General features: G+C 59.2%; 48 protein-coding genes, 2 tRNA genes and 1 pseudogene. 26 read left to right on the forward strand and 25 right to left on the reverse strand.

All coding sequences use genetic code 11. The features are described from left to right. Window positions 1-138 precede the first annotated feature (138 nt). The 12 genes from ACIOU6_RS16895 (at window position 139) to ACIOU6_RS16950 (ending at window position 18,704) form a co-directional block, all read left to right on the forward strand. Window positions 139-3,093: a sensor histidine kinase gene (locus tag ACIOU6_RS16895; RefSeq protein WP_221733577.1), complete on the forward strand. Its 2,955-nt coding sequence runs from the start codon at window positions 139-141 to the stop codon at window positions 3,091-3,093. 22 nt (window positions 3,094-3,115) lie between these two features. Then, window positions 3,116-4,552, forward strand: coding sequence for a sigma-54 dependent transcriptional regulator (locus tag ACIOU6_RS16900; RefSeq protein WP_221733576.1), 1,437 nt, complete (start codon window positions 3,116-3,118; stop codon window positions 4,550-4,552). Window positions 4,553-5,285: 733 nt separating this feature from the next. Further along, on the forward strand, window positions 5,286-6,686 hold the full coding sequence (locus ACIOU6_RS16905; RefSeq protein ID WP_401138055.1) for a polynucleotide adenylyltransferase PcnB: 1,401 nt from the start codon (window positions 5,286-5,288) through the stop codon (window positions 6,684-6,686). Window positions 6,687-6,688: 2 nt separating this feature from the next. Next, window positions 6,689-7,174, forward strand: coding sequence for a 2-amino-4-hydroxy-6-hydroxymethyldihydropteridine diphosphokinase (folK, locus tag ACIOU6_RS16910; protein WP_401138058.1), 486 nt, complete (start codon window positions 6,689-6,691; stop codon window positions 7,172-7,174). A 399-nt stretch (window positions 7,175-7,573) separates the two neighbouring features. Next, window positions 7,574-8,374 (forward strand): 3-methyl-2-oxobutanoate hydroxymethyltransferase, encoded by an 801-nt coding sequence (gene panB / locus ACIOU6_RS16915; RefSeq protein WP_221733573.1) that lies wholly within the window; start codon window positions 7,574-7,576, stop codon window positions 8,372-8,374. After that, window positions 8,371-9,231, forward strand: coding sequence for a pantoate--beta-alanine ligase (panC, locus tag ACIOU6_RS16920; RefSeq protein ID WP_221733572.1), 861 nt, complete (start codon window positions 8,371-8,373; stop codon window positions 9,229-9,231). The genes panB and panC overlap by 4 nt, the downstream gene beginning before the upstream one ends. Before the next feature lie 344 nt (window positions 9,232-9,575). After that, entirely contained in the window at window positions 9,576-11,240 is a 1,665-nt protein-coding gene (gene pgi, locus ACIOU6_RS16925) for a glucose-6-phosphate isomerase (RefSeq protein WP_401138062.1), read from the forward strand. Window positions 11,241-11,391: 151 nt separating this feature from the next. Further along, on the forward strand, window positions 11,392-13,329 hold the full coding sequence (gene acs / locus ACIOU6_RS16930) for an acetate--CoA ligase (protein ID WP_401138065.1): 1,938 nt from the start codon (window positions 11,392-11,394) through the stop codon (window positions 13,327-13,329). Window positions 13,330-13,380: 51 nt separating this feature from the next. After that, complete coding sequence (locus ACIOU6_RS16935) at window positions 13,381-14,250, forward strand: oxygenase MpaB family protein (protein ID WP_401138068.1); 870 nt, start codon at window positions 13,381-13,383, stop codon at window positions 14,248-14,250. A 95-nt stretch (window positions 14,251-14,345) separates the two neighbouring features. Further along, window positions 14,346-15,362 carry a class I SAM-dependent rRNA methyltransferase gene (locus tag ACIOU6_RS16940; protein WP_401138071.1) on the forward strand — a complete coding sequence of 339 codons (1,017 nt, stop codon included), beginning with the start codon at window positions 14,346-14,348 and terminating at the stop codon, window positions 15,360-15,362. 94 nt (window positions 15,363-15,456) lie between these two features. Then, window positions 15,457-18,408 (forward strand): DUF748 domain-containing protein, encoded by a 2,952-nt coding sequence (locus ACIOU6_RS16945; protein ID WP_401138074.1) that lies wholly within the window; start codon window positions 15,457-15,459, stop codon window positions 18,406-18,408. Continuing rightward, complete coding sequence (locus ACIOU6_RS16950) at window positions 18,408-18,704, forward strand: DUF2845 domain-containing protein (protein ID WP_221733566.1); 297 nt, start codon at window positions 18,408-18,410, stop codon at window positions 18,702-18,704. The genes ACIOU6_RS16945 and ACIOU6_RS16950 overlap by 1 nt, the downstream gene beginning before the upstream one ends. Before the next feature lie 178 nt (window positions 18,705-18,882). Here ACIOU6_RS16950 and ACIOU6_RS16955 read toward each other — a convergent pair whose 3' ends face one another. Further along, entirely contained in the window at window positions 18,883-19,239 is a 357-nt protein-coding gene (locus ACIOU6_RS16955) for a BON domain-containing protein (protein ID WP_401138078.1), read from the reverse strand. A gap of 297 nt (window positions 19,240-19,536) precedes the next feature. Further along, window positions 19,537-19,977, reverse strand: a complete 441-nt coding sequence (locus ACIOU6_RS16960) for a pilin (protein WP_221733564.1) — start codon at window positions 19,975-19,977, stop codon at window positions 19,537-19,539. A 226-nt stretch (window positions 19,978-20,203) separates the two neighbouring features. Here ACIOU6_RS16960 and pilB point away from each other — a divergent pair, with 226 nt between their 5' ends. The 5 genes from pilB to yacG are packed head-to-tail and all read left to right on the forward strand — an operon-like array spanning window position 20,204 to window position 24,815. Beyond that, window positions 20,204-21,904 (forward strand): type IV-A pilus assembly ATPase PilB, encoded by a 1,701-nt coding sequence (gene pilB / locus ACIOU6_RS16965; protein ID WP_221733563.1) that lies wholly within the window; start codon window positions 20,204-20,206, stop codon window positions 21,902-21,904. Window positions 21,905-21,906: 2 nt separating this feature from the next. Then, window positions 21,907-23,124: a type II secretion system F family protein gene (locus ACIOU6_RS16970; protein WP_221733562.1), complete on the forward strand. Its 1,218-nt coding sequence runs from the start codon at window positions 21,907-21,909 to the stop codon at window positions 23,122-23,124. 1 nt (window position 23,125) lies between these two features. Then, window positions 23,126-23,998 (forward strand): prepilin peptidase, encoded by an 873-nt coding sequence (locus tag ACIOU6_RS16975; protein ID WP_401138083.1) that lies wholly within the window; start codon window positions 23,126-23,128, stop codon window positions 23,996-23,998. Further along, window positions 23,995-24,618 (forward strand): dephospho-CoA kinase, encoded by a 624-nt coding sequence (gene coaE, locus ACIOU6_RS16980; protein ID WP_221733560.1) that lies wholly within the window; start codon window positions 23,995-23,997, stop codon window positions 24,616-24,618. Before ACIOU6_RS16975 ends, coaE begins: the two co-directional genes overlap by 4 nt. Further along, window positions 24,615-24,815 carry a DNA gyrase inhibitor YacG gene (gene yacG, locus ACIOU6_RS16985; protein WP_221733559.1) on the forward strand — a complete coding sequence of 67 codons (201 nt, stop codon included), beginning with the start codon at window positions 24,615-24,617 and terminating at the stop codon, window positions 24,813-24,815. Before coaE ends, yacG begins: the two co-directional genes overlap by 4 nt. Window positions 24,816-24,821: 6 nt before the next feature. Here the strand turns inward: yacG and ACIOU6_RS16990 are convergent, their stop codons facing one another. The 3 genes from ACIOU6_RS16990 to ACIOU6_RS17000 form a co-directional block, all read right to left on the reverse strand. After that, a complete protein-coding gene (locus ACIOU6_RS16990) occupies window positions 24,822-25,037 on the reverse strand; it encodes a hypothetical protein (protein WP_339432783.1) in 216 nt (71 codons plus the stop codon). A gap of 65 nt (window positions 25,038-25,102) precedes the next feature. Then, a complete protein-coding gene (locus ACIOU6_RS16995; protein ID WP_401138088.1) occupies window positions 25,103-25,792 on the reverse strand; it encodes an energy-coupling factor ABC transporter permease in 690 nt (229 codons plus the stop codon). Further along, entirely contained in the window at window positions 25,789-26,256 is a 468-nt protein-coding gene (locus ACIOU6_RS17000; protein ID WP_401138091.1) for an FAD/FMN-containing dehydrogenase, read from the reverse strand. Before ACIOU6_RS17000 ends, ACIOU6_RS16995 begins: the two co-directional genes overlap by 4 nt. A 130-nt stretch (window positions 26,257-26,386) precedes the next feature. Here ACIOU6_RS17000 and ACIOU6_RS17005 point away from each other — a divergent pair, with 130 nt between their 5' ends. The 4 genes from ACIOU6_RS17005 to ACIOU6_RS17020 all read left to right on the forward strand — a co-directional run bounded on the left by ACIOU6_RS17005 (window position 26,387) and on the right by ACIOU6_RS17020 (window position 29,124). Continuing rightward, window positions 26,387-27,013 carry a DUF1780 domain-containing protein gene (locus ACIOU6_RS17005; RefSeq protein ID WP_003228301.1) on the forward strand — a complete coding sequence of 209 codons (627 nt, stop codon included), beginning with the start codon at window positions 26,387-26,389 and terminating at the stop codon, window positions 27,011-27,013. After that, window positions 27,010-27,537 carry an MOSC domain-containing protein gene (locus ACIOU6_RS17010; RefSeq protein ID WP_221733555.1) on the forward strand — a complete coding sequence of 176 codons (528 nt, stop codon included), beginning with the start codon at window positions 27,010-27,012 and terminating at the stop codon, window positions 27,535-27,537. The genes ACIOU6_RS17005 and ACIOU6_RS17010 overlap by 4 nt, the downstream gene beginning before the upstream one ends. A 51-nt stretch (window positions 27,538-27,588) precedes the next feature. After that, the gene (locus ACIOU6_RS17015; RefSeq protein ID WP_007909875.1) at window positions 27,589-27,762 is read left to right on the forward strand and encodes a DUF3094 domain-containing protein; all 174 of its coding nucleotides are present in this window, start codon (window positions 27,589-27,591) and stop codon (window positions 27,760-27,762) included. 63 nt (window positions 27,763-27,825) lie between these two features. Beyond that, a complete protein-coding gene (locus ACIOU6_RS17020) occupies window positions 27,826-29,124 on the forward strand; it encodes an NAD(P)/FAD-dependent oxidoreductase (protein WP_221733554.1) in 1,299 nt (432 codons plus the stop codon). Between the two features lie 166 nt (window positions 29,125-29,290). On the opposite strand, the gene ACIOU6_RS17025 is transcribed toward ACIOU6_RS17020, so the two are convergent. The 7 genes and pseudogenes from ACIOU6_RS17025 to rluD form a co-directional block, all read right to left on the reverse strand. After that, the gene (locus tag ACIOU6_RS17025) at window positions 29,291-30,154 is read right to left on the reverse strand and encodes a methyl-accepting chemotaxis protein (RefSeq protein WP_401138127.1); all 864 of its coding nucleotides are present in this window, start codon (window positions 30,152-30,154) and stop codon (window positions 29,291-29,293) included. Then, a pseudogene (locus ACIOU6_RS17030) lies at window positions 30,146-30,916 on the reverse strand (MCP four helix bundle domain-containing protein); the annotation flags it as partial. The pseudogene ACIOU6_RS17030 and the gene ACIOU6_RS17025, both read right to left, overlap by 9 nt. A 163-nt stretch (window positions 30,917-31,079) precedes the next feature. Next, window positions 31,080-31,156 (reverse strand) — tRNA-Pro (locus ACIOU6_RS17035). Between the two features lie 9 nt (window positions 31,157-31,165). After that, window positions 31,166-31,241 (reverse strand) — tRNA-Asn (locus tag ACIOU6_RS17040). A 296-nt stretch (window positions 31,242-31,537) separates the two neighbouring features. Then, window positions 31,538-34,102, reverse strand: coding sequence for an ATP-dependent chaperone ClpB (clpB, locus tag ACIOU6_RS17045; RefSeq protein ID WP_221730084.1), 2,565 nt, complete (start codon window positions 34,100-34,102; stop codon window positions 31,538-31,540). A 130-nt stretch (window positions 34,103-34,232) separates the two neighbouring features. Beyond that, window positions 34,233-34,955, reverse strand: coding sequence for a peptidoglycan editing factor PgeF (gene pgeF, locus ACIOU6_RS17050; protein ID WP_221730085.1), 723 nt, complete (start codon window positions 34,953-34,955; stop codon window positions 34,233-34,235). Then, window positions 34,952-35,914 carry a 23S rRNA pseudouridine(1911/1915/1917) synthase RluD gene (rluD, locus tag ACIOU6_RS17055; protein ID WP_221730086.1) on the reverse strand — a complete coding sequence of 321 codons (963 nt, stop codon included), beginning with the start codon at window positions 35,912-35,914 and terminating at the stop codon, window positions 34,952-34,954. Before rluD ends, pgeF begins: the two co-directional genes overlap by 4 nt. Window positions 35,915-36,065: 151 nt before the next feature. Here rluD and ACIOU6_RS17060 point away from each other — a divergent pair, with 151 nt between their 5' ends. The 4 genes from ACIOU6_RS17060 (at window position 36,066) to ACIOU6_RS17075 (ending at window position 40,372) form a co-directional block, all read left to right on the forward strand. After that, a complete protein-coding gene (locus tag ACIOU6_RS17060; protein WP_221730087.1) occupies window positions 36,066-37,082 on the forward strand; it encodes an outer membrane protein assembly factor BamD in 1,017 nt (338 codons plus the stop codon). Between the two features lie 125 nt (window positions 37,083-37,207). Beyond that, window positions 37,208-37,450 (forward strand): PP0621 family protein, encoded by a 243-nt coding sequence (locus tag ACIOU6_RS17065; protein WP_260455540.1) that lies wholly within the window; start codon window positions 37,208-37,210, stop codon window positions 37,448-37,450. Beyond that, the gene (locus ACIOU6_RS17070) at window positions 37,440-39,029 is read left to right on the forward strand and encodes a sensor histidine kinase (protein WP_401138130.1); all 1,590 of its coding nucleotides are present in this window, start codon (window positions 37,440-37,442) and stop codon (window positions 39,027-39,029) included. The genes ACIOU6_RS17065 and ACIOU6_RS17070 overlap by 11 nt, the downstream gene beginning before the upstream one ends. Next, window positions 39,026-40,372, forward strand: coding sequence for a sigma-54-dependent transcriptional regulator (locus ACIOU6_RS17075; RefSeq protein WP_401138098.1), 1,347 nt, complete (start codon window positions 39,026-39,028; stop codon window positions 40,370-40,372). The genes ACIOU6_RS17070 and ACIOU6_RS17075 overlap by 4 nt, the downstream gene beginning before the upstream one ends. Before the next feature lie 125 nt (window positions 40,373-40,497). Here ACIOU6_RS17075 and thiO read toward each other — a convergent pair whose 3' ends face one another. The 7 genes from thiO to ACIOU6_RS17110 are packed head-to-tail and all read right to left on the reverse strand — an operon-like array spanning window position 40,498 to window position 47,260. Beyond that, the gene (gene thiO, locus ACIOU6_RS17080) at window positions 40,498-41,598 is read right to left on the reverse strand and encodes a glycine oxidase ThiO (RefSeq protein ID WP_221730089.1); all 1,101 of its coding nucleotides are present in this window, start codon (window positions 41,596-41,598) and stop codon (window positions 40,498-40,500) included. Between the two features lie 57 nt (window positions 41,599-41,655). Then, window positions 41,656-42,057: a type IV pilin protein gene (locus ACIOU6_RS17085; RefSeq protein WP_221730090.1), complete on the reverse strand. Its 402-nt coding sequence runs from the start codon at window positions 42,055-42,057 to the stop codon at window positions 41,656-41,658. Between the two features lie 15 nt (window positions 42,058-42,072). Further along, entirely contained in the window at window positions 42,073-45,153 is a 3,081-nt protein-coding gene (locus ACIOU6_RS17090) for a pilus assembly protein (protein ID WP_401138102.1), read from the reverse strand. After that, on the reverse strand, window positions 45,140-45,619 hold the full coding sequence (locus tag ACIOU6_RS17095) for a PilX N-terminal domain-containing pilus assembly protein (RefSeq protein WP_401138105.1): 480 nt from the start codon (window positions 45,617-45,619) through the stop codon (window positions 45,140-45,142). The genes ACIOU6_RS17090 and ACIOU6_RS17095 overlap by 14 nt, the downstream gene beginning before the upstream one ends. Window positions 45,620-45,630: 11 nt before the next feature. Continuing rightward, window positions 45,631-46,344: a PilW family protein gene (locus ACIOU6_RS17100; RefSeq protein ID WP_401138107.1), complete on the reverse strand. Its 714-nt coding sequence runs from the start codon at window positions 46,342-46,344 to the stop codon at window positions 45,631-45,633. Continuing rightward, entirely contained in the window at window positions 46,341-46,790 is a 450-nt protein-coding gene (gene pilV / locus ACIOU6_RS17105) for a type IV pilus modification protein PilV (RefSeq protein ID WP_221730094.1), read from the reverse strand. The genes ACIOU6_RS17100 and pilV overlap by 4 nt, the downstream gene beginning before the upstream one ends. Further along, window positions 46,787-47,260 (reverse strand): GspH/FimT family pseudopilin, encoded by a 474-nt coding sequence (locus ACIOU6_RS17110; RefSeq protein WP_221730095.1) that lies wholly within the window; start codon window positions 47,258-47,260, stop codon window positions 46,787-46,789. The genes pilV and ACIOU6_RS17110 overlap by 4 nt, the downstream gene beginning before the upstream one ends. A gap of 130 nt (window positions 47,261-47,390) precedes the next feature. Here ACIOU6_RS17110 and ACIOU6_RS17115 point away from each other — a divergent pair, with 130 nt between their 5' ends. Next, complete coding sequence (locus tag ACIOU6_RS17115; protein WP_401138113.1) at window positions 47,391-47,945, forward strand: GspH/FimT family pseudopilin; 555 nt, start codon at window positions 47,391-47,393, stop codon at window positions 47,943-47,945. On the opposite strand, the gene ispH is transcribed toward ACIOU6_RS17115, so the two are convergent. From ispH to murJ, 6 genes are all read right to left on the reverse strand, one after another. Beyond that, a complete protein-coding gene (ispH, locus tag ACIOU6_RS17120) occupies window positions 47,917-48,861 on the reverse strand; it encodes a 4-hydroxy-3-methylbut-2-enyl diphosphate reductase (protein WP_221730097.1) in 945 nt (314 codons plus the stop codon). The two genes, ACIOU6_RS17115 and ispH, sit on opposite strands and share 29 nt — an antisense overlap. Before the next feature lie 137 nt (window positions 48,862-48,998). Next, window positions 48,999-49,436 (reverse strand): FKBP-type peptidyl-prolyl cis-trans isomerase, encoded by a 438-nt coding sequence (gene fkpB / locus ACIOU6_RS17125; protein WP_221730276.1) that lies wholly within the window; start codon window positions 49,434-49,436, stop codon window positions 48,999-49,001. A 7-nt stretch (window positions 49,437-49,443) separates the two neighbouring features. Then, window positions 49,444-49,956 (reverse strand): signal peptidase II, encoded by a 513-nt coding sequence (lspA, locus tag ACIOU6_RS17130; RefSeq protein ID WP_221730098.1) that lies wholly within the window; start codon window positions 49,954-49,956, stop codon window positions 49,444-49,446. Next, window positions 49,949-52,780 (reverse strand): isoleucine--tRNA ligase, encoded by a 2,832-nt coding sequence (ileS, locus tag ACIOU6_RS17135; protein WP_401138118.1) that lies wholly within the window; start codon window positions 52,778-52,780, stop codon window positions 49,949-49,951. Before ileS ends, lspA begins: the two co-directional genes overlap by 8 nt. A gap of 13 nt (window positions 52,781-52,793) precedes the next feature. After that, the gene (ribF, locus tag ACIOU6_RS17140) at window positions 52,794-53,732 is read right to left on the reverse strand and encodes a bifunctional riboflavin kinase/FAD synthetase (RefSeq protein ID WP_221730100.1); all 939 of its coding nucleotides are present in this window, start codon (window positions 53,730-53,732) and stop codon (window positions 52,794-52,796) included. Between the two features lie 129 nt (window positions 53,733-53,861). After that, on the reverse strand, window positions 53,862-55,400 hold the full coding sequence (gene murJ, locus ACIOU6_RS17145; RefSeq protein WP_401138121.1) for a murein biosynthesis integral membrane protein MurJ: 1,539 nt from the start codon (window positions 55,398-55,400) through the stop codon (window positions 53,862-53,864). Between the last annotated feature and the right edge of the window lie 184 nt (window positions 55,401-55,584).

Raw genomic sequence — 55,584 nt, forward strand, 5'->3', positions numbered from 1 at the left:
AGCTAAGGCGCCGGGGGACCTAACAGTGGTCTCCCCCCCTCAGGGACAGCGGGATCGACGCTACGGGCGCCTGGTATCGCCCCTATCTGCTCTGGCTGATCCTGATTGTCGTGACCTTCATCCTGCAGAGCCAAAAAGATGCCGATGAGCTTTAGCCTGACCCAGATGATCCTGATCAGCGCCGCGTACCTGGCGGTGCTGTTCGGTGTTGCCTGGATCAGCGAACGGGGCATGATCCCGCGGGCGATCATTCGCCATCCGTTGACTTACACCCTGTCACTGGGGGTTTACGCCAGTGCGTGGGCGTTCTACGGCACGGTGGGCCTGGCCTATCAGTACGGCTACGGCTTTCTTTCCAGCTATCTCGGGGTGTCTGGCGCGTTTTTGCTGGCGCCGGTGTTGCTGTATCCGATCCTGAAAATAACTCGCACCTATCAACTGTCGTCGCTGGCGGATCTGTTTGCCTTCCGCTTCCGCAGCACCTGGGCAGGCGCGTTGACTACGATTTTCATGTTGATCGGTGTGCTGCCGTTGCTGGCGTTACAGATTCAGGCAGTAGCCGACTCCATCGGCATTCTCACTGGCGAGCCGATTCAGAGCCGTGTGGCGCTGGCGTTCTGTGCGCTGATCATTTTGTTCACGATTTTCTTTGGTTCACGCCACATCGCCACCCGCGAGAAGCACGAAGGCCTGGTGTTCGCGATTGCCTTCGAGTCGGTGATCAAACTGATCGCTCTCGGCGGCGTTGGCCTGTATGCGCTGTACGGCGTGTTCGACGGCCCGCAACAGCTTGAACTGTGGCTGCTGCAAAACCAGACCGCCCTCGCCGCTTTGCACACGCCGCTGCAAGAAGGCCCGTGGCGTACGCTGCTGCTGGTGTTCTTCGCGTCGGCCATCGTGATGCCGCACATGTATCACATGACCTTTACCGAGAACCTCAATCCGCGCTCACTTGTCAGCGCCAGCTGGGGCTTGCCACTGTTCCTGCTGTTGATGAGCCTGGCGGTGCCGCTGATCCTGTGGGCCGGCCTCAAGCTCGGTGCCACCACCGACCCGGAATACTTCACCCTCGGCATCGGCATTGCCGCCAACAGCAAACCCTTGGCCTTGCTTGCTTATGTCGGCGGCCTGTCGGCCGCCAGCGGACTGATCATCGTCACCACCCTGGCGTTGTCAGGCATGGCGTTGAACCATTTAGTGCTGCCGCTCTATCAGCCGCCCGCCGAAGGCAATATCTACCGCTGGCTGAAATGGACCCGCCGCGCACTGATCGTCGCGATCATCATGGCCGGTTTCGGCTTCTATCTGATGCTCGGCGCCGGGCAGGATCTGGCCAACCTCGGCATCGTCGCGTTTGTGGCCACCCTGCAATTCCTACCGGGCGTGTTGTCGGTGCTGTACTGGCCGACCGCCAACCGGCGCGGCTTTATCGCCGGGCTGCTGGCCGGGATTCTGGTCTGGGTCATCACCATGCTCTTGCCGCTGGTCGGCAATCTGCAGGGTTTCTACATTCCGCTGCTGAACATGATTTACGTGCTGGACGACACCAGTTGGCACATGGCGGCCATCGCGTCGCTGGCCGCTAACGTGCTGATGTTCACCTTGATTTCGCTGTTCACCAATGCCAGCCCCGAAGAGGCCAGCGCCGCGGAAGCCTGCGCGGTGGATAACGTACGCCGTCCGCAACGCCGCGAGCTGCACGCCGCATCGCCGCAGGAATTCGCCACACAACTGGCCAAACCGCTCGGCGCCAAAGCGGCGCAGAAAGAAGTCGAACAGGCCTTGCGCGACCTTTACCTACCCTTCGATGAGCGTCGGCCTTACGCCTTGCGCCGATTACGCGACCGTATTGAAGCCAACCTCTCCGGGCTGATGGGTCCGAGTGTGGCGCAGGACATGGTCGAAACCTTCCTGCCGTACAAGGCCGGCGGCGAAAATTACGTCACCGAAGACATCCACTTCATCGAAAGCCGCCTTGAGGATTACCACTCGCGCCTCACGGGCCTGGCTGCCGAACTCGACGCACTGCGCCGCTACCACCGCCAGACCCTTCAGGAACTGCCAATGGGCGTCTGCTCGCTGGCCAAGGACCAAGAGATCCTGATGTGGAACAAGGCTATGGAAGAGCTGACCGGGATCGCCGCGCAGCGCGTGGTCGGCTCGCGCTTGAGCACCATTGGCAATCCATGGAAAGAATTGCTCCAGGGTTTTATCAACTTGCCGGACGAACACTTGCACAAACAGCATCTGGCACTCGACGGACAGACTCGCTGGCTGAACCTGCACAAAGCGGCAATCGATGAGCCGTTGGCACCGGGTAACAGCGGTTTGGTGTTGCTGGTAGAAGATCTGACCGAAACCCAGATGCTTGAAGACAAATTGGTCCACTCCGAGCGTCTGGCCAGCATCGGTCGCCTCGCCGCAGGTGTCGCCCACGAAATCGGCAACCCGATCACCGGCATCGCTTGCCTGGCGCAGAACCTGCGCGAAGAACGCGAAGAGGACGACGAGCTGACTGAGATCAGCGGACAGATTCTCGAACAGACCAAGCGCGTGTCACGCATCGTTCAGTCGCTGATGAGTTTTGCCCATGCCGGTGGTCATCAGCATAACGACGAGCCCGTTTGTCTGGCCGAAGTGGCCCAGGATGCCATCGGGCTATTGGCGCTGAACCGGCGCAATTTCGAAGTGCAGTTCTACAACCTGTGCGACCCGGATCACTGGGTCGAAGGTGACCCACAACGCCTTGCCCAAGTGCTGATCAATCTGCTCTCCAACGCTCGTGACGCCTCGCCTGCCGGCAGTGCCGTGCGGGTCAAGAGCGAAGCCGGCGAACATACGGTCGACCTGATCGTTGAGGACGAAGGCAGTGGTATTCCGAAGAACATCATGGACAGATTGTTCGAACCTTTTTTCACCACCAAGGATCCTGGTGAAGGTACCGGTCTGGGCCTTGCACTGGTCTATTCCATCGTTGAAGAGCATTATGGACAAATCACCATCGACAGCCCGGCTGATGTACAAAGCCAGCGCGGCACCCGTATCCGGGTGACCTTACCGCGTCATGTCGAAGCGACGTCCGCTGTGAACTGAGACCGTCGAGAGTATCGAATCAATGCCGCACATTTTGATCGTCGAAGACGAAACCATTATCCGCTCCGCCTTGCGCCGCCTGCTGGAACGTAACCAGTACCAGGTCAGCGAAGCCGGTTCAGTGCAGGAAGCACAAGAACGCTTCACCATTCCTACGTTCGATCTGATCGTGAGCGATCTGCGCCTGCCGGGCGCTCCAGGTACCGAGCTGATCAAGCTCGGCCAGGGCACGCCGGTGCTGATCATGACCAGTTACGCCAGCCTGCGCTCGGCGGTCGACTCGATGAAGATGGGCGCGGTGGATTACATCGCCAAGCCTTTCGACCACGATGAAATGCTTCAGGCCGTTGCGCGGATCCTGCGTGATCGCCAATCGGCGCCGGCAGCGGGCGAAGCCGTTGCCAGCAAACCTGCCAATGGCAGCGGGAAAACCGCCACCGACAACAGCAACGGCGAAATCGGCATCATCGGCTCCTGCCCACCGATGCAGGATCTGTACAGCAAGATCCGTAAAGTCGCGCCGACCGATTCCAATGTGCTGATTCAGGGCGAGTCCGGCACCGGTAAAGAACTGGTGGCCCGCGCCCTGCACAACCTGTCGAAACGCGCCAAGGCACCGATGATCTCGGTGAACTGCGCCGCCATCCCGGAAAGCCTGATCGAATCCGAACTGTTCGGCCACGAGAAAGGCGCGTTCACTGGCGCCAGCGCCGGGCGTGCCGGTCTGGTGGAAGCGGCGGACGGCGGTACGCTGTTCCTCGATGAAATCGGCGAGCTGCCGCTGGAAGCCCAGGCCCGCCTGCTGCGCGTGTTGCAGGAAGGTGAAATTCGCCGTGTGGGCTCGGTGCAATCGCAGAAGGTCGATGTCCGTCTGATCGCGGCGACTCACCGAGACCTCAAGAGCCTGGCGAAAGTCGGCCAGTTCCGGGAAGACCTTTATTACCGTCTGCATGTGATCGCGTTGAAACTGCCAGCCCTGCGCGAGCGCGGTGCCGACGTCAACGAGATCGCCAATGCTTTCCTCGCTCGCCAGAGTGCGCGGATCAACCGTACCGACCTGAAATTTGCTGCGGATGCCGAGCAGGCCATCCGTCACTATTCCTGGCCGGGTAACGTCCGTGAACTTGAAAACGCGGTCGAGCGCGCGGTGATCCTCAGCGAGAGCCCGGAAATCTCTGCTGAACTGCTGGGTATCGACATCGAGCTGAGCGACCTGGACGACGACGAATTCATTGGTCTCCCGCCGCAAACCTCAGGTAACGCCAGCAACAGCAGCCACGAACCCACCGAAGACTTGTCGCTGGAAGACTACTTCCAGCATTTCGTCCTCGAGCATCAGGACCACATGACCGAGACCGAACTGGCGCGCAAACTGGGCGTCAGCCGTAAATGCCTGTGGGAGCGGCGTCAGCGCCTGGGCATTCCACGGCGCAAGACCGGGGTCGCCAGCGAGAGCTGAACGTTACCTGTCGAGTGTGCGGGTAACGCTTGAAGATGTGAAAAAACTGTTACCTCAGTCTTTCCACGTAACAGAAGCCGGGGTTATCGGTAACGAAACCCCGGCTTTTTTTCGCCCTGACAAAAGGCTCAGATCGACCTAACCCCTTGTTTTGTTGGGCTTCGCAAAAGTTGGCACGGCACCTGCTATATGTTTGGTACAAGAACAATAACAAGCAATGCACAAGACAATAAAAATAAGACGAATCGACTCACGCACAATAAAAACAAGACGGCGAGAGGCGCAGCTAACTGATTCTTTTGGAGAGGCGTTGTATTTGGGGCTTGCCCCACGACCAGGCCGAGAACAACAAAAACTGTCCTAAGACAGAGCCTGTACTGGTTGGATCGAGAGATCACTGCAATTCAGCGACCAAAGCAATCCGTTTGCTCTTGGCTCCCGATTGGGAGGGTCACGAAGCAAAAGCTTCGTGACGAGGGCACTCAACAAAAACAAGAAGCCCGAATCAATAATAAAAAGAGCACGCAACTACTTCTTGGGGAGCTTCGGCTCCCCTTGTAGTTTCTCCCATCCGGGAAATCCTGCTGTTTTGCCCTCCTCGACCCTTGCAGCTTGCGGCTTACAGCTCAAATCTGCCGTGTCCTACACCATCCCCCGACTAAATGCTAGAATCTGCGCCCATCATGCGGTCATTCTTTGGTATGGCCGAACATTCCTTCAAACAGTGCATCCCATGCTGAAGAAGTTGTTCCAGTCATTCCGAACTCCCGTGCGTCGTACGCAACACATCCGCAGCACCCCTGAAGTGCTTAACAGCGGCCAACATTCGCTGCAGAAAACGCAATTCAGCCGCTATGCGGTCAATATCGTCGAACGCTTGCAGGGCGCCGGTTACCAGGCCTATCTGGTCGGTGGCTGCGTGCGTGACATGCTTTTGGGCATTACGCCCAAGGATTTCGACGTCGCCACCAGCGCCACGCCCGAGCAAGTGCGCGCCGAATTCCGCAATGCGCGGATCATCGGTCGTCGCTTCAAACTGGTGCATATTCATTTCGGTCGCGAAATCATCGAAGTCGCGACCTTCCGCGCCAACCACCCGATAAACGAAGACGACGAAGACAGCAATCAGTCTTCGCGTAACGAAAGCGGGCGGATTCTGCGCGACAACGTCTACGGCACCCTGGAAGAAGACGCGCAACGCCGCGACTTCACCATCAACGCCCTGTATTACGATCCGGTCAGCGAGCGCATCCTCGACTACGCCAACGGCGTGCACGACATCCGCAATCACCTGATCCGCCTGATCGGCGATCCAAAGCAGCGTTACCAGGAAGACCCGGTGCGCATGCTGCGGGCCGTGCGTTTCGCGGCCAAGCTCAATTTCGGCATCGAGAAACACACGGTTCAGCCAATCCGCGAACTCGCGCCGATGTTGCGCGAGATCCCTTCGGCACGCTTGTTTGAAGAAGTGCTCAAGCTGTTCCTCTCCGGCCACGGCGCGATCACCTTCGAAATGCTGGTCGATCTGCAACTGTTCGCCCCGCTGTTCCCGGCCAGCGCCGACGCACTGGATCACAACCCGGATTACACCCACACGCTGATCAGCGAAGCGCTGACCAACACCGACTTGCGCATCAAGCAGAACAAACCGGTGACCCCGGCGTTCCTGTTTGCCGCAATGCTCTGGCCTGCCCTGCCGGCCCGTGTGCTGCGTCTGCAAGAGCGTGGCATGCCGCCGATCCCGGCGATGCAGGAAGCGGCGCACGAGTTGATCGCCGAGCAGTGCCAGCGCATCGCGATTCCGAAACGCTTCACCATGCCGATCCGCGAGATCTGGGACATGCAGGAACGCCTGCCACGTCGCAGCGGCAAACGTGCCGATCTGTTGCTGGACAATGCACGTTTCCGCGCCGGTTACGACTTCCTGCTGCTGCGTGAAAGCGCGGGCGAGCAGACGGATGGCCTGGGCGAATGGTGGACGGACTATCAGGACGCCAACGACAGCGAGCGTCGTGACATGATCCGCGATCTCAGTGGCAAAGGTGATGACGCCAGCGGCGCGCCGCGCAAACGTCGTCGCAGCGGCGGTTCCAAGCGCAAACGTGCCGGTACACCGAGCACAACAGGCGAATAAACATGGAACGGATCTACATCGGCATGGGCAGCAACCTCGCTGACCCGGCCGAACAATTGCGCAGCGCCGTCGGGGCGCTGGGGCAATTGCCGCACACCATGGTCGCCGGTGTTTCCGCCTTCTATCAAAGCGACTCATTGCTGCCGGGCCAACCGCGCTACACCAACGCCGTGGCGGCGCTCGACAGCGATCTTGCGCCGCTGGATCTGCTCGATTCGCTGCAAGCGATTGAAAACGATCAAGGCCGCGAACGCCTGGAACGTTGGGGTCCGCGTACGCTGGATCTGGATATTCTGCTGTTCGGTGATCGGTTGATCGACGAACCACGGCTGAAAGTCCCGCATTACCAGATTCAGGAAAGAGCGTTCGTCCTGTATCCACTCGCAGAACTGGCCCCGCAAGATCTGCGGTTGGCCGATGGCCGCACTCTCTCCGACCTGCTGGCCGCGTGCCCGTTCGTCGGCCTGGAACGCCTCTCCAAAACTTAAAATCAATTCCCCCTTGTGGGAGCGGGCTTGCTCGCGAAAGCGCTGTATCAGTTGACTCAAATGCTGAAGAACACGACGCCTTCGCGAGCAAGCCGACTCGCACATTGCCGATTCCTCATTCGGGTTTTGTCGGACAATAAAGCCTCGAGTCAGCCCCACCACGCCGCTGAATCGGATCAGTAACGCCGGTAACACTCCCCTCGTAACAACGCGGTAACACACGCAATTGACTTCCTGTTGGCTCATCACGACTATAGGCGTCCCGCTGCCGCCAACCCGGCACATACGGGCGCCATCCAGGCCTTATAAGCACGACAAAAGACCGTGCGCCTGAGTAAATGAAGAATCACGCGCGTTACTCGCAGTAGTTTCCATAGCGCCTGAACGAGGATTTTTTACATGCCAGCCATCACCCTGACCACGCTCCAGAGCCTCAAGCAAAAAGGTGAAAAGATCACCATGCTGACCTGCTATGACGCGACCTTCGCCCACGCCTGCAACGAGGCCGGTGTCGAAGTGCTGCTGGTGGGCGACTCCCTCGGTATGGTCCTGCAAGGTCACGACAGCACATTGCCAGTGACCACTGCGGAAATGGCCTACCACACCGCCTGCGTCAAACGCGGCAACACCGATGCCCTGATCCTGGCCGACTTGCCCTTCATGGCCAACGCGACTCTCGAACAAACCATGACCAACAGCGCCCTGCTGATGCAGGCCGGTGCGCACATGGTCAAGGTTGAAGGTGCGCTGTGGCTGGCGGAGTCGATCCGCCTGCTGGCCGAACGTGGTGTGCCGGTCTGCGCCCACATGGGCCTGACCCCGCAAGCCGTGAACATTCTCGGTGGCTATAAAGTGCAGGGCCGTAACGAGAACCAGGCGCGGCAGATGCGTGCCGACGCGATCTCGCTGGAACAGGCGGGTGCGGCGATGCTGCTGCTTGAATGCGTGCCGAGTGAACTGGCTGCAGAAATCAGCCAGGCCGTGAAGATTCCAGTCATTGGTATCGGCGCCGGTAACGCCACCGACGGCCAGGTTCTGGTGCTGCACGACATGCTCGGCCTGTCGATCACCGGCCGCGTGCCGAAATTCGTCAAGAACTTCATGAACGGTCAGGACAGCATCCAGTCGGCCTTGAAGGCGTACGTCAGCGAAGTCAAAGCCACCACGTTCCCTGGTATCGAACACGGATTCTCTGCATGAACACCGTAAAAACCGTACGCGAACTGCGCGCCGCCGTAGCCCGCGCCCGCAGTGAAGGCAAGCGCATCGGCTTCGTGCCGACCATGGGCAACCTGCACAGCGGCCACGTCGCACTGATCACCAAAGCCACGCAACGGGTGGATTTCGTGGTCGCGAGTATTTTCGTCAACCCGCTGCAGTTCGGCGCCGGCGAAGACCTCGACAAGTACCCGCGCACCCTCGCTGCGGATCAGGAACAACTGCTGGAAGCCGGTTGCGATCTGCTCTTCGCTCCGACCGTCGAAGAAATGTACCCCGACGGCATGGCCGGGCAGACCCGGGTCAGCGTGCCGCAACTTTCCGAAGGCCTGTGCGGCGCCAGCCGTCCGGGGCACTTCGAAGGCGTGGCCACGGTGGTCAGCAAGTTGTTCAACATGGTCCAGCCGGATCTGGCGATTTTTGGCCAGAAGGATTACCAGCAACTGGCGGTAATACGCGCACTGGTGCATGACTTGAACATGCCGATCCAGATCATCGGCGAGCCGACGGTTCGCGCCGCCGATGGCTTGGCGCTGTCCTCGCGCAACGGTTTCCTCAGCGAAGAACAACGTGCCGTAGCGCCAGTGGTCTATCGCATCCTGAGCACGATTGCCGAGTCGATCAAACAAGGTAATCGCGACTTCCCGGCGTTGATCACTGCTCAATTGCAACAATTGGAAGCCGCTGGCCTGCGCCCGGATTACCTGGACATTCGCCATGCGCTGACCTTACGCCCAGCGTCGGCTGAAGACCGCGATCTGGTGATTCTGGTGGCGGCGTTCCTTGGCACCACGCGGTTGATCGACAACCTGCACCTGAATCTCGATAGCCCGACCTGAAAACACTGCAATACAACCTGTGGGAGCGAGCCTGCTCGCGAATGCAATCTGTCAGATGACCAAGATGTCGACTGGCATGACGCCTTCGCGAGCAAGCTCGCTCCCACAGTCGTGTGTGCCCAATTCGGCCTCACTACTCTCCGTTTGTCGCCTCATTCCCGGTATCAATGTTAAAAAAGTACAGGGAATGGGTCAGACAAAGTCAAGACAGAACGCAGCGCGAGGTTTACTGTATTCGCCCTGTGTCCAAAAACCGTGTTGACGCAGTTGGCCTGCGCCCACCAAGGCGTGATGGCCTGATCAGTGTTCAAAAGGCCGTTCAAGTAAAAAGGAAAACCGCAGCGATGGCGTACTACCGCACTCCTCACGACGTTACCGCTCTGCCTGCCTGGCAAGCGTTGAAAGATCACCGCCAAGCCATGCAGGATTTCAGCATGCGCGAAGCCTTCAACGCCGATCCGCAGCGCTTCAATCAGTTCACCCTCAGCAGCTGCGGACTGTTTCTCGACTATTCAAAGAATTTGATCAACGCCCAGACCCGCAATCTGTTGGTGAATCTGGCCAATGAAGTCGATCTGAAGGGCGCGATCAAAGCGCTGTTCGACGGCGAAATGGTGAACTCATCCGAAGGCCGCCCGGCGTTGCACACTGCCCTGCGCCGCCCGGTGGGCGACAAGTTGTCGGTCAATGGCGTCAACGTGATGCCCGAAGTTCACAAGGTACTGAACCAGATCACCGATCTGGTCGGCCGCATCCACGACGGTCTGTGGCGCGGTTACACCGAGAAGCCAATCACCGACGTGGTGAACATCGGCATCGGTGGCTCGTTCCTCGGCCCTGAGCTGGTCTCCGAAGCCTTGCTGTCGTACGCGCAGAAAGGCGTGCGTTGCCACTATCTGGCGAACATCGACGGCAGTGAGTTCCACGAACTGACGCAAAAGCTGCGCGCCGAAACCACGCTGTTCATCGTTTCGTCGAAATCGTTCAACACCCTCGAAACCCTCAAGAACGCTCAGGCCGCACGCGCCTGGTACCTGGCTCAGGGTGGTTCGGAAGCCGAGCTGTATCGTCACTTCATTGCCGTATCGAGCAACAATGCGGCAGCCGTGGCGTTCGGTATCCGTGAAGAAAATATCTTCCCGATGTGGGACTGGGTCGGCGGCCGTTACTCGCTGTGGTCGGCCATCGGTTTGCCGATCGCCCTGGCCATCGGCATGTCCAACTTCAAGGAACTGCTGTCCGGTGCCTACACCATGGACCAGCACTTCCAGACCGCACCGTTCGAACAGAACATGCCGGTATTGCTGGCCCTGCTCGGCGTGTGGTACGGCAACTTCTGGGGCGCGCAAAGCCACGCGATCCTGCCGTACGATCACTACCTGCGTAACATCACCAAGCACTTGCAGCAATTGGACATGGAATCCAACGGCAAGAGCGTTCGTCAGGACGGCACCCCGGTGTCGACTGACACGGGCCCGGTGATATGGGGTGGCGTCGGCTGCAACGGTCAGCACGCTTACCACCAGTTGCTGCACCAAGGCACCCAACTGATCCCGGCCGACTTCATCGTGCCGATCGTCAGCTTCAACCCGGTCGCCGACCACCATCAGTGGCTGTACGCCAACTGCCTGTCGCAGAGTCAGGCGCTGATGCTCGGCAAAACCTTGCCGGAAGCCGAAGCTGAACTGCGCGACAAAGGCATGAGCGAGCAAGAGGTGCACAAACTCGCACCGCACAAGGTGATCCCGGGTAACCGTCCAAGCAACACGCTTGTGGTTGAACGCATCAGCCCTCGTCGCCTCGGCGCTCTGGTGGCGATGTATGAACACAAAGTGTTCGTGCAAAGCGTGGTCTGGGGCATCAACGCCTTCGACCAGTGGGGTGTGGAGTTGGGCAAGGAACTGGGCAAAGGCGTTTACAACCGTCTGGTCGGCAGCGATGAAACCACCGCTGACGATCCATCCACCCAAGGCCTGATCAACTACTTCCGCGGTCGTCACCGCGGTTGATTTGAACGCACCGCTGTAACCCTGTGGGAGGGGGCAAGCCCCCTCCCACAGTTGTTTCCGGTGCATTCAAAATCAGATTCCGAATCTGGCTTGAACCTGTTGACCGCTCGGCGCATCTTTATTCTTCGCACAACAAGAATAAGGAACCGTCATGTTCGATATCAGCACGTTCCCCAAAGCCGATGCCGTCCGCCGGGCTGCTCAGTTGAGTCAGGACGACTACCGACGCCTGTACCGCGAATCCATTGAACACCCCAGCGCCTTCTGGGCCGAACAGGCCACGCGGTTCCTCGACTGGAGCACGCCGTGGCAGACCGTTCAGCGTTATGACCTGAAAACAGGCGAAGCCTCCTGGTTTACCGGCGGCCAACTGAACGTCAGTTACAACTGCATCGACCGCCATCTCGAACAACGCGGCGATCAGACCGCCCTGCTCTGGGAAGGCGATGACCCCGCCGAATCGGCGCAAATCACCTACAAAAAGCTCCATCACCATGTCTGCCGACTGGCCAACGTGTTGAAAAGCCGTGGAGTGAAGAAAGGCGACCGGGTCTGCATTTACATGCCGATGATCCCCGAAGCCGCCTACGCCATGCTCGCCTGCGCGCGGATCGGTGCGATTCATTCGGTGGTGTTCGGTGGTTTCTCCCCGGATTCATTGCGTGACCGCATCCTCGATGCTGATTGCCGCACGGTGATCACCGCCGATGAAGGCGTGCGCGGCGGCAAGTTCGTCCCCCTGAAAAACAACGTCGACAAAGCCCTGCAAAGTTGCCCCGACGTCAGCACCGTCGTCGTGGTCGAACGCACTCAGGGCAAAGTCGATTGGGTCGAAGGCCGCGATCTCTGGTATCACCAGGCCGTGCGCGAGGTCAGCGACGATTGTCCGCCGCAGGCGATGGACGCCGAGGATCCGCTGTTCATCCTCTACACCTCCGGCAGCACCGGCAAACCCAAAGGCGTGCTGCACACCACCGGCGGCTACCTGCTGCAAGCGGCGATGACCTTCAAGTACGTGCTCGATTACCGCGACGGCGAAGTGTTCTGGTGTACCGCCGACGTCGGCTGGGTGACCGGTCACAGCTACATCGTCTACGGCCCACTGGCCAACGGCGCAACGACGTTGATGTTCGAAGGCGTGCCGAGCTATCCGAACAGTTCGCGCTTCTGGCAGGTGATCGATAAGCACAAAGTCAACATCTTCTACACCGCCCCCACCGCCCTGCGTGCGTTGATGCGCGAGGGTGCCGAACCGTTGAAGGACACTTCTCGCCAGAGCCTCAGATTACTCGGCAGCGTCGGTGAGCCAATCAACCCGGAAGCGTGGGAATGGTATTTCAATGTGGTCGGCGAACAGCGCTGCCCCATCGTTGATACCTGGTGGCAGACCGAAACCGGCGGCATCATGCTCAGCCCGTTGGTCAGCGCACAACGGATCAAACCCGGCTGCGCCTCGCAACCCATGTTCGGCGTACAACCGGTGCTGCTCAATGAGCACGGCAAGGAAATCAAAGGCGCCGGCAGTGGCGTGCTTGCCATCAAATCGAGCTGGCCGGCGCAGATCCGCAGCGTCTACGGCGACCCGCAACGAATGGTCGACACCTATTTCAAACCCTACCCCGGCTACTACTTCACCGGCGACGGCGCCCGTCGCGACGAGGACGGCGATTACTGGATCACCGGGCGTATCGACGATGTGATCAACGTTTCCGGCCACCGCATCGGCACCGCCGAAGTGGAAAGTGCGCTGGTGTTGCACGACAGCATCGCCGAAGCCGCGGTGGTCGGGTATCCCCACGACGTCAAAGGTCAGGGTATCTACGCCTTCGTCACGCCAATGAACGGCACCGAGCCGACTGATGACCTGAAGAAAGAACTGCTGGCCCACGTCAGCAAGGAAATCGGCAGCTTCGCCAAACCGGACCTGATCCAGTGGGCGCCGGCCTTGCCGAAAACCCGCTCAGGCAAGATCATGCGACGAATCCTGCGCAAGATCGCTTGCAACGAACTCGACAGCCTCGGTGACACCTCGACCCTGGCCGACCCGAGCGTAGTGCAAGGCCTGATCGACAAGCGCCTCAACCAGTAACATTCCGGGCGCGGTCAACCGAGCGCGCCCACCCTTCACTAATGAGTGGTCATGGAATTCATCCGCCGCCGTATCGAAAACCAACTCATGAGCCTGACCGGTCTGTCTCTCGGTCAGCTCGATCTGGAAAACCCCAAGGGCGATCCCGGCCTGTTCGGTCCCGACTCAATCAGTTGGCAGGTGCACGGCGACTTCAGCAGCATGCTGATCGGTGGCATCAGCGCGTTGTTGCTGCAAGCACTGCATCCGCTGGCACTGGCCGGAGTGTGGGATCACTCGAACTTTCGTGAAGACATGCTCGGAAGGTTGCGCCGCACCAGTCAATTCGTTTCCGGCACGACCTTCGGTTCGCGCCGGGACGCCGACTGGTTGATCGAGAAAGTGCGCACCATTCACCTGCAAGTGGTCGGTACCGCGCCAGATGGCCGGCCTTACGCGGCCAGCGATCCCGATCTGCTGACGTGGGTGCATGTGGCAGAAGTCAGCAACTTCCTTGCCGCGCATGTGCGTTACAGCAATCCGCAATTGTCGCTGGCGGATCAGGATCGTTATTACGCCGAAATCGCGGTGATTGCTAAACGCCTTGGCGCCCGGGATGTACCGAAATCGCGAGCAGCTGTGGCCCACTACCTGCAACGCATGCGCCCGCAGTTGTTGTGTGATGAACGCAGCCGTGAAGTCCTGCGCCTGCTGCTTGAAGCGCCAGCGCCGAGCGCTCTGGCCCGCCCGTTTGGCGATCTGATGATGAAGGCAGGTATCGACCTGCTGCCGGACTGGGCCAGCAACATGCTCAATGTCCGGCAGAACCCGCTGCAACGGCAACTGATCCGCGCCAGCGTCAAGCACAGCGCGCCGATGCTGCGCTGGGCGATGCGCAATGGTTCGGTACAACGGGCCAAGCGGCGGATGGGGCTGAGCTGACGCTCAGAGCAGTAAGCTGCAAGCTCGTAGCTCGTAGCTTCCCCCCAGTAACTGCTAAACTCCCGCGCCCCAATCCCCTCCAGCAAGGCGCCCGCATGTCTTCCTTGAATCAGGCGCTGCGCGCCGCCCTCGATCAACGCCAGGACTTGCTCGCTGAGTTGCACAGCCAGGGCACCGATTGCTATCGCCTGTTCCACGGCAGCCAGGAAGGCGCCGGCGGCCTGACCATCGACCGCTACGGCCCACAATTGCTGGTGCAAAGCTTCCACCAGACGCTGGAGCGTGACGATCTGCTGCAACTGCACGCCATGGTCAATCAAACCCTCGGCCTTGAGACGCTGCTGGTCTACAACGACCGCTCCCGTGGCAACTCGCGTATCGACCGCGAAGATCACGTCTACCGCGCCGATGACGCCGCGCTGATCGATCTGGTCGGTCATGAATGGGGCCTGAACTATCGCGTTCGCGGACGTCACGCCGGGCAGGATCCGCTGCTGTTCCTCGACCTGCGCAACACCCGCGGCTGGGTCAAGGATCACGCCAAAGGCAAATCCGTACTCAACCTGTTTGCCTACACCTGTGGCGTTGGCCTCAGTGCCGCTGCCGGTAGCGCGAGTGAGGTATGCAATCTGGACTTCGCCGAAGGCAATCTGGCGGTCGGTCGCGAAAACGGCCTGCTCAACCCGACATTGCCGACGATGCAATTCATCCAGTCCGATTACTTCCCGGCGATCCGTCAACTCGCTGGCCTGCCAATCAGTCAGCGCCGAGGGCAGAAACTGCCCAGCTATCAGCGCCTCGAACAGCGCCAATACGATCTGGTGCTGCTCGATCCACCGGCCTGGGCCAAGAGCGCGTTCGGCACCGTCGACCTGCTGCGCGACTACCAAAGCCTGCTCAAACCGGCCCTGCTGACTACCGCCGACAACGGCGTGCTGATCTGCTGCAACAACCTGGCAAAAGTCAGCATGGACGACTGGCGCGAACAGGTTTTGCGCTGCGCCGAAAAGGCCGGACGCCCGGTGCGCGAATGGAGCGTGATGACCCCGGGCCGGGACTTTCCGTCTCAGGATCAACAGCCACCATTGAAAACCCTGATCCTGCAGCTCTGAGCCTCACTCACAACTTTCAGACACTTGCTGCAAGGTGTGAGCACTTCGGAACCAGAATCGCGTGCCATACTCCAAGGCACTCCGATTCAGACAGATGAAGCCGCACATGCACAAAGGATTGATTCGCGCGATTGGCGCCTTGTTGACCGCCCTGGCCCTCTACAGCCTGCTGGGGTTTCTGATTTTGCCGGGCATCGCCCTGCGCGTGGCCAATCAGCAACTGGCCAACTACGCGACGGTGCCTGCGCATATTCAGCGCATCGAACTCAATCCGTTCAGCCTTGAGGTCACCCTGTGGGGGTTGGGCATCGGCGAACCGGGCAAGGAACAAGTCGGCTTCGAGCGCCTGTATGCCAACCTGCAACTCGACAGCCTGTGGACAAAAGCGCTGCACCTGTCCGACATCGAACTCGACAAGCCCAAGACCGAAATCCTATTCGCCAAGGACGGCAAGCTCAATCTGCTTGGGTTATTCAACATTCCCGCCAGCGAACCGACCCCGGCAGATCCAGATGCCAAGCCGTTTCCGTTGCGCATAGAACGGATCAAGCTGGCCGACGGCTATGTCCACTTTGAAGACACGCGGCCCAGCGAGCCCATCGAATTTCTCTACGACAAACTCGACTTCGAACTGAAAAACCTCAGCACCCTGCCCGAAGACAACGCCGACATGACGCTGGTGGCCGCCGGCCCGGCCGGTGGGCAAATCGACTGGAAAGGCAACCTCAGCCTGATTCCATTCACCTCCGAAGGCACATTGAAAGTCACCGATGGCCAGATGAAATCCTTCTGGCCCTATGTGCGAGACGCGGTGCCGTTGGTACTGGAAAACGGCGTGGTCAGCCTCAGTACCGACTACAAACTCAATCTGTCGAAAGAAACCGAATTGCTGCTCAACAATGTCGCGGTGAGCATTGCGCCATTCGCGATCAAAGCGCCGGACGGACGCCCGCTGGCGAAACTCGAACGCCTCGATGTCAGCGAAACCACGGTCGATCTGGCCAAACAGCAGGTCGTGGTCGGCAAGATCCGCAGCCAGAAACTCGAAACCTGGGCAGCCCTTGAAGCCGACGGCCAACTGGACTGGCAGAAACTGTTTGCCAGTCAACCGTCGAAACCTGCCGCCCAAGCCGCCGCCGAACCCAAGGCTACCCCGGCCGCCGCCGACTCGCCGAAACCCGAGTCCACCGCACCGAGCAAGCCGTGGCAAGTGCTGCTCAAAGACGTGCAATTGCGCAACTATCAAGTGCACCTGGCTGACCGCTCGGCCAATCCGCCCGTGGCGCTGGATGTCGGCCCTCTGAACGCGGATCTGCAGGATTTCGACAGCCTCAACGGCTCACCCTTCAAGGTCAAACTCGACACCGGACTGGGCAAGCAAGGCAAGGTCATGGCCGACGGCGTGGTCAACCTCGCCCCGGTTACTGCCCAGCTCAACGTGAAAACCCGGGACATCGACCTGCGTGTCGCGCAGTCCTACATCAACCCGTTCATTCGCCTGGAACTGCGTAGCGGCATGCTCGGCAGTGACTTGAAGGTCAACCTCAAGAGCACCGAGCCTTTGGCACTCAGCGTCACGGGGCGCGCCCAGATCGATCAACTGCACACCCTGGACACCCTGAAAACCCGCGATTTCCTCAAGTGGCAGCAAGTAGTGGTCGAGGGCCTGAACTATCAGCACGGCGACAGCTTGTCGATCGACAAGGTCAATCTGCTCCAACCGTATGTGCGGTTCATGATCAACGATGACCGCACCACCAACATCGATGACTTGCTGATCCCGCAGCCTGCCGACAGTGGCGCCAAAACCGCAGCAGCCAAACCTGCCAGCAAAGACAAACCGCTGGGTATTCACATCGGCGGCATCGCCATCAATGACGGCTCGGCCAACTTCGCCGACTTCAGCCTGACCCCGAACTTCGCCACCGCCGTCCAGCAACTCAACGGCCAGATCGGCACCATCGACAGTCGTGAGGCGAAACCAGCCAGCGTCGACATCAAGGGCAAGGTCGACCGCTATGCGCCAGTGACCATCAAGGGCGCGGTCAACCCATTCGACCCGATGGCCAGCCTCGACATCGCCACCAGTTTCAAACGGGTCGAACTGACCACGCTGACGCCCTACTCCGGCAAGTTCGCCGGTTACCGCATCCGCAAGGGCCGCCTCAATCTCGACCTGCATTACATGATCACCAAAGGCCAGTTGAAAGCCGAGAACAAAGTGGTGGTCGAACAGTTGCAGCTAGGCGAGAAAGTCGACAGTCCGGACGCCGTGAGCCTGCCGCTGAAACTGGCGATTGCCTTGCTCAAGGACGTCGACGGCAAGATCTCCATTGAATTGCCGGTAACGGGCGACTTGAACAACCCGCAGTTCAGCGTGATGCCGATTGTCTGGCAGACCCTGCGCAACCTGGTCGTCAAAGCCGCCGCTGCGCCGTTCAAACTGATTGGCGGGCTGGTCAGCGGTGGTGGTTCGCAAGACCTCGGCACCGTGTCCTTTGCCCCCGGTTCCAGCGAGCTGAACAAGGACGCCGAAGCCGCGCTGGTCAAGCTGTCCCAGGCACTCAAAGAGCGCCCGGCCCTGCGCTTGGAAATCGAAGGCACTGCCGCGAAAAGCAGCGATGGCCCATTGCTGGCCGAACAGCGTCTGGAGCGTGAATACCAGTACAACTACTACAAGATGCTCCAGCGTCGCGGCGACAAAGTCCCGGCTCAGGCGTCCTTGATCAACGTCCCCGATGGCGAGAAAGGTCCGCTGCTTGAAGGCATCTACCGCACCCGTCTGAAAACCCAGCCACCGGCTCAATGGAAGGATCTGGGCAAGGAAGAGCGCACCGCGAAAATGCGCGAGGGCGTGATCAACTTCTGGAGCGGCAGCGATGTGCTGCTGCGCCAGTTGGGCCAGGATCGCGCCAGCAGCATCAAGGATTATCTGGTGGACAAGGGCCAGTTGGCGGACGACCGCGTGTACTTCATCGACGCCAACCTTGGCGAGGCTGAAAGCGACGGTCGAGTGGTCACGCAAATGCACCTGGATGCTGAGTGATGAAGCGACAATGGCTGGCCGCGATGGCCCTGACACTCATTGCCGGAAACACTTGGGCGTCCGATACGCTGCGCTGCGGCAGCCAACTGGTCAGCGTCGGTGACCGCGCAAGCGAAGTGCTTCAGAAGTGCGGTGAGCCGGTCAGTCGTGACCTGTTGGGCTACAAGCGCAGCGCCGATGGCCGAGAAGAGTTTCAGATCGAGGAATGGACTTACGGCCCGAACAACGGCATGTACCAATACCTGCACTTTGAGGGCAACCGCCTGCGCCAGATCAACAGCAACCGCGGGAATTAATCCACAGCCCCCGCAGTTTTTTTGTGGCACCCTGAAATAGAACAGGCCCCGACACAAGTGTCGGGGCCTGTAATGGTCACATCCATGTGACCAGTCGCATGAACTCTAAAGTGGCGACAGACGTATGGCTCGGCCCGTCTGTCGCGCCTTCTCCCGGTCCAGGCGAGAAGCCTTTGCCTTACTCGGCTTTCAGGCCAGCAGCGGACACCGCTTTAACGCCTTTGATTTTCTTGGTGATGCTCACAGCCATTTCTTTTTGAGCATCGGTCACAGCAACAGTGGAGGACAGGGAAACGACGCCTTTGTTGGTTTCAACTTTGATGTCGGTGCCTGGGATACCTTTTTCGGTCACCAAATCGCTTTTCACTTTGGTAGTGATCCAAGTGTCGGAAGTAGCTTCTTTAGCCTTGGTCATTTCACCGGCAGCCAGCGTCATGGGTGCCTGAGTAGCCTGGGTGGATTGTGCGAATGCACCGAAAGACATGGTCAGGGTCAGCGCGGTAGCAGCAGCGGCAGTGATAGCGAACTTCTTCATACGAGTAACTCCTGTTTTTCTGGAAAGTCTGCTGGATGTCTTGTCAGCAGGGTTACTGAAGATATTGCGAACGCTGTGCCAACTTTCATGACGCAATAAAAACTATATAAATCAACAACTTATAAATAAGTCAAATTTTCGGATTCATGCAAATTGCATGACTTGCGCAATATGCACATGCAAGTTGCGGCTTTTGGAAAAGTTCCTAAGATGCTGAAATTATTGAGGCTTTTATAAAGCGCCGCGCCATGAAAAATGCCCCGCTGTGCGGGGCATTCCGTGACGCCGTTGAACGCCTCAGGCACCGCTGCCCGGGCAACCTTTAGGCGCGTAGTCGGGATTGACCGTGGACGCACAACTCCAAGTGCCAGAGGTACTGCCCGTTGCAGCGCCAGTGCGGGTCAATGTGATGATTTTACCCAACACGGGCCCCGGCGCGTTCACCAAAGTACAGGTGATGGTGCCAGCGCCTGTGGACGCTGTACCCGAAGCGGCCAGCGTGCAGTTGGAGGTGGTGGCCGTGGCACTGCCGGCGACGTTCGTCAGTGACGGATCAGTACCTTGATTGATGGTGTCTTCGAAAGGGACTTTCAGAGCACTGATTTCCGCCAACCCCGCCGTCACTTTCGACCGTGCCTGATATTTCGAATACTGCGGCAACGCGATGGTCGCCAGAATGCCGATGATCGCCACCACGATCAGCAGTTCGATCAGCGTAAAACCTTGTTGTTTTTTCATAGACACGCTCCATGCATGAGTCGAAATCTCATGATCTGAGAAGGACTGAGCATAGCCCATGCCAATCGCCATAAAGCCCTGCTGACTGGGCGCGAGCAGCGGGCGGCGCGGTTTCCTACAACCTGTAACCGCACTATCTGACACTTTTTGTCACCTGCATGGGCCGTGTTTGGCGCTGTCACTTGACTAGGCTATAAGTCATGAACGGCAAGTGCGCGGAATCCCCATGAATGACATCGCTCTGAGCGGTCTGGCCAAGCAATTGGTGCAGGCCGAACTGCTGACGGAAAAAAGCGCCCAGCAAGCCTGGCAACAGGCCCAGCGCGATAGGCTGTCGCTGGTCACTTATCTGGTACAGAACAAACTGCTGAAAAGCGCTCAGGTGGCCGAGATCGCCTCGGAGCACTTCGGTATGGCGTTCCTTGATCTCAATTGCCTGGACAAGGAAACCCAGCCCAAAGACCTGGTCAGTGAAAAACTGGTGCGCCAGCACCACGCCCTGCCCTTGTGGCGTCGCGGCAACAAACTGTTCGTGGGCATTTCCGACCCGAGCAATCATCAAGCGATCAATGACATCCAGTTCAGCACTGGCCTGAGCACCGAAGCCATTCTGGTGGAGGACGACAAGCTCACCGACGCCATCGAAAAATTCTTCGACACCCACACCTCAGGCCTTGAAGACATGGCCGATGTCGATCTCGACGGTCTCGATGTCGAAGCCATCGATGACAGCAATCAGGACGCCATCGGCGGACTCGATGTCGACGATGCGCCAGTGGTGCGTTTCGTCCACAAGATGCTGCTCGATGCGATCAAGAGCGGCTCTTCCGACTTGCACTTCGAGCCCTACGAGAAAAACTATCGGGTACGGGTACGCACCGACGGCATTCTGCGCGAAGTGGCCAAACCACCCATTCAACTGGCCGGGCGCATCGCCGCACGCCTGAAAGTCATGGCCAGCCTCGATATCTCGGAGCGCCGTAAACCCCAGGACGGGCGAATCAAAATGCGCCTGTCGAAGAGCAAGTCGATCGATTTCCGGGTCAACACCCTGCCCACTCTGTGGGGCGAAAAAGTGGTGATCCGGATTCTCGACCCGTCCAGCGCGCAGATCGGGATCGATGCCCTCGGCTACGAGCCGGCGCAAAAAGACCTGTACATGGCCGCGCTCAAACAGCCGCAAGGGATGATTCTGGTCACCGGCCCTACCGGCTCGGGTAAAACCGTATCGCTGTATACCGGCCTGAACATCCTCAACACCGTCGACATCAATATTTCCACCGCCGAAGACCCGGTGGAGATCAACATGGAAGGCATCAATCAGGTCAACGTCAATCCGAAACAAGGGCTGGATTTCGCCCAGGCCCTGCGTTCGTTTCTGCGTCAGGACCCGGACGTGATCATGGTCGGCGAGATCCGCGATCTGGAAACCGCTGAAATCGCGATCAAGGCTGCGCAGACCGGCCACCTCGTGCTGTCCACGCTGCACACCAACAGCGCAGCCGAAACCCTGACCCGCCTGCACAACATGGGCATCCCCGGTTTCAACATCGCCACCTCGGTCAGCCTGATCATTGCGCAACGGCTGGCGCGCAAGTTGTGCAGCCACTGCAAGAAACCCATCGAGATCCCGCGCGAAACGCTGATCAAGGAAGGCTTCCCCGAGGAACGCATTGGCAGTTTCACGATCTACGAGCCGGTCGGTTGCGATCATTGCAACGGCGGTTACAAGGGGCGTGTGGGGATTTATGAAGTGGTGAAAAACACACCGGAGCTGCAACGGCTGATCATGGCCGAAGGCAACTCGCTGGAAATCGACAGCCAGATGCGCCGTGACGGCTTCGACGACCTGCGCACCTCAGGCTTGCACAAGGCCATGCAAGGCATCACCAGCCTTGAAGAAATCAACCGGGTCACCAAGGACTGAACATGGCGGGCAAGGCAGCGAAAATCAGCGTCTACGCCTGGGAAGGCACGGACAGGAAAGGCAGCAAGATCACCGGCGAATTGAGTGGACAGAATCCCGCGCTGATCAAGGCACAATTGCGCAAGCAAGGTATCAACCCCGGGAAGGTGCGCAAGAAATCAGCTGTCCTGCTGAGTTTCGGCAACCGCATCAAGGCCCGGGACATCGCCCTGTTCACCCGGCAAATGGCAACCATGATGAAGGCCGGCGTCCCTCTGCTGCAATCGTTCGACATCATCGGCGAGGGCTTTGAAAACCCGGCCATGCGCAAACTGGTCGACGACGTGAAACAGGAAGTCGCTGCGGGCAACAGTTTCGCCAACGCCCTGCGCAAAAAGCCGCAATATTTTGACGAGTTGTATTGCAACCTGGTGGACGCCGGCGAGCAGTCCGGCGCCCTCGACACCTTGCTCGAACGCGTCGCGACCTATAAAGAAAAAAGCGAAAGCCTGAAAGCCAAGATCAAGAAGGCCATGACCTATCCGACCGCCGTGGTGTTGGTGGCGGGGGTCGTGACCGGGATCCTGCTGGTGAAGGTGGTACCGCAATTTCAGTCGGTGTTCGCAGGCTTCGGCGCCGAACTGCCGGCCTTCACCCTGATGGTGATCAACCTCTCGGAATTCATGCAGCAGTGGTGGTGGGCGGTACTCGGCGCACTGGTGGCGGCGGTGTTCGGCACCCGCCATGCGCTGAAAAAATCCCAGGGGTTGCGTGACCGTCGAGACACCTGGCTGCTGAAGCTGCCCTTGGTCGGCACGATGATGTACAAATCCGCCGTTGCGCGTTTCGCCCGAACACTGTCAACCACATTTGCTGCGGGCGTGCCGCTGGTGGAAGCCCTCGAATCGGTTGCAGGCGCCACCGGCAACGTGGTGTTCAAGCGTGCGGTGCTGCGGATCCGTCAGGACGTTTCTACCGGCATGCAGCTGAATTTTTCGATGCGCGCCACGGGCGTCTTTCCAAGCATGGCGGTGCAGATGACCGCGATCGGCGAAGAGTCCGGCGCACTGGACGACATGCTCGCCAAGGTCGCGGGGTTTTACGAGGACGAAGTGGACAACATGGTCGACAACCTCACCAGCCTCATGGAGCCGTTCATCATGGTGGTGCTCGGGGTAATCGTCGGCGGTCTGGTGGTGGCCATGTACTTGCCAATTTTCCAACTCGGCTCAGCGATCTGACATGCCTATCGACGAACTGTTTGCCCTGTATCCGCTGGCCTTTGTTTTCACTGCGCTGCTGCTCGGGCTGGTGGTCGGCAGCTTCCTCAATGTGCTGATCTGGCGCCTGCCGAAAATGCTCGAGCGTGATTGGCGCCAGCAGGCTCAGGATGTACTCGGCCTGCCCGGCGAAACGTCGCTGCCGACTTACAACCTGATGCTGCCTCACTCCGAGTGCCCGCATTGCGCTCATCGAATTCGCCCGTGGGAGAACATTCCGCTGCTCAGCTATCTGTGGCTGCGCGGACGCTGCTCTGCGTGCGCCGCGCCGATCAGCAAACGCTATCCGCTGACCGAACTGGCCTGCGCCCTGCTCTCGGCATTCATCGCTTTGCATCTGGGTTTTGGCTGGCCGGCGTGCCTGTTGATCTTTCTGACCTGGGGCTTGCTGGCGATGAGTCTGATCGACACCGAGCATCAACTGCTCCCCGATGTACTGGTTTTGCCGCTGCTGTGGCTTGGGTTGATCGTCAACAGCTTCGGGCTGTTCGTGCCGTTGCACGATGCGCTGTGGGGGGCGGTGGCCGGGTATATGGCGTTGTGGTCGGTGTTCTGGCTGTTCAAGCTGATCACCGGCAAGGACGGTATCGGTCACGGTGATTTCAAGCTATTGGCGTTGCTCGGAGCGTGGGGTGGCTGGCAGATTCTGCCGTTGACGATTCTGTTGTCATCGCTGGTGGGCGCAATCATCGGCGTGATTTTGCTGCGTCTGCGTCAGCAGAAAACCTCGACGCCGATCCCCTTTGGACCCTATCTGGCAATTGCCGGCTGGATTGCCTTGCTCTGGGGTGGTCAAATAACCGACTTCTATTGGCAGTTTGTCGGTTTGAAATGAATACCCCTGTGGAAAAAACCTGGATTCTCGGCCTGACCGGTGGCATCGGCAGCGGCAAAAGCGCCGCGGCCCAGCACTTCATCGACCTCGGCATCCATGTGGTCGACGCCGATCACGCGGCGCGCTGGGTAGTTGAACCAGGGCGCCCGGCGCTGGCGAAGATTGCCGAGCACTTCGGTGCTGGCGTGCTACAGGCTGATGGAACGCTGGATCGCGCCGCCCTGCGCAAGCTGATCTTCGAAGTCCCCGAAGAACGCCGCTGGCTCGAAGCCCTGCTCCATCCGTTGATCGCCGAGGAAATCGCCCATCATTTAGCGCTGGCAAAATCGCCCTACGCGATTCTGGTTTCGCCGTTGTTGATCGAATCCGGGCAATACGCGATGACACAGCGCATTCTGGTGATCGACGCCCCGCAACAACTGCAAATCGAACGCACCTTGCAGCGTGACCAGACCAGCGAACAGCAGGTTCAGGCGATCCTCAAGGCCCAGTCGAGCCGCGAAGACCGCGTGAGCCGTGCCGACGACGTGGTGGTCAACGACCGCGACCTCGCCTGGCTGCACAGCGAGGTCGAGCGTCTGCATGACTTTTACCTGACTTTAAGTGGAGGCCAATCATGAGCCAGATCCCAACCGTAGAATGCCCAACTTGCGGCGCGCCCGTTGAATTCACGCCTGAGAACACGTTTCGGCCGTTCTGTTCCGATCGCTGCAAACTGATCGACCTCGGCGCCTGGGCATCCGAAGAACACAAGATTCCGGTCGCCCCGGATGCCGAAGATGAACTGTTTTCCGGTGACTTCGACCCGCGTCACTGATCCCGTTCAGGGCCGCATGAAACCGTAGTCCTGATCGTCGTCGAGGTTCTGCGCCAAAAAGCGCAACTCGTCGGCCAGGTCTTCGGCGTTGCGCACGGTCTTGCTCTGTTGCACCACTGCGCTGAGCAAGGCGCGCAGGCTCAAACCCGGATCGAACCCCACCTCCTGCGCCATCTCCAGACTCTGCCGGGTCTCCTGTCTTGCCCACTCGTAAACACTCATGCTGCTGCTCCTGAAGGGATTTGCACGAGCATGAAATTTCCCGCGTGTGGTGGGTTTGATATGGATCAAGATTTGGGATCGTCGTCCTTCCACGGCGCCGAAAGGTAGCGGGTGCGGTTGAATGTCTCCAGCCATTCCGGGCAGAACACCACCAGCGCACTGATGACCATGCCGTTGATGAATGCTTCGGGAAAGATGATCAGCCACACGTAGCCAATGAAGTCCTCCAGCCACTCTGGCATGGCAAAGAGGCCGTCGTACCAGAGCAACGTCAGACTGAACAGCAGGCACATCAACGCCGACAATGCCGCCGCCAGAAACCCGGAACAGAAGATGTAAACAAATGGATTACGCGGTTGCGCACGCTCGACGAGGATCGCCACGCACTCAGTGACCAGCACGGGCAGCAATATGAACAGTGAGCCGTTGACCCCAAGCGCTGCGAGGTCCTGACGTCCGAGCAGCACCAGGCCGACTTGCGCCACTAGCCCGCCGACAACCGCCAGCGGCCAGTCCAGCAGCAACGTCACCGCTGTCATGCCGATGAAGTGATAAGACACTCCCGTGTCAAAATCCCTGCGCACCAACCACAACAGAAACAGCGCGAACACCGTGCCGAACAGCAAATGCTGACGGCGGCGGTCGCTGAACAATTCGACCCAAGGTGCGCGAAAGATCGCCCAGAGCAGCACCGGCGAATAAATCAGCCAGCCCAGTACCAGGCTTTCAGTCGACAGCACCTCGGCGCCGATCATGGCCGCGCGTTCTCCAGCGCCTCACGCAGTCCGGCGGCGTCGGCATATTCATGCTGTTCAAGCAATCGGCCATCCTTCAGTTGCAGCCACAACACCTGACCTTCTGCGCCGGGGTAGCGTGACGTGACGCGACCCTCGCGGTCGAGCATGACCCGATAGCTGTAGTCACGCATGGCGGGCACAGCGAACATCTTGGCAATCAGCGTCGGCATGCGCTGGATGTCGGCAACGAACACCGCGTGACGCGCCTCCAGATAGCCCTTGGGCTGATCCTTCAGCGCTTCCTTGATCAGCTTGGCGCCCTCCATGTCACGGGCCACCAGCAGCGTCGTGGTCGTGTTGTCGAGTGTGTATGCCTGATCGTTCTGATCCAGCAACGTCCAGGGGGCGAGTTGCTCGCCGGTATCGAGCGCATGAGCCAACAGCGGAACAAGAGCGAACAACAGTAACCAGCGTGATTTCACGTTCAATCCCCTCGGTTTACGTTCAATGGACGATTTCCGTCAGTCTACACCGCCCATCCAGACTGCCCACTGACGCACTTTGCCACGCAAGGCTTTCTGCTTGTCGCATTTGAACGCTAAGCTTGGGCCTATGGATGACTCAGATTATTTACGCCTGCTGACCATCGCGGCCGAGCAAGCCAACGCGTTCCTGTCCAATGCCCGCAAATGGGAGCGTGAGCGTTGGGTCTGCCAGCGCCTGCTGCAAGGCCTCAACATTCCCTACCGCGCCGACGAGTTCGCCCCGGCCGGCGAGCCGCCGGACGTGTTGTTTCGTGATGCCAATTTCGAGGTGTTCTTCGTTCTGGATGAAGGGCGGCGACTCAACGATGAATGGCGCGACGAATTGCAGCGCCGGCGCAGTGCGTTCTCCCTCAGCCAACTGGTGCGCCGCGAAGCCAAGCCGCGACGGATTCCGGCCAATGAATTTCTGCTCAGACTGGCGCCGACCTTGCGCAAGAAAGCCCACAACTACAAGGAGCGCGGCATGGATCTGGGCGAACTGGACATCATCGCTTTCGCCAGCCTCAAGCGTGAGGTTCTGGACCTCAACAGCCACTTTCCGCCCCCCACCGAATATTTGCGCCAAGGCTGGCGCTCGCTGTCCCTCGTCGGCCCGACGTTCGCCCGCGTGTTGTTCGCGCACCCCGATGCACCGGATTTTCTGCGCAGCAACCTGGGCCGTAGCATCGTTTTCGACGTAGGAATCAGCCTGTGACGCCACTTCAACAATTGATCGCCGACGTACCGCAAACCGGCCGTGTGCGCTGGATCGGCGTGCGACCAGAATCCCGTGGGCCGATGATCGAACTCGATGCCGTGGAAGCGCGGCTGGAAGCCGGACTGACTGGCGATCACGCTCGCCCCGGCATCCGCAACGCGCGGCAGGTGACGCTGATTCAGTGGGAGCATCTCGCCGTGATCAGCGCCTTGATGGGGCGCTCGCACGATCAACCGGTCAAGCCTGAGGATCTGCGGCGTAATCTCGTTATCAGCGGCATCAACCTGTTCAGCCTCAAGGGCCGACGCTTTCGCATCGGTCAGGCGATTTTCGAGACAACGGGCTGGTGTCAGCCTTGCGCCCGCCTGCAAAACAACCTCGGCCCCGGCACCTTTCAAGCGGTGCGCGGGCATGGCGGAATCACCGCACGAGTGTTACAAAGCGGGATCATTCGCCTCGACGACGGTGTGTCCGTCGAACCTGTTCCGGACAGCGGCTATGCTGCGTTCAACCCCGGTTGAAAACCGCTGTAGCTTCTGCACATTCAGCAACGTCTACCTGACGAGGCCATTATGACCAGCCGCCTGAACCCCGAAGACCAGAAACATGTCGAAGAGTACCTGCAACTGTCCCAACACCGAGTCGAGCGCCGGCCTTTCCGGCCGTGGATGCTCCTGGTGCTGGTGCTGGCAGTGACCATTGGTCTGGGCCTGCTGAGCCGATTTATCAGTTACCTGACGCTATGAGCTGCATCGCGCTCGCTCGGGTAACCGCACCGATTTCCTTTAAAAACCTTGCGAGTTATCCCCATGTCCCATCGTATTGTTATTGTCGGCGGCGGCGCCGGCGGTCTGGAGTTGGCTACCCGTCTGGGTAAGACTCTGGGCAAGCGCGGCACGGCCAGTGTGATGCTGGTCGACGCTAACCTGACGCACATCTGGAAACCGCTGTTGCACGAAGTGGCCGCCGGATCGCTGAACTCTTCCGAAGACGAACTCAACTATGTCGCCCAAGCCAAATGGAACCACTTCGAGTTCCAGTTGGGCCGCATGAGCGGGCTGGATCGCACACAGAAGAAAATCCAGCTGGCCGCGACCTATGACGAAAACGGCATCGAACTCGTACCTGCGCGCGAAGTGCAGTACGACTCGCTGGTGATCAGCGTCGGCAGCACCACCAACGATTTCGGCACTGAGGGCGCAGCGCAGCACTGCCTGTTCCTCGACACCCGCAAACAAGCCGAGCGTTTCCACCAGCAACTGCTCAACCACTATCTGCGTGCGCACGCCGGGCAAACCGATGTGGTCGAGCAGATCAGCGTGGCCATCGTCGGCGCTGGCGCCACGGGCGTCGAACTGGCAGCGGAACTGCACAACGCCGCCCATGAACTGGCGGCTTACGGGCTGGACCGGATCAAACCGGAAAACATGCACATCACCCTGATCGAGGCCGGGCCACGGGTGTTGCCTGCCCTGCCAGAACGCATCAGCGGGCCAGTGCACAAGACCCTGGAGAAACTCGGGGTCAATGTGATGACCAACGCCGCAGTCAGCGAAGTGACAGCGGACAGCCTGATCACCGCCGACGGCAACGTGATCAACGCCAGCCTGAAAGTCTGGGCAGCCGGCATTCGTGCACCGGGCTTCCTCAAGGACATCGACGGACTGGAAACCAATCGCATCAATCAACTGCAGGTGCTGCCAACCCTGCAGACCACCCGCGACGAGAACATCTTCGCCTTCGGTGACTGCGCCGCGTGCCCGCAACCGGGCTCCGACCGCAACGTACCGCCACGCGCGCAAGCCGCGCACCAACAAGCGTCGCTGCTGGCCAAATCGCTGAAACTGCGCATCGAAGGCAAGACCCTGCCGGAGTACAAATACACCGACTACGGCTCGCTGATCTCGCTGTCGCGTTTTTCGGCTGTGGGTAACTTGATGGGCAATCTGACCGGCAGCGTGATGCTCGAAGGCTGGCTGGCGCGGATGTTTTACGTGTCGCTGTATCGCATGCACCAGATGGCGCTGTACGGGCCGTTCCGCACGGCGATGCTGATGCTGGGCAGCAAGATTGGCCGCGGGACTGAGCCTCGCCTGAAACTGCATTGATGTAAAAACCTGTGGGAGCGGGCATGCTCGCGAAGGCAGTGGATCAGTCGGCCAATGTGCTGGCTAATAGACCGCTTTCGCGAGCAAGCACGCTCCCACGGGGTTTGTGTTGAGCGAAAGACGAGGTGCCTGACTGAGCTCACCACCGTTCTTTGCGCCGGCCAACTTACAACTGGAATCGCCGCACCATGCCCTGCAAGGCATTGGCCAGTTGCGACAACTCATGACTGGCAGCGCTGGTCTGGTCGGCTCCAGCAGCGGAACGCACAGAAAGGTCGCGAATATTCACCAGGTTGCGATCCACCTCCCGCGCCACCTGAGCCTGTTCTTCGGCGGCACTGGCAATCACCATGTTGCGCTCATGGATCTCATGCACCGAAGACGTGATGGTTTGTAGCGCCTCACCCGCACGCTCAGCCAATGTCAGCGTGGTCGTGGCTCGCGCGGCACTGGCCTGCATCGAATCGAGCGCCAGGCTCGAACCGTTGCGCATGCCTTGCACCATCTGCTCGATCTCTTGGGTCGATTGCTGCGTACGATAAGCCAGCGCTCGCACCTCATCGGCGACGACAGCAAAACCTCTACCGCTCTCGCCTGCCCGTGCCGCCTCAATGGCCGCATTGAGCGCCAGCAGGTTGGTCTGCTCGGCAATCGCCCGGATCACGTCCAGCACTTTGCCAATGTCCTGCGATTGGTTGGCCAACGACTGCACCAGATCCCCCGTGTGTTGCACATCGCCGACCAGCGCATTGATGGCACTGGCAGTTTCACTGACCCGCTCTTGCCCCAGATGCGCCGATTCACTGGATTGCCGGGTGGCGTCAGACGTCGACACCGCGTTGCGTGCAACCTCTTCCACGGCCGTGGTCATCTCATTCACAGCCGTCGCTGCCTGCTCAATTTCGTTGTTTTGCTGTTGCAGGCCTTGTGTGCTGTCGAGCGTCACCGCACTGAGCTCGTCAGCAGCGGTCGCTAACTGCGTGGCCGAACCGCTGATCCCTTGCAGGGTTTCGCGCAGGTTTTGCTGCATGGTCGCCAACGCTTTGAGCAAGCGGCTGACTTCGTCGTTGCCGTGGGTCTCGATGGGGCGGGTCAGATCCCCTTGCGCCACACTCTCCGCGGCGCTGACAGCGCTACTTAGCGGGCGCACGATGCTGCGGGTGAGCAACATCGCCAAAGCGACAGTCGCCAGCGCTGCCAGAGCGATGAACACGCTAACGATCATTCGCGACGTTTCATAGTGCGCTGCAGAGTTCTGGCTTTCGACGGCAACCTGTCTGGCGAACAGATCCGCCAGATCATTGAGCTGTTTACCGGAGCCGTCGACCACGGTTTTCATATCGACCAGCAGCAGCTTGGTCAGCTCACCCCGCTTGCCCTGCTCTGCAAAGGTGAAGGATTGCGCAATGCCGGTACGGTAAGCCGCGAAGGTCTTTTTGAACTGATCATAAATCTGCCGGCCTTCGGGGGTGGTGACCAGTTTGTCGTAAGCGGCGATTTTCTCGCTCAACTCTTTGTCACGGATGTCCATCTGGCTGCGGTAAGTGGCGATGTTCTTCGGATCCTGATCCAGCGCCATGCGCAAAGAAATGGTGCGAATACGCAACATCAGTTCGCGAATTTCGTCTCCGCCGCGAATGCTCGGCAACCACTGATTTTCTACCGCAACCTCACTGTCGCGAATACTCGACATCTGTCCGAGCGCAAACACCCCAAGCAATGCCACCAGTACCGCGATCAGGGCAAAGCCCAATGCTGCTCGAGGAGCAATATTCAACTGACGAAGCAACATGACGAGCGCCCTTATTCTTGTAGTGGTCAGAATCAAGGGGCAAAGCAATGGCAGCCCCCTCTTGTTAGCGGGCTATCGGCAAGTTGTACGATGACTTGAAGGGATTTGTCTTTCGTGAGGACAAAAAAAATCCCCGTATCTTTCGATAAGAGGATTTTTAATATGGTCGGGGTAAGGGGATTCGAACTCCTGACATCCTGCTCCCAAAGCAGGCGCGCTACCGGACTGCGCTATACCCCGGTTTGAAATTGGCTCCGTGACCAGGACTCGAACCTGGGACCCAATGATTAACAGTCATTTGCTCTACCGACTGAGCTATCACGGAACTACATATTTCAATTTACAACGGTAAAACTTACAGCTCTTAGACCCTCGTTCGCATCGCTGCGTTCGTGTGTCTGAGGCGCGCTATTCTACAACCTAGATCACCTCTGTCAACCCCCTAAATCGCTTTCAAGTTAATGATTTGCAACTTATTTCAGATTTCTGCTCAGTGAGCTGAAACCTTGTGGGTGACTGACTGCGGGGCGCACTTTACAAGCCTTTTCCTTTGAGTTCAACAGCCTGGCGAAAAAAAGGCCTCGCAAAGCGAGGCCTTCCTTATTTCATTGACGCTGCGGCTCAGTTGAAAACGATTTCGTCGTCCGCAACGGTTCCGGTTGCCGTGTCCCCCGGCATGAAATGCCCCGAGAGGATCAATTGTGCCAGCGGGTTTTCGATCCAGCGCTGAATCGCCCGTTTCAAAGGTCGCGCGCCATAGACCGGGTCGTAACCGACGGCAATCAATTTGTCCATCGCTTGCGGACTCAATTCCAGCTTCAATTCGCGCTCGGCCAGACGACTGCGCAGACGGCCCAACTGAATCTCGGTAATGCCCGCGATCTGATCCCGCGCCAAAGGCTCGAAGATCACCACTTCGTCAACCCGGTTGATGAACTCCGGACGGAAGTGACTGGTCAGCGCATCCATCACAGCCGCACGTTGCGCCTCACGATCACCCACCAGCTCCTGAATCTGCACTGACCCCAGGTTCGACGTCATGACGATCACAGTATTGCGGAAGTCCACCGTACGGCCGTGGCTGTCGGTCAGGCGACCATCCTCAAGCACTTGCAGCAGGATGTTGAACACATCCGGGTGCGCTTTCTCGACTTCGTCCAACAGGATCACCGAGTAAGGCTTGCGCCGCACCGCTTCGGTCAGATAACCGCCCTCTTCGTAACCGACGTATCCCGGTGGTGCACCGATCAGGCGAGCCACAGAATGTTTCTCCATGAACTCGGACATGTCGATCCGCACCATCGCTTCTTCGGTATCAAAGAGGAATTCAGCCAGCGCTTTGCACAGCTCGGTTTTACCGACACCGGTCGGGCCGAGGAACATGAACGAGCCGCTCGGGCGATTCGGGTCCGACAACCCGGCGCGGGAACGCCGAACGGCATTGGCCACCGCCACGACCGCTTCGTCCTGGCCGATCACACGCTGGTGCAACAGGCTTTCCATCTTCATCAGCTTGTCGCGCTCGCCTTCGAGCATTTTCGATACTGGAATACCGGTCCACTTCGACACGACTTCAGCGATTTCTTCCTCAGTCACCTTGCTGCGCAGCAACTGGTTTTCGCTCTTGCCGTGCTGATCGACCATTTGCAGGCTGCGCTCCAGATCCGGGATCACCCCGTACTGCAACTCGGCCATGCGGTTCAGGTCGCCTTTACGGCGCGCCGCTTCCAGCTCCTGACGGGACTGTTCGATCTTCTGCTGAATCTGTGCAGAACCCTGTACCTCGGCTTTTTCCGAGTTCCAGATTTCTTCCAGATCCGAATACTCACGCTCAAGCCGGACAATTTCCTCCTGAAGTTTTTCCAGGCGTTTCATCGCGGCTTCGTCGCTTTCTTTCTTCAGTGCTTGCGATTCCACCTTCAACTGAATCAGGCGGCGCTCCAGACGATCCAGCACTTCCGGCTTGGAGTCGATCTCCATACGGATGCGGCTGGCGGCCTCGTCGATCAGGTCGATGGCCTTGTCCGGCAGTTGCCGATCAGTGATGTAACGATGGCTAAGCTTGGCCGCCGCAATGATTGCACCATCAGTAATCGCGACCTTGTGGTGAACCTCGTAACGCTCCTTGAGGCCACGCAGAATCGCGATGGTGTCTTCTTCACTTGGCTCATCCACCAGCACTTTCTGGAAGCGCCGTTCGAGGGCTGCGTCCTTCTCTATATATTGGCGGTACTCGTTGAGCGTGGTCGCGCCGACGCAGTGCAACTCGCCGCGAGCCAGCGCTGGTTTGAGCATGTTGCCAGCATCCATCGAGCCCTCGCCTTTGCCGGCGCCGACCATGGTGTGCAGTTCGTCGATGAACAGAATGATCTGCCCTTCCTGCTTCGACAGCTCGTTAAGCAGCGATTTCAGGCGCTCTTCGAACTCACCGCGGTACTTGGCACCGGCAATCAATGCGCCCATATCCAGCGAGAGCAGACGCTTGCCCTTGAGGCCGTCCGGCACTTCGCCGTTGATGATGCGCTGGGCCAGGCCCTCGGCAATCGCGGTTTTACCCACACCGGGTTCACCGATCAGCACCGGGTTGTTCTTGGTACGGCGTTGCAGAACCTGAATGGTGCGACGAATTTCATCGTCACGACCGATCACCGGATCGAGCTTGCCGTCTTCGGCACGCTTGGTCAGGTCGACGGTGTATTTATCCAGCGCCTGACGCGACTCCTCGTGGTTGGCGTCGTTGACCGCGTCGCCACCGCGCAGGTTGTTGATCGCGTTCTCCAGCGCTTTCTTGCTCACGCCTTGGCCAAGCAGCAACTTGCCGAGCTTGCTGTTCTCATCCATCGAGGCGAGTAGCACCAGTTCGCTGGAGATGAACTGGTCGCCCTTCTGCTGGGCCAGGCGGTCAGCCTGGTTGAGCAGACGCGCCAAGTCCTGCGACATGTTGACGTCGCCGGTGGGATTCTGGATTTTCGGTAATTGATCGAGCTCTTTGGTCAGCTCTTTGCGCAAGCTATTGATGTCAAAGCCCACCTGCATCAGCAGGGGTTTGATCGAACCGCCCTGCTGCTCAAGCATGGCCTGCATCAAGTGCGCCGGCTCAATAGCCGGATGATCATGGCCGACAGCCAACGATTGGGCGTCGGACAAGGCCAACTGTAATTTGCTGGTTAAACGGTCTATACGCATGGGTTACCTTCCTTTTGAGCAGGCCGGACCTGAAAACCATCCTGAATAAAGAAACCTGCCAGATACCACTGTAGATGCGGTCGATTCTGCGAGATTCAAGCGGCGGAGAGTTGATGCAGGTCAGGCAAGTCTAGCGGGTGAGCCAAACCAGGGAGGCAAAGCGACCAGTGCGCGACGCACGGCGGTAAGAAAAGAAACGCGGATCGGTCACGGTGCAGAAATCGCCACCGTAAACCGCAGTGACACCACGAACTGCAAGACGCAGGCGGGCCAGCTTATAGATGTCAGCCATGAACTTGCCCGCATTGTGGCTCGGGACAAAGGCTGTCGCCGCTTCGGGCAGTTGATCGATAAAGACCTCCCGCACTTCCGGGCCAACTTCAAACGCTTGCGGGCCGATGGCCGGGCCGAGCCAGACCAGCACGTCTTGTGCCGGGACATCGAGCGTATCCAACGTGGCTTCGAGCACACCGGCCGCCAGACCACGCCAACCGGCATGGGCCGCTGCAACGCGGGTGCCGGCGCGATCACAGAAAAGCGCCGGCAAACAATCGGCCGTCATTGCCGTGCAGGCAATACCGGGGGTTGCAGTCCAACTGGCATCAGCCATTGCAACCACGCCCGGATCAGCATGCGCCACGGCAATCCCGTGAACTTGCTGCAACCAGGCAGGCTTTATAGAGAAGTGATCAGTCAGACGCCGACGATTTTCGGCAACAGCCTCAGGACGGTCATCAACATGATCGCCCAGATTGAGGCTGTCGAACGGCGCCTCGCTGACACCACCCTCGCGGGTGGTGACACAGGCCCTGACGCTGGCCGGCGCAGGCCAGTCCGGCGTCAGCCAGTTCATCCGACGAAAGCCTCGCGATCCTGCTTGAGCAGGGTCAGCAACCAGACGAAGTCTTCCGGCAGCGGCGATTCCCAGCTCATGCGCTCACCGCTCGTCGGGTGATCCAGTTCAAGGAAGCGCGCATGCAGGGCCTGACGCGGGAAGTGCTTGAGCGACTCGACCATGGTCGGGTTTGCGGCTGGCGGAATGCGGAAACGACCGCCGTACGCCGGGTCGCCGACCAACGGGAAGTTGATGTGCGACATGTGGACGCGGATCTGGTGGGTACGGCCGGTTTCCAGTTTCACCCGAACGTGGGTGTGCGAACGGAAACGCTCCAGCACGCGGTAGTGGCTGACGGCAGGCTTGCCGCCTTCCATCACCGCCATGCGCTGGCGCTGCTGGCCGTGACGGCCGATCGGGGCGTTGATCTTGCCACCGGCGGTCACCACGCCAATCACGATGCACTCGTAGATCCGGCTAACGCTGCGGCTCTGCAATTGTGCAACAAGCTTTGTCTGCGCCTGAATGGTCTTGGCCACCACCATCAAACCGGTGGTGTCCTTGTCCAGACGATGCACGATACCAGCGCGTGGGACATTGATAATGTCCGGAACGTGGTGCAGCAAGGCGTTGAGCAAAGTGCCATCGGCGTGACCGGCAGCCGGGTGCACCACCAGGCCCGCAGGCTTGTTGATCACCAGAATGTCGTCGTCTTCATAGACGATGTCGAGTTCGATGTCCTGGGCGATCCACTCGCCCTGGGCTTCCTGCTCGGCAGTCAGCTCAAGGATGGCACCGCCATGCACGATGTCGCGAGGGCGGATGACCGCCCCGTCCACAGTCAGGTGACCTTCTTTGATCCAGGCGGATAGGCGCGAGCGTGAGTGCTCAGCGAAGAGTTGGGCGGCGACTTGATCGAGGCGTTGGCCGCCCAAATCGGACGGCACCTCTGCGCGAAGTTCAATTTTATCGGACATGCTCTGACTGGGCGTCGGCACAGCCTTTGGTTTCGGCTGCGCGCTTGTGGTTAAATACGGCGTCTTTTGCCCCGAGGCTTTTCAACGGGGCGCTCATCATAACAGGACGGCCCCGCCCAAGACAGCGGCCGTCATAGGGACGCAAGCCGCCATGCAAGTGAAACACCTGCTGCTGATCGCCATCCTCGCATTGACCGCTGCTTGCTCATCGAAGGAAGTCGTAGACGAAAACCTCAGCGAAGCCGAGCTGTATCAGCAGGCTCAGACTGACCTGGACAACAACAGCTACACCAGCGCCACAGCCAAGCTGAAGGCTCTGGAGTCGCGGTATCCGTTCGGTCGTTACGCCGATCAGGCACAGCTGGAGCTGATCTACGCCAACTATAAAAACGCCGAGCCGGAAGCTGCAAAGTCCGCTGCCGAGCGTTTTATTCGTTTGCATCCGCAGCACCCGAACGTGGATTACGCGTACTACCTTAAAGGTCTGACTTCTTTCGACCAGGACGTCGGCCTGCTGGCGCGCTTCCTGCCGCTGGACATGACCAAGCGTGACCCAGGCGCTGCCCGCGACTCTTACAACGAGTTCGCCCAGCTCACCAGCCGCTACCCGAACAGCCGCTACGCGCCGGACGCCAAGCAGCGCATGATTTACCTGCGCAACCTGCTGGCGGCCTACGAAATCCACGTCGCCGACTACTACCTGACCCGTCAGGCCTACGTCGCCGCTGCCAACCGTGGCCGTTATGTCGTGGAGAACTTCCAGGAAACCCCATCGGTCGGTGACGGCCTGGCGGTGATGACCGAAGCCTATCAGCGTCTGCACCTGGACGAACTGGCGGCCACCAGCCTGGAAACCCTGAAGCTCAACTACCCGAACCACCCGAGCCTGCAAGACGGTCAGTTCGTGCCATCGGTCGCCGAAGCCGACAACCGTTCGTTCCTGAGCAAGGCGACCCTCGGTCTGATCGAGTCGCGTCCACCGCTGCCGCCAGGCGAGACCCGCGCCAACCAGGACGTACAGAAGCAGTTCCAGGACGCCAAAGACGCGATCCCGAACGAGCTCAAACCTAAAGACGAAAACGGCGACGTGATTGAAGAGCCGGAGCCTGAGTCGAGCAACACCGACCGTTCGTGGTTCAGCTACATGACTTTCGGCGTGTTCGACTGATCACACCGGATGTACAAAAAGGGAGATCTTCGGATCTCCCTTTTTCATTACCACGCTTTAATAGGCTGTGCGCTTGTCAGGTCCTTGGCTAAACTGCCGGATCATCAGTCGGAAAGCCGCTCATTATGTTTCGTTTATTGTTCTGGATCGTCCTGATAGTTGCTGCGGTATGGCTGTGGCGCAAATTCAAGGCATCCGCCTCGTCCACACAATCTCCACGCTCGCCTCGCGAACAAGACGCCTCACCAATGGTGCGTTGCGCCCATTGTGGCGTGCACCTGCCCCGCGACCGCGCGCTGAGCGTTCAACAACAGTGGTATTGCAGCCAGGCTCACCTTGAGCAAGGCCCAGGCACCAGTGATCGCTGAGGCCGCCAACGCCAACAGCAAACAGGCTCAGCGTCTGCTGCGCCTTTATCATCTTTATCGTTTAAGTGTCGGCATCACGCTGGTGCTGCTGATTTCCAGCAACATGGACAACCGTCTGTTGACGTCGGCCAACGACGATCTGCTGCGCGGTGGCAGTTGGCTGTATCTGATCCTCAACATTCTGCTCGTGGTGTTTCTGGAAAACACCCGCCGCCCCGCACAACTGTTCAGTCTGGCGCTGGTCGACGTATTGCTGCTGTGCGGCCTGTTCTATGCGGCAGGTGGCGTTGCCAGCGCCCTGGGAAATTTGCTGATTGTCTCGGTGGCCATCAGCAATACCTTGCTACGACGACGCATCGGTCTGCTGATCGCCGCCATTGGGGCTCTCGGCATTGTCGGTCTGAGTTTTCTACTGAATTTCAGCCATCCCCTGAACGCCAACGAATACCTGCAGGCCGGCACTCTCGGCGCACTGTGTTTTGCCGCGTCTCTGCTGGTGCAAGGACTCGCCCGGCGCTTGGAAGTCAGCGAAACACTGGCCGAACAGCGCGCCAGCGAAGTGGTGGGCCTGGAAGCCCTCAACGCGTTGATCCTGCAGCGCATGCGCACCGGGATTCTGGTGCTCGACGAACAACGGCGGGTACAACTGGCCAACCACAGCGCCCAGACGTTGCTCGCACAAGCCCCTCTTCAAGGCCATTTGATCGACGACTACTCGCCGGCGCTGGTTGATCGTCTGCAACTGTGGATGAATAACCCGACCCTGCGCCCGCAGAGCCTGAAAATTCCCGGCAACGGTCTGGAGTTGCAACCGAACTTCATTGCACTTGAGCAAAGTCCGAACCAGCAAACACTGGTGTTCCTCGAGGATCTGGCGCAGATCGCCCAACAGGCCCAGCAACTCAAGCTCGCCGCCCTCGGACGCTTGACTGCCGGCATCTCCCACGAGATTCGTAATCCGCTGGGTGCCATCAGTCATGCCGCGCAGCTATTGGGTGAATCCGAGGAACTCGACAGCGCGGATAGGCGTCTGACGCAGATTATTCAAGATCACTCCCAGCGCATGAACCGAGTCATCGAAAACGTCCTGCAACTGTCCCGCCGCCAGCAAAGCGCCCCCCAACGGCTGGAACTCAAGCCGTGGCTGGAAAGCTTCGTCGCCGAAAGCCGCGAACAGGCCACCGAGCGCCAGCAGATTCATCTGCGAGTCAACTCGGGGGACTTCACCACCCTGATGGACCCCAACCAACTCACACAAATTCTCGACAATCTGTTACGCAACGGTTGGCGTCATAGCGCCTTGCTGCATGATCAGGCCGAGGTCTGGCTGGCGCTGTTCATCGACGCCGATAGCCAGTTGGCGACGCTCGAAGTGCAGGACAACGGCCCCGGCGTGCCGCCCGACGAGCAGGCGCACCTGTTCGAACCCTTCTTCACCACCAGCAGCCAAGGCACCGGCCTTGGGCTTTATCTGTCCCGTGAGCTGTGCGAAAGCAACCAAGCGCGCCTAGACTTCAAACCACGCCAAGGCGGCGGCTGCTTTCGCATCACCTTTGCTCACGGACGGAAACAAAGTTGAACACGAGCCCACGGCAAAAAATCCTTATCGTCGACGACGAACCGGATATCCGCGAACTCCTGGAAATCACCTTGGGACGGATGAAACTCGACACCCTCAGCGCACGCAACTTCAGCGAAGCCCGGACGCTGTTACACAACGAGTCCTTCGACCTGTGCCTGACCGACATGCGCCTGCCCGACGGTACGGGGCTGGAACTGGTGCAACACATCCAGCAACGTTACCCGCAACTGCCGGTGGCGATGATTACCGCCTACGGCAGCCTGGAAACGGCGATCAATGCCCTCAAAGCCGGGGCGTTCGACTTTCTCACCAAACCTGTCGATCTCACTCGCCTGCGCGAACTGGTCAGCACTGCCCTGCGCATGCCCGCATCTGGCGGACTCGGCACATCGATTGATCGGCGCTTGCTGGGCGAATCGCCACCGATGCGCAATTTGCGAAAACAGATCGACAAACTCGCCCGCAGCCAGGCGCCGGTGTACATCAGTGGCGAGTCCGGTAGTGGCAAAGAATTGGTCGCAAGACTGATTCACGAACAAGGACCACGCGCCAGTCAGCCCTTCGTGCCAGTGAACTGTGGGGCGATTCCTTCGGAGCTGATGGAAAGCGAATTCTTCGGTCATCGCAGAGGCAGCTTTACCGGCGCCGTCGAGGACAAACCCGGGTTGTTTCAAGCTGCGCATGGCGGCACGTTATTCCTTGATGAAGTGGCGGACTTGCCTCTGCCGATGCAGGTAAAACTGCTGCGGGCGATTCAGGAGAAAGCCGTGCGCAGTGTCGGCGGCCAGCAGGAAAGCGTGGTCGACGTGCGGGTTCTTTGCGCCACACACAAAGATTTGGAGGCGCAGGTTACAGCCGAGCGCTTTCGTCAGGATCTCTATTACCGGCTAAACGTGATTGAACTGCGCGTGCCGCCTCTGCGCGAACGGCGCGATGACATTGAAGTGTTGGCCAGCCATATGCTCAAGCGCCTGGCCAGCGCCAGCGGCCAACCGGCGGCACGTTTGCACCCGCAGGCCTTGGAAGCACTAAAAAGTTACCGGTTTCCGGGGAATGTCAGGGAACTGGAAAACGTCCTCGAACGAGCGCACACATTGTGCGAAAACCAGGTGATCGAGGTTGGGGACTTGCGACTGAGCGAAGGCAATTGCACGGCCGAGAGCGGCATTGCCGACCTCACGCAGATCGACAATCTTGAGGATTATCTGGAGAACGTCGAGCGCAAACTGATTTTGCAGGCGCTGGAGGAAACCCGCTGGAACCGCACGGCGGCGGCACAGCGCTTGAGTCTGTCGTTTCGGTCGATGCGCTATCGCCTGAAGAAGCTCGGTCTGGATTGAGGTCCCCTTCGCAAGCTCGCTCCCAAAGGTTTAGAGGGTGTACATGAATAGTGTGTACAGCAAGCCCCCGTGTGGGAGCGGGCTTGCTCGCGAAAGCGGTATCGCAAACGCCAACGAATACCTGACTAAATGCGGCCTTCAGGTGCATAAGGCGCCGGATCAATAATCGGCGTCCGTCCCAGCATCACATCGGCAAACAACTGGCACGACGCCGGTGCCAGCACCAGTCCATTGCGGTAATGACCGCAGTTGAGCCACAACCCATCAAACCCCGGCACCCGGCCAATATAGGGAATACCTTCCGGCGACCCCGGACGCAATCCCGCCCAATGCCCGACCACTTCGGCATCTGCCAGCGCCGGCAACAACTCAATCGCAGACGCCTTGAGGCTTTCGAGCGCCACGTCGGTCGGTGTCTTGTCGTAGCCCTCATGCTCCAGCGTACTGCCGATCAGGATATGCCCGTCGCGGCGCGGAATCGCATAGCGCCCTTTGGCCAGCACCATGCTTGGCAGAAAATCCGCTGCGCACTTGTACAGAATCATCTGGCCTTTGACCGGCTCGACCGGCAGCGTCAGGTCCAGCGTCTTGAGCAAATCACCGCTCCATGCGCCCGCCGTCAGAACCACTTGATCGCCCGCGATCAGCCCATTGGATGTCTCGACACCAATGACTCGCTCACCCTCGCGAACAAATCCGCTGACTTCACATTGTTCGTGAATGGTCACGTTTGGCAGCGCCAGCAGCGCCGCTTTCAGCGACTTGACCAGCCGCGGATTTCTGACGTTGGCCACATCAGCCATGTAGATCGCTCGTGAGAAACCTTCACCGAGCACCGGCACCGCTTCGTGGGCAGCCGAGATATCCACAGCCTGCAGCGGACGGTTTTCCCGTTTGGCCCACGCCAGCGCTTCGGCCTCGTCATCGAGATCCAGCCAGTACAAGCCCGTGGTATGCACCTGGGGATCAACCCCGGTATCGGCGAACAAGCGCTCGCCGAGCTGTGGATAAAAATCCTGCGACCAATGCGCCAGCGCGGTAACGGCCGGGCTGTAGCGCCACGGATACAGCGGAGAAACAATGCCGCCGCCAGCCCAGGACGATTCCTGGCCGACGTTCGAGCGATCCAGCAGCACCACGCTGCGCACTTCGGAGGCGAGATTGTAGGCGGTGAGCAGGCCAATTACCCCGCCACCGACAATCACCACTTGCTGTTGCCTGGTCATGTTTGATCCAACCGTAAAAAAGACAGTGGGCGCAAAAGGCGCCCGAAAGAAAGCGCCTCAGCGGCCCCAGCAATCCTTGGTGGTCAGCCCGGTAGTCGCGTTGTTCATGCTTCTGACACCGGTGTTGGTGAGGGTGAAGTCCCCGCACTTGTCGGTGGCCATGGCCGTGCCCGTTTTACGGGTGGCGGTCAGCAGGAAGGTCTGGTCAGCAATGGTCGGCGTGACGGTGTAGAAATCGTTGCCTGTGCTGAGCCCGGTAATGCCGGTGTAGACATTGTTCTTGGTGTAGAAACGTTCGAGGGTCTGCGCCTGCTCCGACAGCAGCGATACCACCTCGGCGCGGCGGCCCTTTTTCACGTATTCGGTGAGGCTTGGATAGCCGATGGTGATGACGATCCCGATGATCGCAATCACGATCATGATTTCGATCAGGGTAAAACCTCGGTTGAATCTGCGCATGCCTCAAGCTCTCACTTACTGTATTTGTCGCCACATGATACGACGGCTGCCGCCGCCGGATTTTTCCACCAGGGTAGTCACGCCACCACTGGAGTCACTCACGATCTTGCGCGTTGCACCGTTGACGATGGCATTCAGGGTCGGGATGCCGCCGGTAAACACAACGCCACTGGAAATCGTGTCATTGCTGTCGACCACGCCATCGGCGTTGGTATCGAGCACCGCGTAGTTGAGCATCTTACCGCTGAACGCATCGAGTTCGACCAGTTTGCCAGTGCCGAAACTGGCACAGGGATCGGTGGTATCGACGCTCGCCGTGGTGAAGATGATCCGACCGAGCACCAGGCTGGCCTGATTGATCACCCGCTCACCGGTCAGCGCGTTGTTATACACCAATGGCAGATACCAGCCTTTCTCCCCCGGATAAGTCGTGTCGTTCTGGGTGGTGGTAATGAATTGCCCGGAACTGCCGGAGAATACGCCCGTGACGGCCTGCGCCCGCAAACTGCTGACGGTGAGTTGCCCCGAGCCGCCATCGGCATCCCACACCGAGTAGAACGCCTGTAAATCCTTGTTGGTCTTGTCAGCAGTTTCGTTGAACTTGCCGGTGCCGACGAATATCTGTTTGCCGCCCAGCGCGTTGTCTGCCAGCAGCGGTTGCGCGGTAATCGGCTGAGTCAATCCACCTGCCGTGGTGAACAACGGTTTGCCGGAAAATGCTACGCCCCAACTGCTGGTCGACGTCGCGCTCAAATCGAACTTCCACAAGCGCCCTTTCAAGTCACCGCCATAGGCAGCCTGCACCACATTGGACGAGTTGACCTTGAGTTTCACCGAGGATAGACCGTTAGTGGTTTCAGTACTGTCGATCACGATTTTCCTGATCAACGATCCATCACGCACATCCAGTACATACAAGGCGGCCACCCCGGAGTTGCTGCCATAACCGTTGGCAATGAACGCCGCCCAGCGCCCATCGGCCAAGCGTGCCACTTCCGGGCGGGCATAGGCGTAACCCAGATCATTAAAAGCGTTGGCGGTGCTGGCGGTGGCCGGTGCGCTGACTTCCCACAGAGCGCGCAAAACGTTGCCCGCAGACGCGTCGAACAGTTGCAGCGCATAGAACGTTTTGCCACCGGCACCAGTGCCGCCGATGGCCAGGGTTTTCCAGGCGCTGTTGAGTTGGGCGTCATACACGCCGACCTGACCGTCGACCAGAAACTTGTGGCTGACACCGTTGATGTAGGTCGGATCGGCAATCAGGCGAAGCGAGGGCAAGACACTGGATGGCATATAGGCGTATCGCCGAGTGCCGTTGGCCGAGTTGATGACATTGACGAAGCCGTCGTTGGCATTCACCACAAGGCTGGTGTTCATATTCGACGCTTTGGTGTTCAAGTAGGAGGTATAGGTGGTGTCGCCAGACAGATCGGAGGCAGTTTTATCCGTTGGCGACGCCAGCACCAGTGGCGAGTTGATGATGTCACCCAGCAACACACTGCGAACCTTGAACCCGGCTTTGTTGGTCCCTTTGCTCCACTCCACCAGATCGTTACCCGTCATGCCGGTGGGCAGGCCCTGACTGAGTGTCGTCTGCTGTGTGGCGGAAAAGTTACCGTAGGACAGCGTTACAGCGGCGTTGCTGGATGTGTTCCAGGATTGGTAAGTCGGCGCCGTAGTCCCCGGCACGATGGTCGTGTCAGTGGTCCAGAGTGTCGCCGACGTGTTCACCGCCCCGGCCGCTGTGAAGCCAAAGGACTTGATCGTCCCGCGCCAATCCTTGGGGTCGTAGCTGGTCTGGAAATAGCTGGTGCCGCTGGCGAGTGTGGTGCCGCTGGTGACACCGCTGCCGCCGGAGCCGGCCTTGGACGTGATATCGCTGAGCGCCGACGACAATGCCGCGTTCAGCCCAGTGCTGTCAGTCGCTTGATAGTACCTCCCCTGTCCGTAACTCGCCGCGTCCGAGAGCATCTCGTTGTCAGCGGTGAACCCCACGGTGTAGGTGTTCATGTTCTGTTTGGGAAAATCCACTGCGTTCCAGCTCTTGCCCGCCGCGTCCGTACCGGTTGAACGCATGTCGATGTCAAAAGCGAATTTGGCGATGTCATCCAGATAGAGTGTGTCCCCCTCGTCGTCGCCATTGAGGTTATTGCCGTCATTGTTGACGCCATCCCAGTTCGGTAAACGGCTGCCGCCTAACGGATCGTTGGTCGGGAAGGTACGGTCGAATGTCGGCAAACCGTCAGTGATCACCACTCCGTAATTTTTTTGGCAGCGATAGTGGATCGGGCTGGTGTAGGTGCTCGGCGCATTGTTGTAGTAAGGCGTCATACCGCGCATGTAGCGGCTGACTTCGTAATAGGTTTCCGCCAGTGGCGTGTTCGCCACAGCGCTCAGTCCGTTGATCGAGGAGATCAGAGCGTTGTAGTTGCTGTCGGCCTGGGCCTGGGTAACGCTGCCGGTCACCGGTGACAGATCACTGATGGTACGGGCGATGTAACCGCCATTACCTGAATTGTTGCTGGTGACCGGATTGAACGTCGACAGGCCAATGCGCAATGTGCGATTGCTGGTCACCAGAGCTGTCGATACGTTGCGCGCGACATTGATCCGGTAGTCGTTGGGAATCGCTCCGGTGGTGAAGTCACGGTTACTGCCGTTGGCCAGGCCGACCACGTAGGAAATGTAGTCCGCTGAGTATCGGGTGTTGCCACCACCCACCGGATCCGGCAATTTCAGGCAAAGCGGCGTCAGACTGTTGTTGTAAAACGCATACGCTCCGCCGGAGCAACCGGATGTCGAAAGGCTCGACAAAAATACCGTGTTACCGCTGATCTCCGTCGAACTGAAGCACAACCCGAAAAAACCGTTGCACTGTCGTGCCGGTGTGCGGTCAACGGCAGGATCGAATCCCGGCGCATAAATGATGCTGTTCATGCTCCCCGAGTCGTCGATAAGCAGCATCACATTCGGCGCTACTGCTGCAGCGCTCAACAGCGGCGAGTCGGATGGTGTGAACGCATAGACCGGTGTTGCCAAATAGAAACCCAGCAGCATGCCGAACAGCAGCGATGCGCAGCGCTTAATACTTCGCATAGACACTCTCCACCACACTGCGCGAAGTGCCAGCAATGCCGACCGCGGTCACCCGATAAAGCGTTGCCGAGGTGTTGCTCGGCACGTTGACGGCGGTCAGCGTCGTGCCGATGTTCTGCACGCCATAGAAGCCGTTACCGGCGGTGATCCAGGTCACGCCCGATGTCGAATTGAACCCCGCCGCACTGACCACCGATGACTCTGCCGGCGGCGCACATTGTGTCGTGCCGCTGCACACTGCCAGCGTATAGGTATCGAGTTGCACCGCACTCTCACCCACCCGCAACGCTGCTTCAGCGGTCTGGAACGATTGATTGCGCAGGCTCACACTACCCGCCATTTTTTCCTGAAGGGTGGCGCTTTGCATCGACGAAAGGCCGATCATCGTCAGCAACAACAGAAACACCAGGCTGACCAGCAGCACCATGCCGCGTTGCGCCTGACGTTGATGGAAAGAAATCCTCATAGGAGCAGCCCTCACTGCAAGCGGTTGCGGACAGCCGCAACCACGTTGAAGGTTTGATCGGCCACCCGTTTGCTCGGGTCGTTGAGGGTCAGGCTCAAGCGCACACTGCGGATCCGTGCTGGATCACCGGGGTTGGTACTGTAAGTCGAAGCCGCCACATCGGTGGCTGAACTGGCCAGACCGAAAGTCACGTTGAAAGCGCTGACGTTATTCACCAACACTTGCTGAGCAGGTGTCCCGCTGCCGGTGCCCATCAGAATCTGATTGTTGCTGAAACTGTAGAGCAGACGGCGAATCGGGAAAGCGATCTGCCCGGTCGCCGGGCTTCGCAAACCGGTGTAAGCCGTTGCGCTGTTGCGGCAATCGGAGAGCACTGTCCAGGTCGGTGTGCCGCCGCTGCCGCCGATGTCGGCCGTGACCAGCGTCAGTTTCAGGTTCGCGTTGTCCCAACTGATCGGCGTGATCTGCGCCGCACTGAAATCCCCTGACGTGCTGGCATCAGTGATCGTGCCAAGGCAGCCAAACATCCCGACCATACGGATTTCCTGAATCATTTTGCTCAACACGAAACGCGCATCCTCCTGTATGGCGGCGGCACTGTTCTGGCTGACGTAGGTATTCTTCGCGGCGATGAAAGTCTGAACCACGCCCAACACCACAATCAGCCCCAGTGCCAGAGCGACCAGCATCTCGATCAGGCCAAAACCGCGGTTGTGACGCTTCATGGCGTGGCCACCGGATCGACCGCAGCGCGACTGGTCAGCACGAAACTGCGCTGAGCGCTGGCCGTGTTGGCTGCCCGCGCGTCACTCCAGGTGATGGTGATGGTGTAAACCCGCTGGTTGAGCGTGATGCTGCCGGTCGCCGTCGGCCCGCCGAAACCGACGATGTTGGAGGTGAAATCGTAGAGATCCTGATCGCGGGCGACGCCAAGGTTGCCCGACGTCGGTGGCGTGACGGTGTAGTCGGCGCCGGAATTGGCGCGGATACGGTCCATCATGTCGTAGGCAATGAAACTGGCCTGACTGGTCATGCGCGAGCTGTCGGTGTACTTCAGGGCATTGAGTTGCACGGCCGCCGCCCCCAACAGCCCGACCGTAAGAATCAACAACGCGACCAGCACTTCGATCAGCGTCATGCCCTCCTGTGCGTTTTTACTCCCTGCCCTCATCCGCAACTTCCACCCAATTGAATTCGTCCGTTCAAACACACATTCAGCGTCCTGCTTTGCGTTCCCAAGGTGTAACTGAAGACCACCGCCGTCGATGGCGCGGCCAGACCGCCGAGATTGTTGAAGTCCAGTGCGGTCACCCCAGAGGTTAGCGCCAGAGTTGCGCCGCTGCTCATGGCTGGAACAACCCGCAACACATTGGCCGAAGTGCCAGTACTGTCGTAGACCGACAGTTCGCCGGTCCAGGCATTGCCCCCAGCCGTCGGCCGCAGCCGCGTCGTCACGCCCCGATCAATCGCTTCCAGTCGTGCGAAATTGATCGCTCGTTGCAGGTCGCCCATTTCGGTATCGGCCCTGCTGCCCTGTATCGAACGGGTGAACGCAGGCACCGCCAAAGTGATCAGGGTTACGAATATCGCGACCGCAACCAGCAACTCGATCAGCGTGAAACCTTTTGTACGAAGATCCATCGTTGCCCTCCGTTGCCGTCAGCTATACCTGCTTCTACACGCTAGAACATTCAACCGTCCTGTGTCGGTTGATTTGCCCTGTGCGGCGCACGGATCGCCCCGCACATCACACGCCATGGAGGGAATTTTCATGCCGCAACGAGGCTTCAGCCTGATTGAACTGCTTATGGGACTGGCGATTGGCGCAATTGTTCTGCTGCTGGTCACCCCGGCATTTGCCACGCTCAGGGAGTCAAACCATCGAGATCAGGCCGCACAGTCGCTGCTCGACGGCATCCGCAATGCCCGCACAATGGCGATCACGCGCAATCAAAGCGTGGTAATCCATGGCATCAATGGCGACTGGAGTCAGGGCTGGCGGATCATTCTGGATATCAGCGGCAAGGGGCCGGAGGACAGCAGCAATCCGCTGCTGGTGGAGCGTGCGAGTGACGCGAAGGTGCCGATTGTCGGCAACTGGTTGGTGAGCCGTTATGTGCGCTTCAGCAGCCTGGGGCAACCGCTGATGCCCGGGCGGGCCTTTCAGGCTGGGACATTACACATCTGTTCGACTCGTGAGCCGGTCAGCCAGCGCCAAGTGGTGCTGGCGGCGACCGGTCGAGTGCGCCTGAGCAGCAAAAACGCTGAACAGGCGTTGTGTCAAAAAGCAAAAACGCTTAAATCGAACGTACGCGCAGCTCTTTAGGCATCGAGAACGTGATGTTCTCTTCGCGGCCGGCCAGCTCATCGGCACCGGTAGCGCCCCAGGCCTGCAACTGTTGGATCACGCCACGCACCAGCACTTCCGGCGCGGAAGCACCGGCGGTGATGCCAATGCGTTCGACGCCATCGAACCAGCTCTTTTGCAGGTCTTCGGCACCGTCGATCAGGTAGGCCGGAGTGGACATGCGTTCGGCCAGTTCACGCAGGCGGTTGGAGTTGGAGCTGTTCGGGCTGCCGACCACCAAGACCACGTCGCATTCGTCGGCCAGTTGCTTGACCGCGTCTTGTCGGTTTTGCGTGGCATAGCAGATGTCGTCCTTGCGCGGGCCACCTATGGCCGGGAAACGCGTGCGCAAAGCATCGATAACGCGGCTGGTGTCGTCCATCGACAGCGTGGTCTGGGTGACGAATGCCAGTTTTTCCGGGTCATGTACCTGCAATTCGGCCACGTCTTTCTCGTCTTCGACGAGGTAGATTGCACCGCCATTGCTGGCATCGTACTGGCCCATGGTGCCTTCAACTTCCGGGTGACCGGCGTGGCCGATGAGGATGCATTCGCGACCGTCGCGGCTGTATTTGGCGACTTCGATATGCACCTTGGTGACCAATGGACAGGTGGCGTCGAATACTTTCAAGCCACGGCCAGCGGCTTCGGTACGCACGGCTTGCGAAACCCCGTGGGCACTGAAGATCACGATGACGTCGTCCGGTACCTGATCCAGTTCTTCGACGAAAATGGCGCCCCGGCTGCGCAAATCCTCGACGACGAACTTGTTGTGCACAACTTCATGACGCACGTAGATCGGCGGCCCGAAGACTTCCAGGGCGCGGTTGACGATTTCTATCGCCCGGTCCACGCCGGCGCAGAAGCCACGGGGGTTGGCGAGTTTGATTTGCATGCTGTGCCTCGTGTCTTGCGCGCGAAAAAACAGTGAATAACTACTGAGGGAGCGGGCTTGCTCGCAAATGCTGACTGACATTCAACCTATAAGTTGTCTGACACACCGCTTTCGCGAGCAAGCCCGCTCCCACATTTTTACAGCGCTTTGACGCTGATGATTTCCACGTCAAAGGCCAGCGTCTTGCCCGCCAGCGGGTGATTGAAGTCGATGGTCACTTGCGCATCGTCGAACTCTTTCACCACACCCGGCAGCTCAGTATTGGCTGCATCGTTGAAGATCACCAGCAAACCCGGCGACAACTCCATATCAGCAAACTGCGAACGCGGGATAACCTGCACGTTCTGCGGGTTCGGTTGACCAAAAGCGTTCTCCGGCTCAACGCTCAGCGTACGCTTGTCGCCAGCCTTGAAACCGAATAATGCCGCTTCGAAACCCGGCAGCAGGTTGCCGTCGCCGACCTTGAAAGTCGCTGGGGCCTTATCGAAGGTGCTGTCGACCGTGTCGCCGTTCTCCAGGCGCAATGCAAAATGCAAGGTGACTTCCGTGTTCTGGCCGATGCGTTGCTCAGCCAATACCTGTTCAGTCATGAACGGTTTCTCCGGTTTTCTTGGTTTTGAACATATCCAGTGCCAGCATCACCGCACCAACGGAGATGGCGCTGTCGGCGAAGTTGAACGCCGGGAAGTACCAGCGGTTCTGCCAGTGCACCAGAATGAAGTCGATCACATGGCCCAGGGCAATGCGGTCGTACAGGTTGCCCAGGGCACCACCCAGCACCAGCGCCAAAGCGATGGCCAGCCAGGTTTCGTTGCGGCCCAGACGCTTGAGCCAGACCACCAGCACCGCGCTGACCACGATCGCGATCAGGGCGAACAGCCAGCGCTGCCAGCCGGAGCCGTCAGCGAGAAAGCTGAAGGCTGCACCAGTGTTGTAAGCCAGGGTCCAGCTGAAATAATCGGGAATGATCACGATCTGCTGGAACATTTCGAGCTTGTTTTCGAAGTAGAACTTGCTGGCCTGGTCAATGACCAGAACCAGCAAACTCAACCAGAGCCAGCTCAACCGTCCGAAACGGCCAACGGCATTAGGCATAGTGACGAACCTCGCCAACGCCGCTGATGTTATCAACACAACGACCGCAGATTTCCGGATGCTCCGGGTTCACGCCGACGTCTTCGCGGCAGTGCCAGCAACGGGCGCACTTGGCGAAGGCCGATTTGACGATCTTCAATTTCAAACCACTGACTTCGGTCGCTACCGCGTCGGCCGGAGCCTGTACAAACGGTGCAACGCCGGCGGTCGAAGTGATCAGGACAAAGCGCAGTTCGTTGCTCAGCTTGGCCAGATCGGCGCTCAAGGCGTCTTCGGCGAACAGCGTCACTTCGGCTTGCAGGTTGCCACCGACGGCTTTTGCCGCGCGCTGGATTTCCATTTCTTTGTTGACCGCAACCTTCACTTCCATGATGCGATCCCAGTACTCGCGACCCAGCTCGAAGCCTTCCGGCAGCTCGGTCAGACCTTCGTACCAGGTGTTGAGCATGACCGATTCGTTACGCTCGCCCGGCAGGTATTGCCACAGCTCGTCGGCGGTGAACGCCAGGATCGGCGCGATCCAGCGCACCAGCGCTTCGGAGATGTGGAACAGCGCGGTTTGCGCCGAACGGCGGGCCTTGCTGTTGGCGCCAGTGGTGTACTGACGATCCTTGATGATGTCGAGGTAGACCCCCCCCAGCTCCTGCACGCAGAAGTTGTGGATCTTGGAGTAGACGTTCCAGAAACGGTACTCACCGTAGTGCTCTTGCAACTCGCGTTGCAGCAGCAGAGTGCGATCCACCGCCCAGCGATCCAGTGCCAGCATCTCTTCAGCCGGCAGCAGGTCGGTGGCCGGGTTGAAACCGGTCAGGTTCGAGAGCAGGAAGCGTGCGGTGTTACGGATACGCCGGTAGGCGTCCGCGCTGCGCTGCAGGATCTGCTCGGACACGGCCATCTCGCCGGAGTAGTCGGTCGAAGCCACCCACAGACGCATGATGTCGGCGCCCAAGGTGTCGTTGACTTTCTGCGGCGCAATCACGTTGCCCAACGACTTGGACATTTTGCGGCCGGACTCGTCGACGGTGAAGCCGTGGGTCAGCAGCTCGCGGTACGGCGCGTGGTTGTCAATGGCGCAACCGGTCAGCAACGACGAGTGGAACCAGCCGCGGTGCTGGTCCGAACCTTCCAGGTACAGGTCGGCACGCGGGCCGGTTTCGTGCCCCATTGGGTGCGAACCGCGCAGTACGTGCCAATGAGTGGTACCCGAATCGAACCAGACGTCGAGGGTGTCGCTGATTTTGTCGTACAGCGGCGCTTCGTCACCGAGCAGTTCGGCAGCGTCCATCTTGAACCAGGCTTCGATGCCTTCGACTTCAACACGCTTGGCGACTTCTTCCATCAGTTCAACGGTGCGTGGGTGCAGCTCGCCGCTTTCCTTGTTCAGGAAGAACGGGATCGGCACGCCCCAGTTGCGCTGACGGGAGATGCACCAGTCCGGGCGGTTGGCGATCATCGAGTGCAGACGCGCCTGGCCCCAGGCCGGAACGAACTGGGTGTCTTCGATGGCTTTGAGCGAGCGCACACGCAGGGTATCGCCGCTGACCGGCTCTTTGTCCATGCCGATGAACCACTGCGCGGTGGCGCGGTAGATCAATGGAGTCTTGTGGCGCCAGCAGTGCATGTAGCTGTGCTCGATGACGGTGGTGTGCATCAGCGCACCGACTTCGGTCAGCTTCTCGACGATGGCCGGGTTGGCCTTCCAGATGAACTGGCCGCCGAAGAATTCCAGCGAAGGCACGTACACACCGTTGCTCTGCACGGGATTGAGGATGTCGTCGTTGACCATGCCGTACTTCTTGCAGGTCACGAAGTCGTCCACGCCGTAGGCCGGAGCGGAGTGAACCACGCCGGTGCCAGCGCCCAGTTCGACGTAGTCGGCCAGATATACCGGCGACAGACGGTCGTAGAACGGGTGACGGAAGTTGATCAGCTCCAGCTCTTTGCCGGTAGTGGTGGCGAGGACCGAACCTTCAACGCCGTAGCGAGCCAGGCAGGCTTCAACCAGCTCTTCAGCCAGCACCAGCAGCTTGTCGCCGACATCGACCAGGGCGTAGTTGAATTCCGGGTGAACGTTCAGCGCCTGGTTGGCCGGGATGGTCCACGGGGTGGTGGTCCAGATCACGATCGAGGCTGGTTTGCTCAGCGACGGCAAACCAAACGCGGCAGCCAGTTTGGCTTCGTCAGCGATCGGGAAGGCAACGTCGATGGTCGAGGACTTCTTGTTTTCGTACTCGACTTCGGCTTCAGCCAGCGCCGAGCCGCAATCGAAGCACCAGTTCACAGGCTTGAGGCCCTTGAACACGAAACCGCCCTTGACGATTTCGGCGAGGGCACGAATTTCACCGGCCTCGTTCTTGAAGTCCATCGTTTTGTATGGGTTGGCGAAGTCACCCAACACACCGAGGCGGATGAACTCGGTCTTCTGCCCTTCAATCTGCTCGGTGGCGTAGGCACGGCAAAGTTCGCGGGTCTTGTCCGCGCCCAGGTTCTTGCCGTGGGTCACTTCAACCTTGTGCTCGATCGGCAGGCCGTGGCAGTCCCAACCCGGAACATACGGCGCGTCGAAACCCGACAGGGTTTTCGAGCGGATGATCATGTCCTTGAGAATTTTGTTCAGTGCGTGACCGATGTGGATCGTGCCGTTGGCATACGGAGGGCCGTCATGCAGAACGAACTTCGGACGATCCTTGCCAATCTCGCGCAACTTTCCGTACAGGCCAATACTGTCCCAGCGCTGCAGGATCTGCGGTTCGCGCTGTGGCAGGCCGGCCTTCATTGGGAAGGCGGTGTCCGGAAGGTTTAGCGTGGCTTTATAGTCGGTCATTTAAGGCTCTTCATTAGCGATGGGCGCTAGGTGCGGCTAGTGCACGGGCGGTGGCGACATCCGCATTGATCGCCGTTTTCAGCGCCTCCAGAGAGGCAAATCGCTGCTCTTCACGCAGCTTTTGGTGGAAAACCACCGTCAAACGCCGGTCATACAGATCGCCGGCAAAATCTAAAAGATGGACTTCAAGGTGAGCCTTGCCGTCGCCTTGCACTGTGGGCCGCACGCCGATATTGGCGACGCCGGGCCAGGTCTTGCCGTCGATATCCACATTCACCAGATACACCCCAGTGAACGGCACGCGACGACGTTTGAGTTGAATATTGGCAGTGGGCGTCCCCAGTTGCCGGGCCAGCTTCTGGCCATGCAGCACGCGACCGACTATGCGGTACGGGCGGCCGAGCAAGCGTTCGGCCAGGGCAAAATCGGCGGCGGCCAAGGCGTTGCGCACCTGAGTGCTGCTGACGCGAATGCCGTCCAGCTCGACGGTTTGTGCAGCTTCGACGCTAAAACCGTGGACCTGCCCGGCCTGCAACAGGAAATCGAAATCACCGAGGCGGTCGCAGCCGAAGCGGAAGTCGTCACCGACCTCCAGATGCTGCACGCCGAGGCCGTCTACCAGAATGGTGTCGACGAACTCACTGGCGCTGAGCTTGCTCAGACGCTGGTTGAAGGCCAGACACAAGACCCGGTCAACGCCTTCGGCCGCCAGCAGTTGCAGCTTGTCGCGCAACCGGGCAAGACGCGCCGGTGCGGTCTCGGGTGCAAAGAATTCCCGTGGCTGCGGCTCGAAAATCACCACGCAGCTGGGTACGCCCAACTCGAGCGCACGCTCACGCAGTCGGGCCAGGATAGCCTGGTGACCACGGTGAACACCGTCAAAGTTGCCAATAGTGGCGACGCAGCCCCGATGCTGGGGGCGCAAGTTGTGGAGGCCTCGAACCAGCTGCATAACGCGCTTCTTGCTCATAAAGTGGTCGATTATAACCACACCCGGCGGCAGACGACAGGCAACACCGTAACGCAAAGTGATCGAGCCGACAAAACTGTCGGCACACGCCCGTTCATAAAGAGTAAAACCTCAGCTCAAGGCCTTGCGATTGAAGTCACGCAGACGGAAACCGAGCAGCAGCAACATACCGAAATACGCGACCACGCCCGCCGCCACCAAAACGCCCAGACGCAGGAAGCGTTCAAGCATGTGCCCCTGATCCCAGGCTGGCATGAAATGCATGCCGACCAACAACACCGCCGACATCACCGCCACCGCCACCACCAGTTTGAAGCCGAACTTGGCCCAACCTGGCTGCGGCTGGTACATCTGCTGTTTACGCAGTTGATAGAACAACAACCCGGCGTTCAGACAGGCGCCAGCACTGATCGCCAACGCCAGGCCAGCGTGAGCCAACGGACCAATCAACACAAGGTTGAACAGTTGCGTGACGATCAGCGTGAAAATTGCGATTTTTACCGGCGTACGAATGTTCTGTTGCGCATAAAAGCCCGGCGCCAGCACTTTGATCACGATAATCCCGAGCAGACCCACCGAATAGGCAATCAACGCGCGCTGGGTCATTTCAGCATCAAAGCCACTGAACTGGCCGTACTGGAACAACGAAACGGTCAACGGCTCGGCGAGAATCCCCAGTGCCAGCGAGCACGGCAGCACCAGTACAAAGCACAGACGAAGCCCCCAGTCGAGAATCCGCGAATATTCGTGGCGATCCTTGCTGGCGTAGGTTTTGGCCAAGGTCGGCAGCAGAATGGTACCCAACGCCACACCCAGCACGCCGGACGGCAACTCCATCAAACGGTCAGCGTAATACATCCAAGACACCGAACCTGCGACCAGGAACGAGGCGAAGATGGTGTTGATAATCAGCGAAATCTGACTGACCGACACCCCCAGGATCGCCGGCAGCATCTGCTTCATCACTCGCCAGACGCCGGTATCGCGCAGATTCAGGCGCGGCAGGACCAACATGCCGATCTTCTTCAGGTGCGGCAGTTGATAAAGCAACTGCGCCAGACCGCCCGCCAGCACCGCCCAGCCCAAGGCCATGACCGGCGGATCGAAGTATGGCGTCAGGAACAGTGCAAACACGATCATGCTGACGTTGAGCAGGGTCGGTACGAACGCCGGCACCGAGAAACGGTTCCAGGTATTGAGGATCGCACCGGCCAGCGAGGACAGGGAGATCAGCAATATGTAAGGAAAGGTCACCCGCAAAAGGTCGGAGGTCAGCTGGAATTTTTCCGGCGTATCGGTAAAACCGGGAGCCGTAGCCCAGATCACCCACGGCGCGGCGATCATGCCCAGCGCCGTTACCAGCGCCAGCACCAAGGTCAGCAACCCCGACACGTAAGCAATAAAGGTACGCGTCGCCTCCTCGCCCTTCTGGCTTTTGTATTCCGCCAGAATCGGCACAAAAGCCTGAGAGAACGCACCCTCCGCGAAGATTCGCCGAAGCAGATTAGGCAGTTTGAAGGCAATAAAGAAGGCGTCCGTCGCCATCCCGGCCCCGAATATTCGGGCGATGAGCGTGTCACGGACGAACCCGAGAACCCGCGAAAGCATCGTGATAGAGCTGACGGCGGCCAACGATTTGAGCAGATTCATTGAGGGAATTTGTGCCTGTCGATAAACAGCAGGCGAACAATGCGCCTACTTGTGCGATACTCTGCGCCGCAACAGCACAGAGCCAAAGCTCGCGAGTTTACAGGTCAAGCGCCGGAAATAAATATCCCGCCTCTTTATACCTACCACTTAGCGGAACGTTTCAAGCGCCCTTGACAAGACATCT

Origin of the sequence: Pseudomonas sp. NPDC087615 (assembly GCF_044743445.1) — a bacterium.
Classification (GTDB): Bacteria; Pseudomonadota; Gammaproteobacteria; order Pseudomonadales; family Pseudomonadaceae; genus Aquipseudomonas; species Aquipseudomonas baetica_A.

Coding starts and splice junctions, on each gene's coding strand:
- ACIOU6_RS17005 (WP_003228301.1), top strand. CDS start 26,387: ATGGATGACTCAGATTATTTACGCCTGCTGACCATCGCGGCCGAGCAA.
- ACIOU6_RS16995 (WP_401138088.1), bottom strand. CDS start 25,792: ATGATCGGCGCCGAGGTGCTGTCGACTGAAAGCCTGGTACTGGGCTGG.
- pgi (WP_401138062.1), top strand. CDS start 9,576: ATGGCGTACTACCGCACTCCTCACGACGTTACCGCTCTGCCTGCCTGG.
- ACIOU6_RS16935 (WP_401138068.1), top strand. CDS start 13,381: ATGGAATTCATCCGCCGCCGTATCGAAAACCAACTCATGAGCCTGACC.
- clpB (WP_221730084.1), bottom strand. CDS start 34,102: ATGCGTATAGACCGTTTAACCAGCAAATTACAGTTGGCCTTGTCCGAC.
- lspA (WP_221730098.1), bottom strand. CDS start 49,956: ATGCCTAATGCCGTTGGCCGTTTCGGACGGTTGAGCTGGCTCTGGTTG.
- pgeF (WP_221730085.1), bottom strand. CDS start 34,955: ATGAACTGGCTGACGCCGGACTGGCCTGCGCCGGCCAGCGTCAGGGCC.
- ACIOU6_RS16905 (WP_401138055.1), top strand. CDS start 5,286: ATGCTGAAGAAGTTGTTCCAGTCATTCCGAACTCCCGTGCGTCGTACG.
- ACIOU6_RS16960 (WP_221733564.1), bottom strand. CDS start 19,977: ATGAAAAAACAACAAGGTTTTACGCTGATCGAACTGCTGATCGTGGTG.
- ACIOU6_RS16940 (WP_401138071.1), top strand. CDS start 14,346: ATGTCTTCCTTGAATCAGGCGCTGCGCGCCGCCCTCGATCAACGCCAG.
- ACIOU6_RS16895 (WP_221733577.1), top strand. CDS start 139: ATGCCGATGAGCTTTAGCCTGACCCAGATGATCCTGATCAGCGCCGCG.
- ACIOU6_RS16900 (WP_221733576.1), top strand. CDS start 3,116: ATGCCGCACATTTTGATCGTCGAAGACGAAACCATTATCCGCTCCGCC.
- ACIOU6_RS17020 (WP_221733554.1), top strand. CDS start 27,826: ATGTCCCATCGTATTGTTATTGTCGGCGGCGGCGCCGGCGGTCTGGAG.
- ACIOU6_RS16950 (WP_221733566.1), top strand. CDS start 18,408: ATGAAGCGACAATGGCTGGCCGCGATGGCCCTGACACTCATTGCCGGA.
- murJ (WP_401138121.1), bottom strand. CDS start 55,400: ATGAATCTGCTCAAATCGTTGGCCGCCGTCAGCTCTATCACGATGCTT.
- pilB (WP_221733563.1), top strand. CDS start 20,204: ATGAATGACATCGCTCTGAGCGGTCTGGCCAAGCAATTGGTGCAGGCC.
- ACIOU6_RS17060 (WP_221730087.1), top strand. CDS start 36,066: ATGCAAGTGAAACACCTGCTGCTGATCGCCATCCTCGCATTGACCGCT.
- ACIOU6_RS17015 (WP_007909875.1), top strand. CDS start 27,589: ATGACCAGCCGCCTGAACCCCGAAGACCAGAAACATGTCGAAGAGTAC.
- ACIOU6_RS16945 (WP_401138074.1), top strand. CDS start 15,457: ATGAAGCCGCACATGCACAAAGGATTGATTCGCGCGATTGGCGCCTTG.
- ACIOU6_RS17095 (WP_401138105.1), bottom strand. CDS start 45,619: ATGAGGATTTCTTTCCATCAACGTCAGGCGCAACGCGGCATGGTGCTG.
- ACIOU6_RS17025 (WP_401138127.1), bottom strand. CDS start 30,154: ATGCAGCAAAACCTGCGCGAAACCCTGCAAGGGATCAGCGGTTCGGCC.
- panC (WP_221733572.1), top strand. CDS start 8,371: ATGAACACCGTAAAAACCGTACGCGAACTGCGCGCCGCCGTAGCCCGC.
- folK (WP_401138058.1), top strand. CDS start 6,689: ATGGAACGGATCTACATCGGCATGGGCAGCAACCTCGCTGACCCGGCC.
- ACIOU6_RS17110 (WP_221730095.1), bottom strand. CDS start 47,260: ATGGATCTTCGTACAAAAGGTTTCACGCTGATCGAGTTGCTGGTTGCG.
- ispH (WP_221730097.1), bottom strand. CDS start 48,861: ATGCAAATCAAACTCGCCAACCCCCGTGGCTTCTGCGCCGGCGTGGAC.
- rluD (WP_221730086.1), bottom strand. CDS start 35,914: ATGTCCGATAAAATTGAACTTCGCGCAGAGGTGCCGTCCGATTTGGGC.
- ACIOU6_RS17115 (WP_401138113.1), top strand. CDS start 47,391: ATGCCGCAACGAGGCTTCAGCCTGATTGAACTGCTTATGGGACTGGCG.
- ACIOU6_RS16955 (WP_401138078.1), bottom strand. CDS start 19,239: ATGAAGAAGTTCGCTATCACTGCCGCTGCTGCTACCGCGCTGACCCTG.
- ACIOU6_RS17065 (WP_260455540.1), top strand. CDS start 37,208: ATGTTTCGTTTATTGTTCTGGATCGTCCTGATAGTTGCTGCGGTATGG.
- acs (WP_401138065.1), top strand. CDS start 11,392: ATGTTCGATATCAGCACGTTCCCCAAAGCCGATGCCGTCCGCCGGGCT.
- panB (WP_221733573.1), top strand. CDS start 7,574: ATGCCAGCCATCACCCTGACCACGCTCCAGAGCCTCAAGCAAAAAGGT.
- yacG (WP_221733559.1), top strand. CDS start 24,615: ATGAGCCAGATCCCAACCGTAGAATGCCCAACTTGCGGCGCGCCCGTT.
- ileS (WP_401138118.1), bottom strand. CDS start 52,780: ATGACCGACTATAAAGCCACGCTAAACCTTCCGGACACCGCCTTCCCA.
- thiO (WP_221730089.1), bottom strand. CDS start 41,598: ATGACCAGGCAACAGCAAGTGGTGATTGTCGGTGGCGGGGTAATTGGC.
- ACIOU6_RS17085 (WP_221730090.1), bottom strand. CDS start 42,057: ATGCGCAGATTCAACCGAGGTTTTACCCTGATCGAAATCATGATCGTG.
- pilV (WP_221730094.1), bottom strand. CDS start 46,790: ATGAGGGCAGGGAGTAAAAACGCACAGGAGGGCATGACGCTGATCGAA.
- coaE (WP_221733560.1), top strand. CDS start 23,995: ATGAATACCCCTGTGGAAAAAACCTGGATTCTCGGCCTGACCGGTGGC.
- ACIOU6_RS16970 (WP_221733562.1), top strand. CDS start 21,907: ATGGCGGGCAAGGCAGCGAAAATCAGCGTCTACGCCTGGGAAGGCACG.
- ACIOU6_RS17100 (WP_401138107.1), bottom strand. CDS start 46,344: ATGAAGCGTCACAACCGCGGTTTTGGCCTGATCGAGATGCTGGTCGCT.
- ACIOU6_RS16975 (WP_401138083.1), top strand. CDS start 23,126: ATGCCTATCGACGAACTGTTTGCCCTGTATCCGCTGGCCTTTGTTTTC.
- ACIOU6_RS16990 (WP_339432783.1), bottom strand. CDS start 25,037: ATGAGTGTTTACGAGTGGGCAAGACAGGAGACCCGGCAGAGTCTGGAG.
- ribF (WP_221730100.1), bottom strand. CDS start 53,732: ATGCAGCTGGTTCGAGGCCTCCACAACTTGCGCCCCCAGCATCGGGGC.
- ACIOU6_RS17090 (WP_401138102.1), bottom strand. CDS start 45,153: ATGCGAAGTATTAAGCGCTGCGCATCGCTGCTGTTCGGCATGCTGCTG.